Source organism: Flavicella marina (assembly GCF_009193215.1).
In the GTDB taxonomy this organism is placed as follows: Bacteria; Bacteroidota; Bacteroidia; order Flavobacteriales; family Flavobacteriaceae; genus Flavicella; species Flavicella marina.
This window is the reverse complement of record NZ_VYVA01000001.1, coordinates 1,095,757-1,153,427: the sequence shown is the minus strand read 5'-3', so window position 1 is coordinate 1,153,427 and position 57,671 is coordinate 1,095,757. Positions and strand designations below refer to the sequence as shown.

The 57,671-nt window shown below is 34.2% G+C and carries 38 protein-coding genes, 2 tRNA genes and 1 pseudogene (2 of these 41 only partly in view); 24 read left to right on the top strand and 17 right to left on the bottom strand.

The annotated features are described in order from the left end of the window. Window positions 1–2,694 carry the 5' portion of a PQQ-binding-like beta-propeller repeat protein gene (locus F6P99_RS04620; protein ID WP_152286251.1) on the bottom strand. The gene continues 129 nt to the left of window position 1, outside the view, so the window shows 2,694 of its 2,823 coding nt (coding positions 1–2,694); the start codon lies at window positions 2,692–2,694; the stop codon falls past the left edge of the window. Window positions 2,695–2,949: 255 nt separating this feature from the next. Here F6P99_RS04620 and F6P99_RS04615 point away from each other — a divergent pair, with 255 nt between their 5' ends. Together F6P99_RS04615 and F6P99_RS04610 are read left to right on the top strand one after the other, a co-directional pair. Beyond that, a complete protein-coding gene (locus tag F6P99_RS04615; protein WP_193315990.1) occupies window positions 2,950–5,880 on the top strand; it encodes a T9SS type A sorting domain-containing protein in 2,931 nt (976 codons plus the stop codon). Window positions 5,881–5,917: 37 nt separating this feature from the next. After that, entirely contained in the window at window positions 5,918–8,419 is a 2,502-nt protein-coding gene (locus F6P99_RS04610; RefSeq protein WP_152286249.1) for a hypothetical protein, read from the top strand. A 119-nt stretch (window positions 8,420–8,538) separates the two neighbouring features. Here the strand turns inward: F6P99_RS04610 and F6P99_RS04605 are convergent. After that, window positions 8,539–8,612 (bottom strand) — tRNA-Asn (locus tag F6P99_RS04605). Between the two features lie 335 nt (window positions 8,613–8,947). Further along, window positions 8,948–10,537: a helix-turn-helix transcriptional regulator gene (locus F6P99_RS04600; RefSeq protein ID WP_152286248.1), complete on the bottom strand. Its 1,590-nt coding sequence runs from the start codon at window positions 10,535–10,537 to the stop codon at window positions 8,948–8,950. Between the two features lie 156 nt (window positions 10,538–10,693). Between F6P99_RS04600 and F6P99_RS04595 the strand changes: the two genes are divergently transcribed. From F6P99_RS04595 to F6P99_RS04580, 4 genes are all read left to right on the top strand, one after another. Continuing rightward, on the top strand, window positions 10,694–12,343 hold the full coding sequence (locus tag F6P99_RS04595; protein ID WP_226913016.1) for a sulfatase: 1,650 nt from the start codon (window positions 10,694–10,696) through the stop codon (window positions 12,341–12,343). 16 nt (window positions 12,344–12,359) lie between these two features. Continuing rightward, window positions 12,360–14,282 (top strand): FAD-dependent oxidoreductase, encoded by a 1,923-nt coding sequence (locus F6P99_RS04590; RefSeq protein WP_152286247.1) that lies wholly within the window; start codon window positions 12,360–12,362, stop codon window positions 14,280–14,282. 22 nt (window positions 14,283–14,304) lie between these two features. Continuing rightward, complete coding sequence (locus tag F6P99_RS04585; RefSeq protein ID WP_152286246.1) at window positions 14,305–15,420, top strand: hypothetical protein; 1,116 nt, start codon at window positions 14,305–14,307, stop codon at window positions 15,418–15,420. Between the two features lie 149 nt (window positions 15,421–15,569). Continuing rightward, entirely contained in the window at window positions 15,570–16,544 is a 975-nt protein-coding gene (locus F6P99_RS04580) for a magnesium and cobalt transport protein CorA (RefSeq protein WP_152286245.1), read from the top strand. Between the two features lie 59 nt (window positions 16,545–16,603). Here the strand turns inward: F6P99_RS04580 and F6P99_RS04575 are convergent. Beyond that, window positions 16,604–16,677 (bottom strand) — tRNA-Asn (locus F6P99_RS04575). A 337-nt stretch (window positions 16,678–17,014) separates the two neighbouring features. Between F6P99_RS04575 and F6P99_RS04570 the strand changes: the two genes are divergently transcribed. From F6P99_RS04570 to F6P99_RS04550, 5 genes are all read left to right on the top strand, one after another. Beyond that, complete coding sequence (locus F6P99_RS04570) at window positions 17,015–19,756, top strand: 2-oxoglutarate dehydrogenase E1 component (RefSeq protein ID WP_152286244.1); 2,742 nt, start codon at window positions 17,015–17,017, stop codon at window positions 19,754–19,756. Window positions 19,757–19,854: 98 nt separating this feature from the next. Further along, on the top strand, window positions 19,855–21,075 hold the full coding sequence (gene odhB, locus F6P99_RS04565; protein ID WP_152286243.1) for a 2-oxoglutarate dehydrogenase complex dihydrolipoyllysine-residue succinyltransferase: 1,221 nt from the start codon (window positions 19,855–19,857) through the stop codon (window positions 21,073–21,075). Window positions 21,076–21,433: 358 nt separating this feature from the next. Beyond that, the gene (locus tag F6P99_RS04560) at window positions 21,434–23,530 is read left to right on the top strand and encodes a T9SS type A sorting domain-containing protein (protein WP_152286242.1); all 2,097 of its coding nucleotides are present in this window, start codon (window positions 21,434–21,436) and stop codon (window positions 23,528–23,530) included. A gap of 200 nt (window positions 23,531–23,730) precedes the next feature. Then, the gene (locus F6P99_RS04555) at window positions 23,731–24,369 is read left to right on the top strand and encodes a peroxiredoxin (protein ID WP_152286241.1); all 639 of its coding nucleotides are present in this window, start codon (window positions 23,731–23,733) and stop codon (window positions 24,367–24,369) included. Between the two features lie 157 nt (window positions 24,370–24,526). Then, window positions 24,527–25,801 carry a voltage-gated chloride channel family protein gene (locus tag F6P99_RS04550; RefSeq protein ID WP_152286240.1) on the top strand — a complete coding sequence of 425 codons (1,275 nt, stop codon included), beginning with the start codon at window positions 24,527–24,529 and terminating at the stop codon, window positions 25,799–25,801. Here F6P99_RS04550 and F6P99_RS04545 read toward each other — a convergent pair whose 3' ends face one another. Further along, entirely contained in the window at window positions 25,802–26,239 is a 438-nt protein-coding gene (locus tag F6P99_RS04545; RefSeq protein ID WP_152286239.1) for a retropepsin-like aspartic protease, read from the bottom strand. Between the two features lie 113 nt (window positions 26,240–26,352). Here F6P99_RS04545 and F6P99_RS04540 point away from each other — a divergent pair, with 113 nt between their 5' ends. The 4 genes from F6P99_RS04540 to F6P99_RS04525 all read left to right on the top strand — a co-directional run bounded on the left by F6P99_RS04540 (window position 26,353) and on the right by F6P99_RS04525 (window position 31,652). After that, window positions 26,353–27,120, top strand: a complete 768-nt coding sequence (locus tag F6P99_RS04540; RefSeq protein ID WP_152286238.1) for a TatD family hydrolase — start codon at window positions 26,353–26,355, stop codon at window positions 27,118–27,120. Between the two features lie 10 nt (window positions 27,121–27,130). Further along, window positions 27,131–27,610, top strand: a complete 480-nt coding sequence (locus F6P99_RS04535) for a methylated-DNA--[protein]-cysteine S-methyltransferase (RefSeq protein ID WP_152286237.1) — start codon at window positions 27,131–27,133, stop codon at window positions 27,608–27,610. A 92-nt stretch (window positions 27,611–27,702) separates the two neighbouring features. Continuing rightward, entirely contained in the window at window positions 27,703–31,077 is a 3,375-nt protein-coding gene (locus F6P99_RS04530) for a hypothetical protein (protein WP_226913015.1), read from the top strand. Window positions 31,078–31,145: 68 nt separating this feature from the next. Further along, window positions 31,146–31,652 carry a hypothetical protein gene (locus F6P99_RS04525; RefSeq protein WP_152286236.1) on the top strand — a complete coding sequence of 169 codons (507 nt, stop codon included), beginning with the start codon at window positions 31,146–31,148 and terminating at the stop codon, window positions 31,650–31,652. A 69-nt stretch (window positions 31,653–31,721) separates the two neighbouring features. Here F6P99_RS04525 and F6P99_RS04520 read toward each other — a convergent pair whose 3' ends face one another. Continuing rightward, the gene (locus F6P99_RS04520; RefSeq protein WP_152286235.1) at window positions 31,722–32,135 is read right to left on the bottom strand and encodes a BrxA/BrxB family bacilliredoxin; all 414 of its coding nucleotides are present in this window, start codon (window positions 32,133–32,135) and stop codon (window positions 31,722–31,724) included. A 208-nt stretch (window positions 32,136–32,343) separates the two neighbouring features. Between F6P99_RS04520 and F6P99_RS04515 the strand changes: the two genes are divergently transcribed. From F6P99_RS04515 to F6P99_RS04495, 5 genes are all read left to right on the top strand, one after another. Next, window positions 32,344–33,087 (top strand): TerB family tellurite resistance protein, encoded by a 744-nt coding sequence (locus F6P99_RS04515; protein WP_152286234.1) that lies wholly within the window; start codon window positions 32,344–32,346, stop codon window positions 33,085–33,087. A gap of 335 nt (window positions 33,088–33,422) precedes the next feature. Next, entirely contained in the window at window positions 33,423–37,730 is a 4,308-nt protein-coding gene (locus F6P99_RS04510) for a T9SS type A sorting domain-containing protein (RefSeq protein ID WP_152286233.1), read from the top strand. A gap of 134 nt (window positions 37,731–37,864) precedes the next feature. Beyond that, window positions 37,865–40,477 (top strand): DNA mismatch repair protein MutS, encoded by a 2,613-nt coding sequence (gene mutS, locus F6P99_RS04505; RefSeq protein WP_152286232.1) that lies wholly within the window; start codon window positions 37,865–37,867, stop codon window positions 40,475–40,477. A 35-nt stretch (window positions 40,478–40,512) separates the two neighbouring features. Beyond that, on the top strand, window positions 40,513–41,130 hold the full coding sequence (locus F6P99_RS04500; RefSeq protein WP_152286231.1) for a trimeric intracellular cation channel family protein: 618 nt from the start codon (window positions 40,513–40,515) through the stop codon (window positions 41,128–41,130). Further along, a complete protein-coding gene (locus F6P99_RS04495; protein ID WP_152286230.1) occupies window positions 41,127–41,585 on the top strand; it encodes an RNA methyltransferase in 459 nt (152 codons plus the stop codon). The genes F6P99_RS04500 and F6P99_RS04495 overlap by 4 nt, the downstream gene beginning before the upstream one ends. Before the next feature lie 13 nt (window positions 41,586–41,598). On the opposite strand, the gene F6P99_RS04490 is transcribed toward F6P99_RS04495, so the two are convergent. From F6P99_RS04490 to F6P99_RS04470, 5 genes are all read right to left on the bottom strand, one after another. Next, a complete protein-coding gene (locus F6P99_RS04490; RefSeq protein WP_152286229.1) occupies window positions 41,599–41,817 on the bottom strand; it encodes a hypothetical protein in 219 nt (72 codons plus the stop codon). Between the two features lie 15 nt (window positions 41,818–41,832). Continuing rightward, window positions 41,833–42,051 carry a hypothetical protein gene (locus F6P99_RS04485; protein WP_152286228.1) on the bottom strand — a complete coding sequence of 73 codons (219 nt, stop codon included), beginning with the start codon at window positions 42,049–42,051 and terminating at the stop codon, window positions 41,833–41,835. Window positions 42,052–42,173: 122 nt separating this feature from the next. Beyond that, the gene (locus F6P99_RS04480; protein WP_152286227.1) at window positions 42,174–42,872 is read right to left on the bottom strand and encodes a LytR/AlgR family response regulator transcription factor; all 699 of its coding nucleotides are present in this window, start codon (window positions 42,870–42,872) and stop codon (window positions 42,174–42,176) included. Next, window positions 42,859–43,905, bottom strand: coding sequence for a sensor histidine kinase (locus F6P99_RS04475; protein ID WP_152286226.1), 1,047 nt, complete (start codon window positions 43,903–43,905; stop codon window positions 42,859–42,861). The genes F6P99_RS04480 and F6P99_RS04475 overlap by 14 nt, the downstream gene beginning before the upstream one ends. A gap of 149 nt (window positions 43,906–44,054) precedes the next feature. After that, window positions 44,055–45,086 (bottom strand): T9SS type A sorting domain-containing protein, encoded by a 1,032-nt coding sequence (locus F6P99_RS04470; protein ID WP_193315989.1) that lies wholly within the window; start codon window positions 45,084–45,086, stop codon window positions 44,055–44,057. Window positions 45,087–45,178: 92 nt separating this feature from the next. Here F6P99_RS04470 and tatA point away from each other — a divergent pair, with 92 nt between their 5' ends. Then, window positions 45,179–45,451, top strand: coding sequence for a twin-arginine translocase TatA/TatE family subunit (gene tatA, locus F6P99_RS04465; protein ID WP_193315988.1), 273 nt, complete (start codon window positions 45,179–45,181; stop codon window positions 45,449–45,451). Window positions 45,452–45,575: 124 nt separating this feature from the next. Here tatA and F6P99_RS04460 read toward each other — a convergent pair whose 3' ends face one another. Genes F6P99_RS04460 through F6P99_RS04450 form a run of 3 tightly spaced genes read right to left on the bottom strand, consistent with a single transcriptional unit; the run spans window position 45,576 to window position 47,067 of the window. Further along, window positions 45,576–46,217, bottom strand: a complete 642-nt coding sequence (locus F6P99_RS04460) for an O-methyltransferase (protein ID WP_152286223.1) — start codon at window positions 46,215–46,217, stop codon at window positions 45,576–45,578. An 8-nt stretch (window positions 46,218–46,225) separates the two neighbouring features. Continuing rightward, window positions 46,226–46,489, bottom strand: a complete 264-nt coding sequence (locus F6P99_RS04455) for a hypothetical protein (protein ID WP_152286222.1) — start codon at window positions 46,487–46,489, stop codon at window positions 46,226–46,228. Window positions 46,490–46,497: 8 nt separating this feature from the next. After that, window positions 46,498–47,067: a sigma-70 family RNA polymerase sigma factor gene (locus F6P99_RS04450; protein WP_152286221.1), complete on the bottom strand. Its 570-nt coding sequence runs from the start codon at window positions 47,065–47,067 to the stop codon at window positions 46,498–46,500. A 199-nt stretch (window positions 47,068–47,266) separates the two neighbouring features. On the opposite strand from F6P99_RS04450, the gene panB reads away from it, so the two are divergent. Beyond that, window positions 47,267–48,085 (top strand): 3-methyl-2-oxobutanoate hydroxymethyltransferase, encoded by an 819-nt coding sequence (gene panB, locus F6P99_RS04445; protein ID WP_152286220.1) that lies wholly within the window; start codon window positions 47,267–47,269, stop codon window positions 48,083–48,085. Window positions 48,086–48,118: 33 nt separating this feature from the next. Beyond that, a pseudogene (locus F6P99_RS04440) lies at window positions 48,119–49,051 on the top strand (2-hydroxyacid dehydrogenase); the annotation flags it as partial. A gap of 423 nt (window positions 49,052–49,474) precedes the next feature. Here the strand turns inward: F6P99_RS04440 and F6P99_RS04435 are convergent. The 3 genes from F6P99_RS04435 to F6P99_RS04425 all read right to left on the bottom strand — a co-directional run bounded on the left by F6P99_RS04435 (window position 49,475) and on the right by F6P99_RS04425 (window position 57,094). Beyond that, the gene (locus F6P99_RS04435; RefSeq protein WP_152286218.1) at window positions 49,475–49,963 is read right to left on the bottom strand and encodes a GNAT family N-acetyltransferase; all 489 of its coding nucleotides are present in this window, start codon (window positions 49,961–49,963) and stop codon (window positions 49,475–49,477) included. A gap of 1 nt (window position 49,964) precedes the next feature. Further along, window positions 49,965–52,811 carry a M16 family metallopeptidase gene (locus F6P99_RS04430; RefSeq protein WP_152286217.1) on the bottom strand — a complete coding sequence of 949 codons (2,847 nt, stop codon included), beginning with the start codon at window positions 52,809–52,811 and terminating at the stop codon, window positions 49,965–49,967. A 134-nt stretch (window positions 52,812–52,945) separates the two neighbouring features. Then, window positions 52,946–57,094, bottom strand: a complete 4,149-nt coding sequence (locus F6P99_RS04425) for a two-component regulator propeller domain-containing protein (RefSeq protein ID WP_226913014.1) — start codon at window positions 57,092–57,094, stop codon at window positions 52,946–52,948. Window positions 57,095–57,606: 512 nt separating this feature from the next. Between F6P99_RS04425 and F6P99_RS04420 the strand changes: the two genes are divergently transcribed. Next, a protein-coding gene (locus F6P99_RS04420; protein WP_152286215.1) for a SusC/RagA family TonB-linked outer membrane protein crosses the window boundary here: on the top strand, window positions 57,607–57,671 show its start. 3,031 nt of this gene lie beyond the right edge of the window; only the first 65 of its 3,096 coding nucleotides appear in the window; its start codon is at window positions 57,607–57,609; the stop codon falls past the right edge of the window.

Below are 57,671 nucleotides of genomic sequence, written 5' to 3'. Positions count from 1 at the left end.
AGGCTTAATAGTATGAAACTGAACTTTAGCTACTCTTTCTTTTGGATTCAAATATCCATTATCTATTAAAGTTAATCTTAAATGTTTGCCTGAAGTTTGAGCAACTACCCAAGCCACCTCTCCGGTAACTGTTATTGGCAAAAGTGAAGCTCTTTTTTTAATATCTTCATCGATCGTGTGATAATATTCTGATGCTGACATTATTTTTGTTCCGTCTGCTGACAAATAATCTTTTCCATTGGTAATATACTCTGTAAGTATGTTTTTGTATATAGGATGTAAATTATCTACCAAACTGTTACGTTCGGTGTTTTCTTGTTTGTATACTCCATTTTGAACCGGTGTAATCAAAACCATACCATTCGAATACGGCGCTAAAAAATTCAATCTTCTATCTTTTACACCTGCGGCATAACTAGAAAAATCCCAAGACGTAACTTGCCCCCCTGTCCAATCACTACTCAAACGACTGAAAACATAATTGTCTTTTTCTTTAGAATATTTAAGAGTTGTAGAAGAACTATTTCCATCTCGTAAATAAGTTTCATCTGGATTAGTTATGCTCAAATGAACAGGAGAAAAACTAAGTATTTCATTGCGTTTCGGAACATACAAAACTCCTTTACCTATCAACTCCCATAAAACGGTGATATACTCTGAATACTCTGAATCGACATTAAAATTATTGATATATGCAGCACCATAAGAAACATGAAAAATGGCATTTCTCAAAAAGTGATTTGGTAAATTTTGATGAGAAAACTGCCTAGATCTCATAAAACTCGGATTATCTCTTGCGCATCGAGTTCCCCAATCATTCGCCACTCCACTAGTCCACAAACCTAATCGACTTGCCAAACTTAATTCCATAGCAAAATCTTGTGTTTCTTCCATGGAAGGAATCAATACATCTGCAAATTCCCCAGACAAAAAACGTGACCATTCTGACTTGTAAACAATAGATTGCCAAAAAATATGCTTGCTTCTAATAAATTGTTTTGCATTGTGGCTTTTACTATAATCAGACAAAGGATAAATCAAATCATCCAACGCATACTTAAAATCTTTTTTGTGCAAGATTGTTAATTCTGGCCATACCCAAACAGTTGGTTTCCCGTTACCAGCATCAATTACTTTTTTAATGGTTTCTTTCCCGTAATAATAAGGATCCACTCCATGACCTCCCCAAGTACACAAACCATTTTCATTATACTTAGAAATTATGTTTTTAACGACTTGACCGGCATTACTTTCGTATTTCTTACGACCATCTCTAACATCTCTAAAGGAAGCAATTTCAATATTCGATCGATCCCAAGTACCCACATCTTTGAGAAATGCATACCCCATAAAAGAAAGGTTCTTGTAACTATCTTTTATTCGTTGCATTTCAACAGTAAAATTGTGCCTCGAAGGAGGCGACATAAGAGTTACTTTTAGGGGTTCTCTCTCTTCTTTTGGTCTAGAATAGTTTTTCAGATTCTTTTTGACAACATCTGTTTCTCTCAATATTGATGCGATGTTGCCTTTTGGCATTAATTTTTCATATGCTTTTTTCCATTTTTTGTGTGTGTAATCAACAATATGAATTTGATTTCCTCCACTTTGTGCGCTTGCCAATATTAATTTTTTGTTCAACTCATCATGGTGCATATCGTTGTATGAAAAAGTGGATTCTAAAACCTCAATCTCTTTAAAATCTGCAGAGGGCTTCGTGATAAACATAAACTCCCCTTTAAGAGTAACATACTCAAATGTAGTGTTGCTTTGAATTACCTCTGTTTGAGTAACCCTATAACCAAAACCTAATTTTCGCCTAGTATTTACACTGAAATTTATCTTTTTTATCGAATTATTACTTGGTTTCAATATTCCCAAATCGTATTTTTCTACAATACCCGAAGTACCTAATAAAATTTCTAATTCCTTCGATAATGGATTTTCAAACACTGTAATATCTCCAACCGGTCCGTGAAAAATCTTTTTAGATTTAAATGGCTTGCTTGCTTCTGGCTTGAAATAATAATACATATTTAATTTATCAGCATGCGACAAAATTGCATCTAACAATAAAACATCTGTACCATCTGGTTGCGGTAAGGGTCTTAAAAAATTAACCGTATGCACATCATACGGTAATGAACCATCATCTTGCCATTTTTTATTTGGTCGGTACAAGGTCGGATACGAGCTTGAAGGTATTTCAGTCAATAACTCTCCCTTGTTTGAAACATAATATATATTAAGATCATTTCCCCCACAAGCGACATATGGCTCTACACCTTTTTTAGGATGCACTACGCAAGCAGAAATCATGGGTGAATCATTTTTTTTGAACCTCCATAACAAATCTCCTTTATAATTGATACAAAAAACACTTCCATCAGCATTAGCAGCTATTACTTCTTGATTTCCATCACCAGTGATGTCATCTACCCATAAATCATGATTCATTAAACCTGATAAGGATTGTTCCCAAATTACGTCTCCTTTAAAATTTATTGCCGAAACAACTCCATCATAACTACTCGTAATTATATAGGTTTTGTTTTTAAAAACGGCAGTTTCAACTTTGAGTACAGTGTATTTAGTCGTAATACTAACAATTGGATTTTTTTTTGAAAAAACTGAATTAGAAATAAAAAACAGCGTAAAAACCAAAATATTAAGAATTGAAGTACTTTTAAATTTCATCTGTGTAAAAATTATGTTTTAGATTGAAAACAACATCTAAAGATTATGAATTACAAAAGTATTGGTATGACACAAACAAGCCTAATTGACATGCCCATAAATAACTTAATCGTACAAAAAATAAATTGATTCATACAAAATTACTCAAATTAACATATAAATTTGACACTATAGAAAATATCATATAGAAACAAGAAAATGAACAGAACTACCCCAAATCATATTTTTCGCAAAAGCTACATTCTAGTTTTTATAATGATGCTTACTTTTCTAAGCACACAGAATCTTTGTGGACAAACTGAAAACGAAATTTTAGCAAAAATCACAGAATTAGAATCTTTAATTTCTGATGCCGAAAACAAGCAACTTGATGCTACCAAAGAAAAAATGACCATTAGCGTTGCCCAAGTTTTCTTAAAATACGCCAATTGGGATGAAAATAATATCGACATCAATCAAACTTTATTTGCCTCCTTAGCTTATTATAAAGACGATGCCCTACAACTGGCTCAAGACTTGCCAGATCTTGAAAGATCAGACATTTTAATTATTCTCGATGAGGCTATTATCGTTTTGCAAAAAATAATAGCTGGTGAAATTAAAAGAAAAAGCATCCCACAAATCGACTGGTCTAACCTCACTATTTCAGACAACAAAATTTTACAAAACGGAACACCTGTGTTTTTAACAGATTATACTTGGAAACCCTACATTCCCGAATTAACCAAATATTTTGGAGCAAGAGATGGTTTTTATCTAAGCCCGACTTTCGCAGACGATGAAAACGGAACCATCAAATCTTATGTAACCAATAATCTAAACAACAAATCAACCGGTACTTTTGGCAATATCTTTATCAACCATAAATCTACTCCCGATTGGGCAGAACAACAATACGGTCCTGGATTTAGAATGAGAGAAGATACTTTTGTAGCTTATGATATTGACAATCCTGGAGCAAAAACACTTTTCAGTTCTCTTTTCCAAAGTACAATTCCAAAAATCGCAGGAAAAAACTACGCTCAATTAGGTTATATGTTGGCCAACGAACCTCACTTTATCACCACAAAAGAACCCAATAAAAATGTTTGGGCATCTGGCCCTGTATCAGAACACACCATTGAAAAATTTAAATTGTGGTTGACACAAAAACATCAAACGATCGACAATCTAAATCTAGAATGGGGAACTAATTTTGCAGACTTTCCGAATGTAACTATTGACATTCCTATTTTTAGAAGTTTACAGGGTACGCCGATGTGGTACGACTGGCAACGTTTTAATATGGACAGGGTAAATGATTGGTTTCAGTTCTTACAAAATGAAATTAAAATACACGATCCATCGGCTAAAACACATATCAAGTTGATTCCGCATTTTTGGGTACAAAACCAAGGTGATCATGGACTGGATATCGAAACATTAACACGTCAAAGTGACATTCTCGGAAATGATGCTCAATCTTACAACAGTCATATGTGGGGACCCAAAGAAGACTGGGAAGATCGATATAATTTTGAATGGAAAGACATTGCATTAACCTACGACTTTTTTAGTAGTATTAGTCCTAACAAAATAATATTCAATTCTGAAACACACTTCCTCTCTACCACTAAGTTTAGAGATCTCTATTTAAAACCAAGTTACGCAAGAATGACATACTGGTTAGCCTACCTACATGGTTTAAATGTAGATCAATGCTGGTTTTGGTCGAGAAGAGAAGACGGTTCTCCAAGAGGAAATATGGTGTCGAAAGATTATCCTGGTTCAATCAATCAACAACCGCAAATTCTTAATGAAGTAACATCCACCATGATGGATCTTAATTCTTATTCTCAAGAAATTACCCAAATACAAAATCTGCCAAAACCCATCAGGATTTTCAATACGCAAACCTCAGCAATAAATGTAGGTGAATTGTATATGAAAAACACCTTTAATCTCTACGAATCATTATATTTTGAAGGACTACAATTAGGGTTTGCAACCAAAGATATTATCAACCTACAAGACAACAATCTTTGGGAGGTAATTTTAATTGCGAATACTGAATTTGTAACCGAAGATGAATTGGATGCACTTCAAAACTACCTCAATCAAGGAGGACATATCATCGTTGACGCTATTAGCTTAAAGAAAAACGAATATGGAAAACTACACACGAAAAATCTAGAACAAGGCTCAGGTATGCTTGAAACTGCTTCAAGTATCGAAGAAATGAAAAACAGAGCACTAGAAGTTATCAATACCAAAAAAATGCTGCCTGTATTAACGGTAGAAGAAACCAACAGTCTAGGTTTAAAAGGGTGTCATTGGCGATCTATTGTTACTCCCGAAGGCAAGAACATAATTAGCCTTGTCAATATTGGTAAAACACAAGCAACTATTAAGTTAGGATTTTACGGAAGCGATTCCCCTGTTATATGCACCAATCTTCTAAACGGATATAATTTAACAAATACCTTTTTAATGGAACCAGAACAAGTTCTCTTCTTAGAGGTAACTGCTGAAAACGATCATATTTTATCTATATTCTCAGAAACATGTCCAGATGCTAACAATGGTAAACTTAAAATAAAAGCGACGCAAGTTGGCAACTATAAACTAACCATCGGCAATCAAGAAACTCTTTTTTCTGAAGAAATCACTTTAGAAGGCTTAGCTCCTGATAATTACAAAATTAACATCATCAACTTAGACAAGCAGCAACTAAAAGAATATAGCTTTATTATCAAAAAAAGCAACAAATTAGACGCTGTTATCTCAACCATGAACAACAAAACAATATTCGATATTGTTGAAGGTACAGCCCCATACCATGTGTTTATCAACGAGCAAAAAGTATTCTCTACAGACGAGTTGCAATTTTCATTAGAAACCCAACCAGAAGATGCATTAGAATTAACAAGCGATGCGCCATGTGAAGGAAAAATAAGCATGACTTCGAATCCACCGATAACAATCTATCCTAATCCGACATCTAGTTTACTTCGAATAAACAATATTTTCGATGAAGCAGTAGTTCAAATTTATGCGTATGATATCCAAGGTAGACTCATTTTAACGAGACAATCAAACGTAACAAATACTTCAACTACAATTGATATTTCTGATTTAACGAATGGAGTTTATTTTATAAAGATTCCATCAAAAAACAGCATATTCAAATTGATAAAAAAACAATAATCAAATAAATACTAATCGTTCAAATAGCCTGTCAATCATGTTTGCAAAACACATCAGAACAAAATTCTTATATACATTACTACTTTTTTCAGCCATCTTGCAATCTCAAAATCTTAGAGAACAAGTTGTAGCCAATATCGATGAATTAAAAAAAGAAATTTCAAAAGCTGAAAAGGCTGACCTAAACATAGAAAAAGAAAAAATGACACTGCGTACAGCAGAAATCTTTTTAAGTTATTCTGATTGGGATGAAGACCATGTTGACTTAAACGCCAAACAATTCAAACTTGTAAGAACTTATTGGAAAAACAAAAAAGATAAAAAAGGGAGAGATGCGCAAGCTGCCGCCGCTTATCTGCCTCAACAACACAGAGAACAAATTCTAAAAATCACCAGACAAGCTATTTCTGATATTTCTTCATTGAAAAATGGAACCTTACGACGCCCGAATTATAGGACTGTAAATTTTGAAAACATCAGAATAAAAAAAACAGATAACGCAGAAATAATTGTAGAAAAAATAAAAGGGGAAGATATTCCGACCTTCTTTCACACCTACACATTTAAACCTGAATTCGTTTTGTCTGATGTATACAATCGAAAATCTACCAAACTAAAAACAACGGATTATCATGGATCAATCAAAGACTTGTTTTTAACAGGAAGATATGTAATGAAAGATGGATCGCTTAATGGTGGTTTCACGAATAACCTCAACAAAAAAATTAAAAAAAATAAAAACGTTACCAGAGTGTTTGTAGACCATAGAGGAATTCCGAATTACATACGTGACGAAAACCTAAACAAAAAAGACGATACGAAATCAATCTATGCCGGAGCAAGACTATTTACTACTTACGACATTAACAACCCTAAAACCAAAGAAATAGTTAGCAATCTCCTAGAAAACTCAATTCCAAAATACAAAAAGACTGCAACAAGTAATTTTGCCTATATGATGGCTAACGAACCCCATTGGGCATCCATAGAAAAAAATTATTTTACACCAAACACTACAGGAAATCAACAAAACCAATGCAACAAAAGCAACACATGTAACAACAATTTATTTTCTTTCTATACCATGAAAGAGTTTGAAAAACATTTAAAAACAATTTATGGAACTGGTAAAAAAGGATTGAAAAAGCTGAATAAAAACTGGTACGGTACAAATACTACAAAATATTTGACTAGCTATGCCGATATCGCAGGTACTTACACCCCAAATGAAATCGGAAATTATGCAATTGATTTTCCAATTAAAAACAGTGAAGTTGGGACACCATATGCATATGACTGGTTCAAATTCAACAACACTCGTGTAACCGAATGGTTTAAGTTTATTCATACAACTATCAAAAAAAACGATCCAGATGCGAGGACTCACATCAAATTAATACCACTGTTTTTTAGTTCTAGACAAACACGAGATGCAGGTTTAGATTTTGAAGCACTGCAAGAACTTCAAGAAATTATTGGAAACGATGCAGATATGAATCAAGAATTGATGAGTGGTGTTTCTGAACGTTGGATGGAGCGCTATAATTTTAATTGGGCGGAAATGGCTTTAACGTTTGACTTCTTAAGCTCTGTAAAACCAAATTCAATCAATTATAATTCTGAAAACCACTATGTCTCAACCTCTGGATTTAGAGACTTGTACCTACAGCCAGAGTATGTAAAATCGGCCTTCTGGTTAGCGTACATGTTAGGCGAAAATGCAAGTCAAATTTGGTATTGGCCAAGAGAAACAGATGGCTCTATCAGAAAAGCAAGTCAAGGTAAAGATAATGGCTACGGTGCGAGTCTAATACATCAACCGGCAATTGTAAATGAAATCGGAAATGTATTTTATGATATGAATGCATATGCTAAAGACATTTATAAAATTCAAAACAGCCGAAAACCTATTAGAATTTTCCACTCTGAAACTACTGCTATAAACGTTCTAGATCATATGGAGCACACTTTAGATTTATATGAGAGTATCTTCTTCGATGGCCTGCCAATTGGTTTTGCGACAAAAAACATTATTAACAAACAAGATAACAGTAACTGGGACGCAATATTAATTTACAAAACCCCCTTTGTAACAGATTCTGAATTTGAAACGTTACAGACCTACTTAGATGCCGGAGGAACTATAATTTTAGATCGAGAAAGTCTATTAAAAAACGAATATGGACACAAAAGAACAAAACCAATAAATGTCAATAAAGGAGGGAAATTGATCTACAAAAACACAACAGGTGAAATTAGAACAACTGCATTAAAATCAATTGGAAATAAAAACACTCTAAAACTTTCCGAAAACAAAGACCTTGACAAAAGAGGTTGTTTTTGGAGAACACTAAAAAAAGAAAACAACAAGTATGTAGTCTGTCTCGTAAATACAGGAAATTCAAGTACTGAAATTTCACTATCGGTAGATGGATTTAATGAAATTGAAATAACAGATTTACTTGATGGAGAAAAGCTAAATTCAACAATCTCATTAGAATTAAATGATGTACGGTATATAGAAGTCCAAGCTAAATAACAACTGCTCCATATTTATTGATAAAAAAACTCACCGAATTGGTGAGTTTTTTTTATTACATACAGTAAATTATACAAACAAAAAAGAGCTACACCTTCGTGTAACTCTTTTGCTTTTTGCTCCTCCTCTTGGGCTCGAACCAAGGACCCTCTGATTAACAGTCAGATGCTCTAACCAACTGAGCTAAGGAGGAGTTTCATATAGAATGCAACCCATTTCTGTTTTGCGAGTGCAAATATAACTATTATTTTAAATTCTACAACAAGAAAATAAAAAAATATAAAATTAACATATGTTTAGGTAGGGTGTTTTCGTTTCATAATGTTTATATAAGAAACCCTACTACAATGAAAAAATGTCCAAACTGCAATGCTACTTTCAGAAGAAGAATTCACCGTTTCCGAAAACTACCCTTCACAAAAGCCTATCGTTGCGAATCCTGTTTCCTAAAATACATCTACATAACTTTTTTGAACAGAAGCTTTAAAAGATCCGAAAAAGCGACTTCGATATATCGAAAAATATAATTCAAACAGAACCAATAAAATTGGTAAGATTATCCCCTCTTTTCAATTGAATTTTTTTTCTCAATCGATGCCTTGCAACATGAACGCTACCTAAAGACATACCTAACAGGTAGGCCATTTCTTTTCCAGAAAAATTTAGTCGAATCAAAGCACAGACTTTTAAATCTATGGAGGTAAGATTGGGCACTTTCTTTTGCAATCTTTCATAAAAATCAACATTTTGATCCATAAATCTCGTGTTGAAATTATCCCACAATGCAGCGGAACGGTTGTCGATAGATTTTAACAACAAACGAACAGATTTTTCAGACTTCGGCTTTCCCAGTTGATCTTTGAGCTCTTGAATTAGTTCTTCTCTTTCAATCAACTGCAGCATACTAGTTGTTAACTCTTTGTTTTTTATAGCCAACAATTCATTGGTATGCTCAGCCTTTTTTTGAAATTTTAAATATCGAATTCTTGAGGCTATAAAAAACACCAGTACAAACAACAACACCACACTAGCTATTGAGAAAACTCTGAATCGAAAGAGTTCTTGTTTGTTGGATACCAATTTAATTTCTTGTTCGTGCAACTGATTATTTTTCGCCTCGAGCTGATCTTTATACCTATTTTTTAAAGTTAGATATCCAGAATTCTTGAAGCTTCTAAGATTTAAATAACGATCGTTGATATACCATTCTTCTTGTTTATTCAAGTAAGCTTCTTTGTAAGACCCCATATCAAACAACATTTGAGCATACTTCGAATAGAGATATGCACGATAAAACAAGTTTTCATTAAACCTATCCTCAAAAGACAAAGCCTTTTCATAATAATCTTTAGACTCAGCTAGACGTTCTAACTTTAAATTAACCAAAGCCATTCTACCATATACGATAATCAAAAAACTCTCTAACTCTTCCGAAAACTGATCTGAATTTTCAATCTTTAAAACCATCGATCTCAACACGTCTAATTCCTTTGAGAAATTATTTTTCCATGCCGTGATACTCGCTATTTTTTCGGTCAATCGAATCTCGTATATTTTCTCTTTTTCAAGTCCTTTCCCATACAAAAAACAAGAATCGATTTGATTCTTCAAAAGTTCTTCCTCCTTCGCTCTTTGGTAACACAATAATAAATTATAATGCGACTGAAACATATCCTTTTGTTTTCCTTCATAAGACTCCGTTAATATGTAATTATCATGGGCTTTTTTAAAATGATACAAAGCCTGCTCTTCTTGACGAAAAAGGAAACTCAATATTCCCCATTCTTCATTTGCATATGCTTTCATTTTATCATCTTTATATTCTTCAGCTAAAAACAACGCATCTCCTGCAAAAACAAAAGCTTTTGAAAACTGTTTCTGAGAACGAGCCAACGCACTTTCCGTCAATAGAAGTTGAATTTTTTTTCCGGTATCATCGCTCTCTTCAACTTCATTAGTATAACTCGATAGCAGCATTTCAACTGAATCTTTTGAGACAATTTCATCCACCAAACCATAATCTAAATAGGTTTTTAATTGTTGCGAATGTAATACCCCGCAAAAAATAATATTAAGACCTATAACCCATAAAAAAACAAAAACACCCCTAATAAACATATTATTTACAAGTCTTTACGATAAAAAATAAAACACAACATCAAAACAAAGTTAAGTTTTTTTATTTCTAAAATATGCATCAATTAAGTTTTTGTAATGAAAATTATGCAGAACTAAATGACCTTGTTCGTAATTTTAAGAAAACTAATTTATGTAATGATGTACAGAAATATTTTCCTATTATTTTTATCCATGAACATGCTTTCTTGTTCAGACCAAAAAAAGGCACTCCACAAAAACACCCAACCTAACATCCTATTTATTGCTATAGATGATTTAAGACCTGAATTAGGCTGCTATGGATCTGACATTGCAATTAGTCCTAACCTAGACAATCTTGCTAAAGAAGGCTTGCTTTTTAAAAATGCGCATTGTCAACAAGCCATCTGCGGACCATCAAGAGCCAGTTTATTGACTGGATACCGACCAAAATCAACAGGGATATTTCACAATTATCTAAAATTTAGAGATGTAAACCCTAATGTCATTACTCTACCTCAATTTTTCAAAAACAATGGTTATGAAACTGTTTATACTGGAAAAATATTTCATGGAGGCGATTTGGATGACGAAATGTCTTGGAGTAGAAAGCCAGCAATTGATAGTATGAAAATAAATGAGATAAAAAGCCCTGTTGGATTTGCTCTTGAAAAAAATCTCAAAGAACGAGCGGCAACAAAAAAAGCAATGGTTGCCAAATATGGAAAAGTAGCCAAATACGGTTTGGCGATGGGACAAGCCTACGAATGTGCAGATGTACCAGACAACACTTATAGAGATGGGTACAATACAGAATTGGCGATTGCCACAATGAAAGAAATGTTGGCAAAAGATAAAACCAAACCATTTTTCTTAGGATTAGGTCTATATAAACCTCATTTAAACTGGGTGGCACCAAAAAAATATTGGGATTTGTATGACCCTGAAAAAATTGAACTTTCTACTCAGGTTTCCGGACCGGTAGATGGTGCTCAAATGGGACTACACTCCTCATTCGAGTTACGTGTTAGAAGTGGAATACCCAAACAAGGCCCTATAGAGCCTGAATTAGCAAAAACACTAAAGCATGCATACTTGGCATGTGTGAGTTATGTTGATGCGCAAATTGGTAAAATGATTGCAGCACTCGAAGAAGAAGGCATTCGAGACAACACCATCATCATAGTATGGAGCGACCATGGATGGCACTTGGGTGACATGGGTATTTGGGGAAAAGCAACCAACTACGAAATTGCAACCCGCGTACCAATGATGATTTGGACTCCTGACATGCCAAAAGGCAGCCGAGGAAAAAGCACTGATGCCTTGGTAGAACTAATTGATATGTACCCAACTCTTGCAGAATTAGCAAACTTAGAAAAACCAGCTCACTTAGAAGGGACAAGTTTTAAAAAACTACTTGACAACCCAAAACAAGAATGGAAATCTGCGGTATTCAGTCAGTTTCCATCTCCTGCACTTAGAGAATGGGGAGCATACCCGTTAAGAAAGGGAATGAGAGAAACCTATTTCGGACCTCTATTAAAAGAGGTTGAAGGAAGAATAAAAGAACAACAGCAAGAAAAATGGAACAGAGAGATTTTCGAAAACTCTTTGATGGGTTATGCCATGAGAACAAAACAATATCGTTTCATCGTTTGGAAAGACATAAACAAACCTGAAGAACCTCCTGTTTTTGTAGAATTATACGATCATAACACCGATCCTCTTGAAACAAAAAACATCGCAAACAGTAATCCTCAACTAATTGAAAAACTGATGATTCAATTCAACAAAGGATGGAAAGGAAACGCACCAAAACTATAACAAACAACCTTAGAAAATGAAAAGAAGAGATTTTTTAAAAAAAGGGACTCGAGCTGCAGTTGCTGCAGGAGTGATACCAATGGTAACCGCTTCTTGCACTGGGGCGAAAGACATGGTTTATGACCGAGAAGGTGATAAATGGTACAACTTAGGCACCGGAAAAACTGGCATTCCCTCAAGAAAAAAAACAGTTTCCTATGACACTGCTGTGATTGGTGGTGGCGCAGCAGGAATATGTGCTGCTGTTGCTGCTGCGAGAAACGGTTCTAACACAGTACTCATACAAGACAGACCTGTATTAGGTGGAAATGCCTCTAGTGAAATGCGCGTACACCTAAACGGCGTAAACAATATAAAGGGAAAAGCTGAAAGAGAAACTGGAATTATTGAAGAATTGCTATTGCACAATCGTTTCGAAAATGAACAAGAATCTTTTCCAGTTTTTGATCATGTCATGTATGATTTTGTCATTAGAGAACCCAACCTTACATTGATGTTGAATACGCAAGGTATCGAAGCGATAATGGATGGTGATAAAATCAAATCTGCACTTTGCTGGCAAGGAACCACTGAAACACTTTATACCATTAATGCGGAAATCTTTATTGATTGCTCAGGGGATGGTCTTTTAGCTGCAACTGCTGGAGCCGAATACAGAACAGGTAGAGAAGGCAAAGATGAGTACAACGAAACTTTTGCCCCAGATCAACCGGATGGATGGCAGATGGGAGCAACATTACTAATGTCTTCAAAAGACATGGGCAAATCTATGAAATACAACCCACCTTCGTATGCCATCAAATACACACATGAAGGAGCAAATAAAAGAAGAAAATTTGCTGGGTTTCAAGATGGAATTTGGTGGATTGAAGTGGGTAGTAAAGATGATATTATTACTGATTTTGAAGTAAACAGACATAAATTAATGGGCTATTTACATGGTGTGTGGGATTATATAAAAAACTCAGGAAATTTTCCAGAAGCAGAAAATCTAGCTTTAGACTGGGTAGGATCTTTACCTTGCAGAAGAGAATCTCGAAGATTTATCGGTGATTACTTTATGTCTGAAAAAGACATGACTGAACACAGACATTTTGAAGATGCAGTTGCATTTGGTGGATGGTCATTAGACGAACACAACCCCGGGGGAATCGAAAATCTACCTGAACCCCCTAGTTATTTTCATTATCATTTTAAAAACATTTATGAGTTCCCTTTTAGAAGTTTGTATTCTAAAAACATAACAAATTTAATGTTTGCTGGTAGAAATGTAAGTCAAACTCATATTGCATTGTCTTCTAGTAGAATTATGGCGACTTGTGCGCTGCAAGGTCAAGCGGTAGGAACTGCCGCTAGTATCTGTAACAAAAAACAAATTACACCCAGAGAAGTAAAAAACAAGCACATCAACGAATTGCAAGAACAACTATTAAGAGATGATGTCTTTATACCAAACAGAAATGCAAAAGACCCTAAGGACTTAGCTAGAAAAGCAAATTTAATTTTCGGGTCATCTACAAAATCTGGTGATGCTAAAAATCTTACAAATGGTATTTCAAGGGATTTTAACAACGAAATCAATCATTGGCAATCTGAGGGATTAAACTCAAATGTACAACTAGAATGGGATACTCCCATCAATCTATCTGCCGTAGAAATAAAATGTGATACAAATGTCAAAAGAAATATTATGATGCGTAAAGATAGCAGGAACAATGACCTTTACGGAAACCATGTACCCAAAGAACTGTTGAAATCCTTAAGTATCCAAGGGCGCGTTAAAGGTCAATGGGTTGAACTTGGAGCTATCGAAGAAAACAGAACACGCTTGATCAAATTCAAATTTGATGAAACTTTAGTGTCTGCTGTAAAGATCAATCTAAAAGAAACATACGGAGCAGACGACATCAAACTTTTTGAAGTTCGTTGTTACGCCTAATGCTTAATCCAAATATTAACTTTTGAAATTATTTTTACACATCATTTCTTTGTTTTTTTTAGCAGGATTCACTTCTGCTAAAAAAAACACTTATACCGAAGTAAAACATACGGTTATCATAAACCATCCAGGTGAAAAACACCCTTTAGAAATAACTTTAACTGAAGTACAAGACATAAACGGTCTCCCAATTCAATACCATACGAACGTTGAATCAGTTATCTGTCTAGAAGAAGTGTGTAAAATAATCCCTGTTAAAATCTATTGGAACGCTATTGGTGATTTCCAGAAATACGAATTAAAACCAGGAGCGACTCTAGAAAAATACGAAGCCGACCTGTTTGAAAAAGAAGACTATACGAAACTCCAATCCATCTTAGGCAATAAGAAATCACCTTTTAAAGAGGTTCGTATTGATGAAGTACTCACCATACCCGACGAACATGGCGATGAAGATATCGACGGTGTTTCAGGAGCAACTGCACTAGAGTTAAACGATGAAGACACTGTTCAAGGAGCGGCGTTGACCTGTTATACTTTATGGCACTGGGCAAATGGTGATCTAATACAAAAAATTCAAGAACAAACCGGAAAATCATCAAACACAAAACAACTCGAAAATTACACAACAAAAGAAGACAAACGATATTTCGAAATCGCAATTCGAGAATTCACACAACGCAAACTCTTTAATAAGACACAAATTGAAGTGGTAATTTCAAAAATACAAGAAGACCATACAGTTTCTAGAACAGCATTCAAATACCTTGAAAAAGCACCTATTGAAACCTGCATGGATGCTTGTGAAAAAATATTTTTAATAGATCAAAAAGAACAAACCATCGCTGCGATTCAATTTATGCTTAAAACTAATTTGAAATTCCCTGTTAGCTTATACAACCATCTTAGCGATGAAATCGACAAACTACACTCCTATCAAGAAGTTTCTTTGTTTCTAGATTTAATGGAAATCAAAAATGCAAATTCTAAACATGTCATAAATAATATTTTCCCTTTGCTAGAAAACAACTTTCTAATTGCCCGACGTGCATTTTGGTTTTTATCTAACCAAAACATCGACAAAAATCAAAAAACAATTCTCGATAGCTTCAAAGAAAAAAACAAAGAAAGACTATAACATAAAATATCTTTTTTAGCAATTGAAATATTTTTTTAAAAAATAAATCTTCAAAAACAGTTTCATTTACCTTACTAGGTTTTTATAAACCCTAATACAAACCTTATAAATTAGATTGCTTACATTTATATTGACGAAAATCAACTGTGATGAACCATACTTTTCTTGAAAACACATCCATTATAAAATACAATGCCGACACGTTTGAAAAAAAACAAGTAGCTGCTAGCGAATCGTTAGTATTGTCATCAAAAAACAATACTACAAATTGGCTGAACACTTATGGCCTAGAGTATAAAAAAGAGTTTTTAGAAATCATCAAACAAAACAATCTTGACGATTTTCTCGTAAAACTTTTAATGGAAGACCAACATCCGAATAAGGTAATTGAACTAGACAATGTATTGTTCATCACAATCAAAGTGCTAAAAACAGATATTGACAATTTCGACTCTGAACAAATGCTGTTTATTACTTCTGCTGATTTTGTTTGGAGTATTCAAGAAAAGTCGGGAGATTATTTTAATTGGATTCGAGAAAGACTCGAAAGTAACAAAGGCATTTCTAGAAAAAAAAATGCTGACTATTTGTTATTCCTTATTCTAGAATCAATTATAGAAAATTATCATGACCAATACGAAGAAAAATCTGATTTTCAAGATTCAGAATTTACCAAGATAAACCCAACACCAGAATTTACGGCGAACGTAGAAAAAAGAAAACAAAACCTCTTTAAATTCAAAAAAGCAACAATAGGACTAAGAGACATCATAATAAAACTCGAAAAAACAGAGTTCGAAGACATCGAAACTAAATATTTTAGCGAATTAAAAGAACAAACCAATAATTTAATCAGTGATATCGATTTTGAAATTCAAGAACTCGAAAGTAAAATCAATTTGATATTTAGCATTCAAGGTCATCGTCTTAACGAAGTCATGAAAACGTTAACCATATTATCTGTAATATTTATTCCATTAACATTCTTGGCAGGTATCTATGGCATGAACTTTAAAAACATACCTGAATTAGAAACACATTATGGTTATTTTGTTTTACTAGGTGTCATGTTATTAATTACAATACTAAGCGTATGGTACTTTAAACGTAAAAAATGGTTTTAACTCCTTATAATATATAACAAAAAAAAGAGCTACACAGAAGTGTAGCTCTTTTCGTTTTGCTCCTCCTCTTGGGCTCGAACCAAGGACCCTCTGATTAACAGTCAGATGCTCTAACCAACTGAGCTAAGGAGGAGTTTCATAAATGAATACAAAACATTTCTGTTTTGCGAGTGCAAATATAAATTTTATTTTAATAAATACAATAGAAAAATAATTTTATAGAACTATTTTTTCACTTCTATTTCAACAAGAACACACACTATTTATCAAAGAAAACCGATTAGAAAACCAACAACACATATTTCAACATGGTCAAATCACATATTTTTAAGTTATAAATTAACAGAAAAAATAAAATCTGTTATATTTAATTGCATTTTTTACAAATCGTATAAAGAAAAGCTGTCATTTGCCGAAAACGTTGTACTTTTGTTAAGGTTTTTAATAAAATACCGAGTATTCTATAAAATATGGACAAATTTTCGTTCTTAAACGCAGCACATTCTGGCTTTATTGCCGAATTATACGATCAGTATTTAGTAAATCCTGATTCAGTAGAACCTAGTTGGAAAAGTTTTTTTCAAGGTTACGACCTTGCAAATGAAGACTATTCTCTTACTGGGGAAGAAAACACTAATATCAACATTCCTGAACATGTAAACAAAGAGTTTCATGTAATTGAATTGATTAACGGTTACCGTTCTCGTGGTCATCTGTTCACTAAAACCAATCCGGTTCGTGAAAGACGACAATATACACCAACCTTAGAAATAGAAAATTTTGGTCTTAAAAAAGAAGATCTTGAAACTGTTTTTAGTGCAAGTGAGATATTAGGATTGAAACCGACTAAACTATCTACAATCATCCAACATCTAGAGCAAATGTATTGCGATTCTATTGGTGTGGAGTATATGTACATAAGAAATCCTGAAGAAATTCAATGGTGGCAAGATCGTTTGAATAAAAACGACAACCATCCTTCTTATAATGTAGATTCTAAAAAATACATTTTATCAAAACTAAATCAAGCAGTTGGTTTTGAAAGTTTTTTACAAACTAAATATGTAGGTCAAAAGCGTTTTTCTCTTGAAGGAGGTGAAGCTTTAATCCCTGCAATTTCTGTTGCATTAAGAGATGCTGCTGAAAAATTTGGTGTTCAAGAATGTGTTTTAGGAATGGCACACAGAGGACGTTTGAGTACTTTGACAAACATCTTCAAAAAACCTGTTCGTGATTTGTTTTCAGAATTTGAAGGTAAAGATTTCGATGACGAACACATTGATGGTGATGTAAAATACCATATGGGACTTACACGTAGTAAGACTTTTAGAAATGGTGAAGTCATGAAAATGAACTTGGTACCCAACCCATCTCACCTAGAAACTGTTGCTCCTGTTGCAGAAGGAATTGCAAGAGCAAAAATTGACAGAAAATACAAAGGAGACGATTCAAAAATACTTCCAATTATTGTACATGGTGATGCTGCCATTGCAGGACAAGGTATTGTATACGAAGTAACTCAAATGAGTAAACTGAATGGATACAAAACTGGAGGTACTTTACATATAGTAGTAAACAATCAAATTGGTTTTACAACAAACTATTTAGATGCTCGTTCGAGTACGTATTGTACGGATGTTGCAAAAGTAACTTTATCACCAGTATTGCATGTAAATGCAGATGATGTAGAAGCAGTTTGTCATGCAGTAGAACTAGCGTTAGAATTTAGAATGAAATTTAAGCGTGATATTTTCATCGATTTATTGGGATACCGTAAGTACGGACATAATGAAGGTGATGAACCTCGATTCACGCAACCTAACTTGTACAAAGCAATTTCTAAACACAACAATCCAAAAGATATTTATGTTGAGAAATTAATCAATGAAGGTTCAATTGATGCTGCCTATGCTAAAGAAATCAGCAACGAGTTTAAAGACATGTTGGAATCTGAATTCCAAAAAGCAAAAGGAGATACTACTTCAAAAGTAGTTCCGTTTATGCAACATACCTGGAAAGATTTTGTCAGAGAGAAACTAGAAGCAATGTTATCTCCAATCGACACAACCTATCCAGTAGAAAACTTAAAAGACATTGCAAAAGTTGTCTCTACAGTACCAGAAGGAGTAAAATTTGTTAGAAAAGCAGAACGTATTGTAAAAGGTCGTGAGAAAATGGTTTTCGAAAACAACCTTTTAGACTGGGGAATGGGAGAAACTTTGGCTTATGGTTCTTTGCTAGAAGAAGGTTATAATGTACGTATATCTGGTCAAGATGTAGAGCGTGGTACCTTTAGTCATCGTCATGCAATATTAAGAGACGAAAACACAGAAGATCGTATCAACCTAATCAATACAAACCCAAAAAACAAAGGTGAAATGTACATCTACAACTCACTACTTTCTGAGTATGGAGTTTTAGGGTTCGATTATGGATATGCAATGGCAAATCCGAATACGTTAACAATTTGGGAAGCACAATTTGGAGATTTCAACAACGGAGCTCAAATTATGTTTGACCAATATATTTCTGCCGCAGAAGACAAGTGGAAATTACAAAACGGAATTGTAGTACTTCTTCCTCATGGGTATGAAGGTCAAGGTTCTGAGCATTCATCTGCAAGAATAGAGCGTTTCTTACAACTATGTGCAGAAGACAATATGACGGTTGCTGACTGTACGACACCGGCAAACATGTATCATTTGTTGCGTCGTCATATGAAGCGTAAACACAGAAAACCTTTGATAGTATTTACTCCTAAGAGTTTATTACGTCATCCGAAAGCGGTGAACCCAATCGAAGAATTTGCCAATGGAAGTTTCCAAGAAGTAATTGACGATACAATTGCACCAGAAAATGTTACCAAATTGGTATTCTGTACTGGGAAATTCTATTATGAACTATTAGAAGAACGTGAAGCAACAAACAGAGAAGATGTTGCTTTGGTAAGAGTTGAGCAATTGTTCCCATTGCATGAAGAAAAATTACAAGCGGCTATAGATAGATACCCGAATGCAAAAGAATATGTTTGGGCACAAGAAGAACCTAAGAACATGGGAGCTTGGAGTTATATGTTGCAAAGATTTAACTTGGTAAAACTAAGTGTTGCATCAAGAAAATTCTATTCAGTTCCAGCAGCAGGTTCTTCAGCAAGATTCAAGAGAAGACAAAGAGCTGTAATAGACATGGTATTCAACCCAGAAAAAAAATAAATTTGTACACTTCGACAAGCTCAGTGTACCTAAAAGAATAAAATTAACAAACAATATTGCTTGCATAATAAACGAGCACAACTTTAAAATTAGTCACAATGATTTTAGAAATGAAAGTTCCTTCTCCGGGGGAATCAATTACAGAAGTAGAAATAGCATCTTGGTTAGTAGAAGATGGAGATTATGTAGAAAAAGATCAGCCAATAGCTGAAGTAGATTCAGACAAAGCAACTCTAGAATTACCTGCAGAAGAAAGTGGAATTATCACTTTAAAAGCAGAAGAAGGAGATGCTGTTGAAGTTGGTGCTGTTGTTTGTTTAATTGATATGGGTGCGGCAAAACCAGAAGGTGGATCAGAAGCGCCTGCTGCTGCTCCAGCAAAAGAAGAAGTACCAGCTGCTGCTCCAGTTGCAGAAGCACCTAAATCTGCAGAACCAGCAACCTATGCTACAGGAACTGCTGCTCCAGCTGCACAAAAAATCCTCGATGAAAAAGGGATTGATAATGCATCTGTTGCCGGATCAGGTAAAGATGGAAGAATCACAAAAGAAGATGCTTTAAACGCAACTCCAGCAATGGGAACTTCTAATGGAAGTAGAGGAACAGAGCGTAAAAAAATGTCTATGTTGCGTAGAAAAGTAGCACAGCGTTTGGTTTCTGTTAAAAATGACACTGCCATGTTAACTACATTTAACGAAGTAAACATGCAACCAATATTTGATTTACGTAATCAATATAAAGAAGAATTCAAATCTAAACACGGTGTTGGATTAGGATTCATGTCTTTCTTTACATTAGCAGTCACAAGAGCTTTGGAATTGTACCCTGATGTAAACTCAATGATTGATGGTGACTACCAAATTAAAAATGATTTTGCTGATATTTCCATCGCAGTATCTGGGCCAAAAGGTTTGATGGTACCTGTTATAAGAAATGCTGAAAACTTATCTTTCAGAGGAGTTGAAAGCGAAGTAAAACGTTTAGCATTAAGAGCTCGTGATGGTCAGATTACTGTAGATGAAATGACAGGTGGTACATTTACAATCACTAACGGTGGTGTTTTTGGTTCTATGTTGTCAACGCCTATCATCAACCCACCACAATCTGCAATTTTAGGAATGCACAATATTGTTGAGCGTCCAATGGCAGTAAATGGTCAAGTAGTAATCCAACCTATAATGTATGTTGCCTTGTCTTACGACCATAGAATTGTTGACGGTAGAGAGTCTGTTGGTTTCTTAGTAGCTATCAAAGAAGCTATTGAAAACCCAATTGAATTGTTGATGAATAACAATCCTAAAAAAGCTTTAGAGTTATAAAAATTCTAACTTATCATATTAAAAATCCCATATCTAGAAGATATGGGATTTTTTGTTTTTTAACACCTTCTTAAATCAAATTAGAATCCCTCAACTTCGAAGTGCGTAAAACACGAATATTCTCTTTAGATCAAAATCTATTCGATTATTAAACTTCTAAAAAACTACAATAGCTACAACAAAACTTAACATCAACTCTACAGCGTACATTTTTACCAAGCCCCATTCTTCCTCTGAACCCTTCCTTTTGATAGGAAAAGCTGAAAAACAAGCCTTGTTAAGTTAGGGTATAGTCTTAATAAGACCGGTTTTAAGTAAATAAACATACTTTTCATAAACTAATCAAAACCAATATTTTATGAAAAAAATTACCTTTCTATTATTTTTATTTTGTGCGTCATTCGCATTTTCACAACCGGGAACAGCTGCTCCCACACCTACAAATGCAAGTACAGATGTAATTTCTGTGTACAGTGATGCATACACTAGTATTGCCACCAACCTTAACCCTAACTGGGGACAAACTACAAGTTATTCTGAAGTTCAGATAAGCTCGAACAATACGTTAAAATACGCCAATTTAAATTATCAAGGACTCGAATATACTGGTTCAGATGTTTCGGCAATGGAATATGTACATTTAGATTATTATACTGATGACGCTACCGCCTTACAATTTTTCTTAATTGCTGGAGGTGAAAATCATTATGACATTGCAGCTACAGATGGTATCACAACCGGACAATGGGTAGGTATTGACATACCTTTAAGCTTTTATTCAGATGCAGGAAGAGATCTTACCAATGCTATTCAATTTAAAACTGTTGGTAATGGAACAGTTTATTTCGACAATTTATATTTTTGGAAAAACCCAACGGCAGCTGGAACAGATACTTCTTTAAGTGATTTAACTGTAAATGGAACCACTATAGCAGGTTTCGGTTCATTGACTTCAACTTACACTATTGAACTTGCTTCTGGAACAGTTATAGTTCCAACGGTAGTAGCTACTACCACTGATGGAAGCGCAACAACTCAGGTAACAAATGCTTTAAGTCTTCCTGGTACTACAACGATTTTAGTAACTGCTCAAGATGGAATAACAACCAACATGGTAACGATTAACTTCACCATAGATCCAACTCCAACTTCAGCTGCGACAGATCCGACACACGATAGCGAAAATGTTATTTCGGTATACAGTGATACTTACACAAGTATTGCAACTGGATTAAACCCTGGTTGGGGACAAGCTACTGTTTATTCAGAGATTCAAATCAACACAAACAACACCCTAAAGTACAAGAACCTTAATTACCAAGGTATTGAATATACCAGTTCTGACGTTTCAGCAATGGAATATGTACATTTAGATTACTACACCACGGATGCGACCGCTTTACAATTTTTCTTAATTGCTGGGGGTGAAAATCATTACGATATTGCTGCTACAGATGGTATCACAACCGGACAATGGGTAGGTATTGACATCCCTTTAAGTTTTTATGCTGATGCAGGAAGAAATCTTACTGCTGCTGTTCAATTCAAAACTGTTGGTAATGGTACTGTATTTTTAGACAATATATATTTTTGGAAAAACCCTGTTAACCCTCTAACAGACGCTACATTATCTGACCTAAAGGTTGACAGCGAAACAATATCAGGTTTTTCAGGATCTGAGTTGAACTACTCTGTAGTGCTACCTAAAGGAACGACAACGATTCCTCAAATTACTTTAGCTACAAAGTCACATAGCGGAGCAAGTATTGTGATTGCTCAAGCGACTCAACTTCCTGGAGATGCAACAGTAACAGTTACATCTGAAGACACAAACACTGTAAAAACCTATACAATTTCATTCTCTGTAGACACCAACACATCATGTGATGGGAATTCTACTGAAAGTCAACAAGGATCTTTTTCAGTTGGCTACAACTACGCCTTTCAAACACTTGTAAATGGAGATCTACGAATCACCTTTGAATTGTTAGACAATGAAGTAGGAATTGTAGGGTTCTTATGGGAAGAAAGTCCTTTTAGTGAAACTATGATGACAAATACTTCGGGTGCTATATTCTCAGCTGACATATCTGGAAAAACAAACGGAGAAGTGGTTAGCTTTGGTTGTAAATTTGCCTATGCTGGTGGATCTGTAATCACAAAATATTTCTCATATACAGTTGGGGACACTTGTGGTTTATTAAGTATCAATAATTTTGATGCAGAAGATTTGGCAATTTATCCGAACCCAACTGGAAACAACTGGAATATTTCTACTGAAAGTGAGTATATCAATTCTATTGAGGTATTTAATGTCGTAGGTGAAAAAGTGATTTCAATGCAACCCAATGCTCTTTCAACAGAAATTGATGGTTCAGCTTTGATTCCAGGTATGTATGTTGCCATCATCAATACGGATCATGGAAGTGCAAGTCAAAAACTAGTGAAAAAATAAACGAATTCTTAATAAATACTGACAAAAACCATATCTCACGATATGGTTTTTTTTGATCCTATCGAAAAACAGGCTAAAGCACAATAAAATACCTTTAGGTCAGTGCGCTACGTATCTTATGCAAACCTTTGAATAAAATTAACATACGTTTATGTAAAAAAAACTAATTTAGCTCTTCTAAAAACTAAAAAAATAAAACTATGGCAACGTTAAGATTAGGAGATGTCGCTCCAGATTTCACGGCAGAAACTTCAGAAGGAACTATCAATTTTCACGAGTGGTTAGGAGAAGGATGGGGATTGTTGTTTTCTCACCCAGCAGATTACACACCAGTTTGTACAACAGAATTAGGAACCGTTGCAAAATACACGGACCAATTCAACCAAAGAAATGTAAAAGTAGCTGCGTTAAGTGTGGATGGTGTTGCATCACACCAAGGTTGGATCAAAGACATCAACGAAACTCAAAACACTACAGTAAACTTTCCAATCATCGCAGATGAAAACAAAAAAGTAGCAAACCTGTATGACATGATTCATCCAAATGCTGATAACAATTTAACTGTTCGTTCGGTATTTATCATTGCTCCGGATAAAACGATTAAATTAATCATTACATATCCTGCTTCAACAGGTAGAAATTTCGATGAATTGATCCGCGTAATTGACTCATTACAATTGACCGCTTACCATAAAGTGGCTACACCTGCTAATTGGCAAGATGGTGATGATTGCGTGGTAGTACCAGCAATAAAAACTGAAGATATAGATGCCATTTTCCCTAAAGGATACACTGAAGTGAAACCTTATTTAAGAATGACACCTCAGCCAAACAAATAAAAACTATTTGTCAATCGATAAGCCTAATAGAAAAACTATTAGGCTTTTTTGTTTTTACGATGTTCTGATTAATTTTTAACAAAATTGTTCTAAACGTCAATCAAGAAGCAAATAAAACAGATTGGTTATATTTGCACATCCTCAGCAAACAAAACCTATGAATTTTTTTCAAAAAGAATCCCTAATTGCGGTTTATTTTAAGATTACCGAACATTTATTGAAATGGTTATTAATCGCGATTGTTGCAGGGATCTTTGTAGGCTCTGCTTCTGCCCTATTACTAGAATCGCTATATTTTGTTACAGATTTACGAGAAGCCAATACATGGATCATTGCTTTCTTACCAATTGGAGGACTCGTAATTGGATTGATGTATCATTATTGGGGAAAAGATGTCGTAAAAGGAAACAATCAACTGATTGATGAAATTCACAGTCCAAAAGATATTATTCCATTAAAAATGGCTCCTTTTGTTTATATCGGTACCGTTTTGACTCATTTATTTGGTGGGTCTGCAGGACGAGAAGGTACTGCTATTCAGATGGGTGGTGCTTTGGTAGATCAGCTATCCAAAATTTTTAAATTCAGTCACGAAAACAGAAAAATTATCATTGTAATTGGTATTTCTGCTGGTTTTGCTTCCGTTTTCGGAACCCCATTGGCTGGTGCTATTTTTGCACTTGAAGTCTTGATTGTTGGGAGAATGCGATACGAAGCGATCGTGCCTAGTTTTTTAGCGGCTGTTGTCGCCGATTACGTTTGTTTGGCTTGGGGTGTACATCATTCTCATTATGTAGTAGACTTAGTACCAGAAATTGATATATTGACATTTTTAGTCGCTATTTTAAGTGGTGTCTTTTTTGGAATTGCAGGAAGAATCTTTTCAAAAGGAATTCCGTTTTTTCAAGGCTATGCGAATAAAATAAAATACCCACCGCTACGTCCATTTGTTGGTGGTATATTTATAGCTTTAAGTGTTTACGTAATGGGTACTACTAAATATATCGGTTTAGGTGTTCCCATTATTGAGGAAGCTTTTGTAAACCCTTTACCATACTACGATTTCGCACTAAAAATTTTACTAACGACGTTTACAATTGGTGTTGGTTTTAAAGGGGGTGAAGTAACTCCATTGTTTTTTATTGGCGCTACATTGGGGAATGCATTGGCTTTGTTTTTACCTTTACCAATGGCACTATTAGCAGGTATGGGCTTTGTAGCCGTATTCTCTGGAGCTACCAACACTCCTATTGCTTGTACCATGATGGGAATTGAACTATTTGGGATTGAAGCTGGCGTATTTATAGCAATTGCTTGTATTGTTGCCTATTTATTTTCGGGTCATTCAGGAATATACTCTTCTCAAGTAATCGGAAGTTCTAAAAACCAAGACTTAGATCACCATAAGGGAAAGCTTCTAAAAGAAGTTTAATTACTTCAAATAAAAACAATCATTCTTATAATCAATAATCGCCTTTCCAGAGCGTAAAATATCTGCTCCGATTATTCCGTTTATGGGTTTGGCTCCATGCGCTATCAAGGCCTCATTTACATGTGACATATCAAAAATTACCAAGTTGCATTTTTTCGTCTTCCACCCAGCCATTTTTAAGGTATTGTCTTGAGAGTTTCTCGTCTCCATACCAACGGCCCCAGCACCTGCTGCCTTTACTTCAGACTCACTTGTTTCAATTAAAAATTGCGCAACTTGATCAAATCCTACACATGAATTTGAAGCTCCGGTATCTAAAATAAATCGTCCTTTCACACCATTTAATTTTACCTTTACCACCATGTGGTTGGTTTTCGTGATTTTAACAGGTATTTGAACATAACCTTTTTTTACCAAGCTTTTTTTAAGACTAGCCATTTTAGAGTATTTTTACCAAATATATTAATGCTTTCGGTTTCTACATGATAAAGTTTTCAAAAAAAACAATCTTGTCTTGAAAACCTTTACCGAATTTAGATTTTTTTACAAATATGACCATTACCGATACGCACACTCATTTGTACAGTGAACAATTTAACGAAGATAGAGCAACCGTTATTCAAAGAGCTATTGACGCTGGTGTGACTCGTTTTTTTATTCCAGCCATCGACAGTGAATACACACAATCGATGTTGGATTTAGAAACAGAATTTCCTGAAAATATTTTCTTGATGATGGGGTTACACCCAACACATGTAAAAGAAAATTTCGAAAAAGAATTGAACTTGATAAAAGAATGGCTCGACAAAAAAAAGTTTTATGCTATCGGAGAAATCGGAATTGATTTGTATTGGGATAAAACGTTTTTGAAAGAGCAGCAACAAGCTTTTAGAACGCAAATACAATGGGCAAAAGAAAGAAAAATGCCAATCAACATACATTGCAGAGATGCTTTTGATGAAGTTTTTGAAATTTTAGAAGAAGAGAAAAGTGACGATTTATTTGGAATATTTCACTGCTTTACCGGTAACCTAGCACAAGCAAAACAAGCTATTTCTTTAAACATGAAACTAGGAATCGGAGGTGTCGTAACTTTCAAGAACGGAAAAATTGACAAATTTTTACATGAAATTCCGCTTTCTGAAATTGTCTTAGAAACAGATGCTCCTTATTTGGCTCCAACACCCAATAGAGGGAAAAGAAATGAAAGTAGTTACTTAGTACAGGTCATCGATAAATTATCTGATATCTATGAATTACCTGCTGAAGAGATTGCAGCTATTACTACCCAAAATTCAAAAGATATTTTTGGCATTTAACACAACCACCATGAAATTAGAAAAAATAAAAATCGCTACACCTATTGGTATTGCAAAAATTAACGGAGATACAGACGGAATTCGATCTATTACTTTTTCTGATAAAAATTCGCCAGTTACAAAGACTATTCCACCTGTACTTCAAGAATGTGTAACGCAACTACAAGAATATTTTGAAGGCAAAAGAACTGTCTTTACTGTAAAACTAAACCCACAAGGAACAGAATTTCAAAGAAAAGCTTGGCAAAGTTTGCAAAACATCCCTTTTGGAAAAACATTGAGTTATAGTGAACAAAGTAAAATTCTTCATAAACCAAAAGCGATAAGAGCTGTAGCCAATGCAAACGGTAAAAATTTAATTGCCATCCTACAGCCTTGTCACCGTATCATTGGTTCTGATGGAGAACTAACAGGTTACGCTTGGGGTCTTTGGAGAAAAAAATGGCTACTAGAACACGAAAGTGGTCAAAAACAAGAACGTTTGTTTTAAAATGATTCTGAGATGAACTTAATTGCTAATGTGCGTTAAAGTCCTATCACAAATTTTAAACTAAATTCACATACAGAACGTTATTATACTTCATGAAAAAAGTTGGAATCGTACTTATATTTTTATTCTGTTTGTCCAGTGCTGCACAAACAACCTTTTCCAATTCTAAAAGTCAAAACATAAAAGTTGCTTCAGATAGTATTCAAATAGCGACGGTTAGCATAAGTCCTGTAAATTTTAAAGTCATACACAACGGAAAAGAAATTCCAACCGATCAATACACCATCGATTTTGACACTGCAACCTTAGTTCTAGATGCCAAAAAGTATCAAAACATTACGATAAACTACACCGCTTATCCAGACTTTTTAACGCAGACCTTTGCACCAGCCAACAAAAATCTCATCGTTGATAATAGCAACGACCGTTCAAACATGTATCGAATTTCAAATGAAAAAAGTGAGGGAAGAAGACCCTTTGAAGGACTGTATACTCAGGGTAGTTTGGCAAGAGGAATTACGGTCGGAAACAACCAAGATGCGGTAACTAACTCTAGTTTAGACTTACAAATTTCAGGTAAAATATCGAATGATGTCACCCTGAAAGCTTCGATTTCGGATACAAATATACCAATCCAAAAAAATGGATACTCACAACAAATTGAAGAATTTGATAGAGTATTCATAGAATTATTTACGAATCAATGGAGTTTAAAAGCAGGAGACATCAACCTTAACAACAACGAAACAAACTTTCTACTTTTCGACAAAAAAGTTGCCGGACTATCGGTAGATGTTACCCCAACACATACAGATGCTAAAAATCACTTTAAAGCTTCGGGTGCTTTGGTACGAGGTCGATTCAATCGATACGAACTTACCGGGATAGACGGAAACCAAGGACCCTACAAACTGTTAGGTCCTAACGGCGAAAATTTTATTGTCATTCTATCCGGAAGCGAAACCATATATATCAATGGTACTCCACTTCGCAGAGGAGAACAATACGACTATACCATTGATTACAACACATCAGAAGTTACGTTTACCACAACTTATCCGATAACTTCAAACATGAGAATCGTTGCTGAATTTCAATATTCAGACAGAAATTATACGCGTTTTGTGAGTTACAATAAAGCGACACACAAAAGTGAAAAGCTAGAAATTGGCGGGTATTTTTATACAGAAAGTGATGCGAAAAATCAGCCTTTACAACAGAACTTAAGTGAAGAACAAAAAGAAGTATTGGCCAATGCTGGTGACGACACACAAAAAATGATATCCGAAAGTTCAGTACCTACAGACTATGATGAAAACAAAATTTTATATAAAAAAACAACTATCAATGGCACCGAAGTATTTGAATTTTCTCAAAATGAAGAAGACGAATTGTATGCTGTAACTTTTAGTTTGATTGGAGAAAATCTGGGTAGCTATCAATTAGCAAACACGACTGCAATTGGTAGAATATTTGAATATATTGGCCCAAACATGGGAAGTTATGCCCCAGTCATTCAATTGGTCGCTCCTTCAAAACTTCAAGTTGCTGTAGCAAAAATAAAATACTCTCCTTCTGAAAAAACCTCAATAGATAGTGAAGTTGCCTTAAGTAATAACGATCAAAATTTATTTTCTTCAATAGACAACGAAAACAATCAAGGTGTCGCTGCAAAAGTGGGTTGGAATCAAATCTTTAGCGATCAAAAATGGTTGGTAAAAACAGCTGTTAATTTTGATTTACTGCAGGAGGATTTTACAAGCATTCAACGTATCTACAACGTAGAGTTTACAAGAGATTGGAATCTACAAAACCCTTCAGGTACACAACAATTTTTAAGGACAGAATTACTTATCTCAAACAAAAAAAACACTGATTTTAGTTATCGTTTTGAAAATCTTACATTTCAAAATTCCTTTAAAGGATTCAAACACAAATTCACAGGAACGTACCAAACAGAAAAAACCGAAATGTATGCAAAAGCTAGTGTCCTCAAAAATGAAGGTAGTATAGAAAAAGGTTCATTTCTAAGAGCGAATGCAGGTATAAAAAAACATTTTAACAACAGCTGGATCGGTGCTCTATTCGAAGCGGAAAACAACGAACAAACAGAAATCGCAACGAACAATCTCACAGCATTGAGTCAAAAGTTTGTAAGCTATGGTGCCTATTTTGGTGTAGGGGATAGCACAAAAGTATATGCCAAGATTGGCGTAAATATGAGACACAATGATAGCCTTCAAAACAATACAATTACACGCGTTAATAACTCGAACACCTACTACATAAACTCGCGATTGGTACAACATAAAAATGCACAAGTTGGCGCGTATATAAATTACAGAACCGTCGATAATATTTTACAAGAAAACACAAATGCCTTAAACTCTCGTCTAAATTACAACCAACGTCTTTTCAAAAACTTTATAAATTGGGCGACTATTTATGAAACATCGTCTGGTACCTCACCGCAACAACAATTCGCATATGTCAAAACTGAACCTGGTCAAGGTTTTTATACTTGGATTGATTACAATGGAAATGGGATTCAAGAATTTGAAGAATTTGAAATTGCAAAATTCTCTGACCAAGCAGATTATTTGAGGGTTACCTTACCCACAGTAAATTACATAAACATCAATCAAACAAAATTTAGCCAAGCGTTTAACATCAATGCGATTACGTGGAGTCAAAAAACAGGATTCAAAAAATTTGTTTCGCAATTTTCTAACCAATCTTACATACTTGTCGATACTAAGAAATCAAGAACCGGATCTGGTTTCGATTTGAATCCATTCGACACCAACAATCCTTCTGTAATTGGTCTCTTAGAAACCTTAAAAAACAGTTTCTTTTTTAGAAGAGGCTTGCAAAATTATTCAACCACTTACACCTATTCTAAAACGCGTTCTAAAAATAATTTGGGAATTGGTTTTCAAGAAAATCAAAACCTGCTAAGACAATTAAAATTCCAACATAAAATCGGAGCGTTTTGGCTGATTGATATCAATATCAACAAAAAAGAAATAGACAGTGACAGCGAAAATTATGCAGATAGAATCTATAAAATCAATAGCAACGAACTTAACCCAATGCTGATGTATTCTTTTTCATTAAATAGCAACCTCTCTATAAACTATGAATACAAAGACAAAAACGATTCTTTTAGCATTACCGCTTTAGAACTGCATAAATTAGGAGCGGCGTATCAATTTTCACATCCTAATAAAGGAGCGTTTGTAGCTGATTTTAATTTATACAAAAATAACTTTACAGGAAACAGTAATTCACCTGTCGGTTACGAAATGCTTGAAGGCTTGCAACCAGGAGACAATTTTGTTTGGAATGTAGTAGCTCAAAAAAAACTGACAAGCTACTTACACTTAAACCTAAACTACAACGGTAGAAAAAGTGAATTTGCAAATACCATACACACAGGTAGTATTCAACTGCGTGCGGTTTTCTAATTTTTTTTTTGAAAAAGAATTTTTACATTTTTATATAGTACATTTGCCTCATAAATCGACCCATCACTATGAAAAAAATAATTCCGATTCTATTGTTTGCATTATTTTTCAAACAAGCAAACGCACAATCTAACGAAATAAAAGTAGATGTTTTTGATATTTTAGCTTTGTTAGCATTAGACGTATCATACGAACATAACTTAAACCCTGAATCTTCTATAGGACTTGCTGTTTTATTTAATTTTGCAAAAAGCACAGCTAGTTTTAGATATGAGCAGGAGTTTTCTTTGTCGCCTTATTACAGACAACGTTTTTTTAGTCGAGGGAATTTCGATTACTATGGTGAATTTTTTGGTTCATTAAACAGAGGTGATAAAAATTCAGATCAGCTTGAAGTTGGCGAGAGTGCTACTTATACTGATTTTGCACTTGGACTAGGTTTCGGTGGAAAATTTATCTCGGTAAATGGTTTTGTCGCTGACTTACATGCCGGTATTGGAAGAAATTTATTCAACACAGACTATTCACCAGGAATTGTACCTAGAGTCGGTATTTCTATCGGTAAACAATTCTAAGAATACAGACACAATATCATAAAAAAAGCACCTTAAATTAAGGTGCTTTTTTTATGATATAAACTGTGTTTATTTACAGTAAGCCGTATATGCTTCTTTCAAGTGATCAGCAATCATTTCAGCAGATCTACCTTCGATATGATGACGTTCTAACATGTGCACCAACTGACCATCTTTGAACAAAGCAACCGCTGGAGATGATGGAGGAAAAGGAACCATAAATTCTCTAGCTTTACCAACAGCAGCACCATCAACACCTGCAAAAACAGTTACTAAATTTGTTGGTTTTGCTTCTCCTTCTAATGAAGCAATAACACCAGGTCTTGCTGTTCCTGCAGCACACCCACATACAGAGTTCACCACTACCAACGTAGATCCTTCTAATTTCAATGTGTTTTCAACTTCTTCTGGAGTTTTCAAGGCTGAAAATCCTGCCTGTACCAATTGCGCTTCCATAGGCGCTGTTAATTCTTGTGGATACATATATATTATTTTTTGAATATTAAACTTTTACAGTGCAAAGATACGTATTGAATTGCATAACAACATTGTCGTATCATAGATTTCATTGATGCGCATTTAAAATTATTATATACCTCCTGAATCAACGGTTCTTTAAGACTATATTAACGCTTCGAACCGATGATACATTTCTATAAAAAGTATCTTTGTAATTAAATAAAAAATTAAAATGGCAAATTTTACAAAATTCTTAGGAGCAGCATTAGGTTGGTCTTTTGGAGGTCCAATAGGTGCGCTTTTAGGTTATGTAATAGGAAATTCAATTGATGGTTTTACCAAAAGAGATATTCAAGATTTTAGACAACAAGCGCAAGATCACGACAACGAAACACATTCGGGTGATTTTGAAATCAGTTTGTTGATTCTTTCTTCCTTTGTGATTAAAGCAGACGGAAAAATCGATCAAAGAGAATTAGATTTTGTGCGTGCTTACTTCTTGAAAATGTACGGTAAAGAAAGAGCAAATCACGCTTTTCGATTGTTTAGAGGTATCATCAAAAATAACGATGTTTCGGTTCGACAAATCTCTTTGCAAATTCGTCAACAAATGCAACATGCTTCGCGTTTACAATTGATGCATTATTTATTTGCATTAGCAAAAGCCGATGAAATTATTACGCCTGACGAATTGAGTATGTTGCATAAAATTTCAGGGTATTTAAGTATCAATGCTTATGATTTTGAATCGATCAAAGCTATGTTTTATGAAAATGCCGAAAGTGCCTATAAAATTTTGGAAATCGAAAAATCTGCAACCGATAAAGAAATCAAAGCTGCATATAGAAAAATGGTCAAAAAACACCATCCAGATAAAGTAAAACATCTAGGTGATGAACATTTAAAAGGAGCTGAAGAAAAATTCTTAAAGATTCAAGAAGCTTACGAAAAAATTAAAAAAGAAAGAGGACTTTAAAAAAACTTTCAGTTCGAGAACGATTATATTTCCAAAAACGAAATATTTCCAAATATTAGAAAATCCCAGGGTTATTGTAACTCTGGGATTTTTTTTACCTGCTATTTAAGACACTTCACCTGAAAATTTATGCGTATCACTCATTTTTAGCTATTTACACATTATTACCACCCATATCTTTAGTGTAAAACTGAACTGTTTTCTTGAACAAAAAGCATGAAATATAGCGTTTTTTGAACGGGAACTCAGGTTGATTTTGTGTAAAAAACATTTAAAAAAGAACGCTTTTAACAAAGCAACTAAAAACACAACTAGCTAAAAAAATAATTTTCGTAATGAAAACATTTACCAAAATAACCACAACAATATTCACCTTACTTTTTTTGAGTGTGATGCATTTAGGTGCACAGTCAAATCCTGTTTTCCCAAATACGCAAACATTAAAAAAAGGAACTGCGAATGAACCTGGTGCCGTATACTTAATAAAGAACGTAGAAACCTCTTCTAATTTAGGAGAACTAGGAGTAGATGCCTTAGTTACAATTGTCTCTTTTAGCGGTTCGCCAATTGTAAGTGATATTGATGTTTCTCAAAATAACGATAATAGATTTGAGCCTACAATTACATATGACACCCCGAATGAATCGGTTCGTTGGAGAATCGAATTTATTGTTGGTGGAACTGCAGATGCTGATATAGAAAACGCTGTACTTTACCCCTTAGATTCTTATACTTTAGAAATCATAGATTTAGATGCTGGTGAGTGGGCAGAAGTGATCGTTCCTAAAAGTTATGAACTAGCAGCTCAAAATGCACCGGGTACAATCATTACTACAAGCCAAGGATTAGTGCCTAACTCCATCCGATTTGAAAGTGATGCCGATGAAACAGACCAAGGCATAGATCCTACCTCACATAGATCTATTGTGAGAGTAAATTATGAGAATGTAGGTGTTGTAGACATTACCCTAGGTAGAAATAACAATGAGCCGGTCACAACAAGAAATATTTCAATAGGATTTTTAGGAGAAGTGGTGTTTGGAAACCCGTATGTTGTTGAAGTAAACAACCCTCCTGTTGTTATAGATCATTCAACTAATTCTGAATTAAACACTCCAACAAACTCAATAAATTTATTGGATGGATCTAGCGATCCTGAAAACAACATAAACACCTCTACGATTGTAATTTTAGACCCTAAAGATCCTACCAATTTTGGCGAACCTGGAAGTCCTTTAATTATTGCTGGAGAGGGAACCTATGATGTAGATGCAAACGGAAATATAATCTTTACTCCTGAAAATAATTTTTCTGGAAGTTCAACCATCAATTTTAGAGTGCGAGATGATAATTTAGCAAATTCAAACAAAGCAACTTTTTCAGTATTTATAGGTGATGCACCTGAATTAGAAGTAACCAAAACAGCATATCCATCTGGAAATGTTATGGCCGGAGACACTATTAGCTACACCATTCTAGTTAAAAACACTGGAGCTATAAATGCGATGAATGTTACTTTAGAAGATATTTTACCGAATGGTATCACATATATTGACGGTACGGCGAAAAAAACATTTCCAACAAACTCTGGGGTCAAAACTGGTACTTATACTTCAGAAAACCTTGGACCTTTCAATGTAAACGGAAGAAATCCTGTAACCATAACAGATGATACTACAGGTAAGATACCTGCGAATGCAACGTTGATAGACTATAGTTTCACTGTACGTGGAGAAGCTATCAATAGTAGTAATATCAGTGAAATAGATATGAAAGCTACCCACCCAAACGGAACCGTTTACGATCTAGATTTTGGAGACGATTTAGGACTTCCAAATAGTCCAGGAACTTATGACGTAAGTCAAGGTCCAAAAACTATTTCTGGATCAGCAGTAGGACTTTTTGAATTCATCTGGTCAGAAGACAGAGACACCCGTAGAACAGACAATAGAGTTTCTAGTCTCACCTATACTATTAATTACGAATACATAACTTATCCGATAGAGCAAGAACAAATTACAAACGATGCTAATGCACCAAGATATATGGTAACCGTTGAAAATGGTATTTTACTAAAACCAGGAGAGACTATGACGGTGACTTTTGATGCAGTAGTTGACAATGGAGTCATAGGTAACCTTATAAATAAAGCTATTGTTGATGCTGTTGGGTTGCCAAATCATGTTTCAGATACCGCTACAGTAATTGCGTTTGACCCAAACAGTACTGGTACGGCTATGATCACACAAATCTATCAATTTGGTTCAGAAAAATGGATTGAAATAACCAATATAGATGACAAAAATAGTATCGCTAATAACCTTGTTAAGGTGCAATTATACACGAACAAAACAGGTGACCAATCAGATGTAATACCTGATGTAACGCTTACAATAGATGCTACATTAAACCCGGGACAATCTGTATTGATAAGTAATACTGCAAATACGATTACAAATATAAACTTCAATAGCTTAGAAATTTACAACAATGAACTCACAAACTTTTTCGGTGAAAATGATATTATAACATTATCCACCACAAACGACACAAATTCTTGGGCAAATAGATATGATGCAATTGAAGCAATAAAAGACAATACTTCTTATGTTAGAATTGACGAAGTTTTGATTCCTAATCCAACTTATACGATCAATGAATGGGTAGTTTTTGTAGATCAAAACTTAGACCCCTATCGAGTATTAGAGTTAGGCGGACCTGAAAGACACCCGGAAGACCCATTAATTTCTGAAATTACAGATGCAGATTCTGAGGCAAACATTCAACTTGGCTTGCATAGAATAGATGTAACTTCGAAAATTAATTCTATTTGGACGAATGGAACTCCTGATAGATCGAGATATGTGTTTATTAGTGAAAATTACAATCATAAAAATACTAGGTTTAGTGCTAGACGATTGGCGGTAAACAACAACAGTAAATTCTCTGTAACAGACAACTTATTGGTTGTTACAAATGATATTAACATCACAAATACAAACGATGAAATACGTTTGATAGGTACTTCGCAGCTTATACAAACCCATACAAATACAAAACAAACATTTGGTAGTGGAAAACTATTGGTTGAACAAAATTCTACGGTTCCAAGTACATATAGATACAATTATATGAGTTCACCTGTAAATACAGTTGGAGCTTCAAGTTTCACTTTATCAAGTGTTTTAAAAGACGGAACAAACCCCATAGATGAATCGAGTTCAATTTCGAATACCATTGCCAAAGATATTTATTTTATAGGTGGCTATGATGGTAGTTATGATAAAACAAATAATACGCCTATATCTTTAGCTGAATATTGGATATATACCTATGCGGCAGGAGATGGAAATAGATCTAATTGGAAACAAAAAGGAAAAGATGGCACCATACCAGAAACCGATGGCTTTATATTCAAAGGTCCAGGAAAAGCACAAAACTACATATTTGTTGGTTCCCCTAAAGATGGTAATTTATCTACTCCAACAAACATTGGTGGTTATGAAACTTATTTGGTAGGGAATCCATATGCTTCAGCAATTAACGTAAATAAATTCATTGAAGACAACATAAATTCGATAACCGGAACACTCTATTTTTGGGAACACCAAGAAAGTGCAAATGGTGAAGAAGATCAAAGTGGACACAATTTCGCTGGCTATATAGGTGGATATGCTACAAGAAATAGAGCTATGGGATTGGCCGCAAATAGCCCAGAAAACGATAGTAACGATAACAATGGAACCTCAGGTGTAGGAGAAGGAAACTATAAAGAACCTAAAGCATATATAGCTATAGGGCAAGGATTCTTTATTGGTGGTGATATTGATGGTGGCCCTATTGTATTTAACAACAGTCAAAGAGAATATATTACCGAAGGAGATGATTCTATATTTTTTAAACAAAATAGTAAATCCAAAAAATTAGAAAAAGATGTATCTGAAAATAAATTGCCAATCATTAAATTAGGTATTGATTATAGAAACAAAGAAGAAACAATGATCCATCGTCAAATTGGAATTTCATTTCATGAAGCTAATTCTTTTGCATATAACAAAGGGTTCGACTCTAACATCTACGATTTAGGAGAAACAGATATGTACTGGGAGTTTGACAATAATGACGACAAATATATTATTGCTGGAATTCAATCTATTACTGATGATTTACGTGTTCCTTTAACCATTACGGTTGCTCAGAAACAAGAAGTTACGTTGACAATAGATGAATGGCAACACATTAACAGAGATGTATACATCTATGATGCACTCACAGATATTCAATACAAAGTAAATAATAATAAAGCTGTTATAAACCTAGAAGAAGGGCTTCATAAGGATAGGTTTTTCATGACTTTTGAAACATCAGAAACTGTTGGTTTAGACGACCCTTTATCAAAAATAAATTTAAAAATCAGCTATCATCCACATGAAAAAAACATCCTTTTAAACACTATAAACGACTTAGAAATAAACAGAACAACTATTTTAGATGTAAACGGAACTCAACGTTACTTACTAGATAGTACGTCAGAAAACAAGAATGAACAACTTATAGATGTTTCAATGCTAATCAAAGGAGTTTACATTCTTAGGTTAGAAACTAACGCTGGTGTCATCGCTAAAAAAATAATTATTCATTAAAACAATATTTACTCCAAAAAATTAATTGAAAAATCGGATTTAGCCTCATGCTTCTTCCGATTTTTTTCGTCAATTAGTATTTATAAAAAAACAAAAAACGTAAATTCGCATCACACGAATAAAAAGCAAATATCTTGGCAAAAACGAAAGTAAAAAAGGAAACTCCTTTAATGAAACAATACAATACGATTAAGGCAAAATACCCTGACGCCATGTTGTTGTTTAGAGTTGGAGATTTTTATGAAACTTTTGGTGAAGACGCCATCAAATGTGCACGTGTGCTTAACATCACGCTCACCAAAAGAGGTGCTGGTAGCGAAAGTGAAACTGCTTTGGCCGGTTTTCCGCATCATTCTTTAAACACTTACCTTCCGAAACTCGTAAAAGCTGGTATGCGTGTTGCTATTTGCGATCAATTGGAAGACCCCAAAATGACAAAAAAAATTGTCAAACGTGGGGTTACTGAATTGGTGACACCTGGAGTATCTTTTAATGATGAAGTATTGCAATCAAAAAGTAACAACTTTTTAGCCGCAGTACATTTCGGGAAAAAACTGCTAGGAATTTCTTTTTTAGATGTCTCTACTGGAGAATTTTTTACAGCACAAGGTACTGCCGAATACATTGACAAATTATTGCAAAATTTTCAACCAAGTGAAATCTTAATTCAAAAACAAAACCGCTTAAAATTCAACGAAATTTTTGGAACTAGTTTTCATACTTTTTATTTAGAAGACTGGGTTTTTCAGGCAGATTATGCTAATGAAAATCTGACCAACCATTTCAAAGTAAAATCACTGAAAGGGTATGGAATTGACGACTTACAAGAAGGTATCATATCTTCTGGGGCAATTTTGTATTACTTATCAGAAACGCAACACAACAAAATAGAACATATAGCTTCTATCCAACGAATACAAGAAAACAATTATGTATGGATGGATCGCTTTACCATACGTAATTTAGAATTATATGCTTCAACAGAAGCCAATGCGGTTACATTACTCAATGTAATCGACAAAACCATTTCTCCGATGGGAGCTCGTTTGTTACGACGTTGGTTGGCATTGCCTTTGAAAGATATCACACAAATACAAAAACGTCAAGATATTGTAAAATACTTGATGGACACACCTGATTTTTATGATTTAGTCACATATCAAATCAAACAAATCAGTGACATAGAAAGATTGGTTTCTAAAGTAGCCACTGGCAAAATTCATCCACGAGAAGTAATTTTCTTAAAAAATTCTTTGAAAGCTATTTTGCCAATCAAAGAAGCTGCTGAAAAAAGCAGTAATCCTTCTTTAAAAAACATTGGCAAGCAACTGCACGACACAACAGAACTTCGAGAAAAAATTGAAGCTACCTTGTTTGAAGACGCTCCAGTAAACATCAATAAGGGAAACAGTATTGCTACAGGTGTATCGAAAGAACTAGACGAACTACGTGCCATCTCAACTTCTGGAAAAGACTTCTTAGATCAAATGGTACAACGTGAAGTGGAACGTACTGGAATTTCTTCGTTAAAAATCGCTTTCAATAATGTATTTGGTTATTATATAGAAGTTCGTAATTCGCATAAAGACAAAGTTCCTGAAGAATGGATTCGTAAACAGACGCTTGTAAATGCTGAACGTTACATCACAGAAGAATTAAAAGAATACGAAACCAAAATTTTAGGAGCAGAAGAAAAAATTGGCAAATTAGAACAAGAAATTTATGCCAAACTTATACAATATTTGACTCGTTTCATTAAAGAAATGCAACTCAATGCACAATTGATAGGTCAAATAGATTGTTTGACATCTTTTGCTACAATTGCTACAGAAAACAGCTATGTGCGTCCTGTTTTAGACGATACTACCGATTTAGAAATTAAAAACGGTAGACATCCAGTTATCGAAAAACAGCTACCCGTTGGAGAAGAGTATATTGCCAATGATGTGGTACTAAACAGAAATTCGCAACAAATCATCATGATTACCGGGCCAAATATGTCGGGTAAGTCCGCCATATTGCGCCAAACTGCTCTGATTGTATTGTTAGCCCAAATGGGAAGCTATGTTCCCGCTCAAAATGCTAAAATCGGAATCGTCGATAAAATATTTACACGAGTAGGAGCAAGTGACAATATCTCAATGGGAGAATCTACTTTTATGGTAGAAATGAATGAAACCGCCAGTATTCTAAACAACGTTTCTGAGCGTAGTTTGATCTTGTTAGATGAAATTGGTCGCGGTACAAGTACTTATGATGGAATTTCTATTGCATGGGCCATTGCAGAATACATACACGAACACCCAACCAAAGCGAAAACTTTGTTTGCCACGCATTACCATGAACTCAATGATATGACCAATACGTTTGAGAGAGTGAAAAATTTTAATGTTTCAGTAAAAGAACTAAAAGACACAGTAATATTCTTGCGTAAATTGGTCTCTGGTGGAAGTGAGCACAGTTTTGGTATTCACGTTGCCAAATTAGCCGGTATGCCAACACAAGTAATACATCGAGCTAACAAAATGCTAAAACAGTTAGAAAAAAATCATACCAGTGATGACATCAAACAAAAGCTAAAAGAGGCAAAAGAAGAAGAAGATTTACAATTGAGTTTTTTCAAACTAGATGACCCTCTATTGGAAGATATCAAAGAAGAAATTTTGACGACCAACATTGACACTTTAACCCCTATTGAGGCTTTGATGAAACTGAATGAAATAAAAAGAATGCTAACGAAAAAATAAAAACACCGCTCTTAGTCAACATATCAATTTAACTTATGGATATAATAATCGGACATATCAACGTAATGGGTTCCTTTGTATTTGCAATATCCGGAGCATTGGTTGCGATTCGAGAAAAACTCGATCCGTTTGGCGTATTGATTGTAGCCTTTATTACAGCTGTTGGAGGTGGAACTATTCGAGATATGTTATTAGCCGAAAGAGATGTTTTTTGGTTATTTGACACTACCATTATCTATGCGATACTCGCAGGAGCAATTATCGCGATGATTTTCAAAGAAAAACTTCAATTTTTCGACAAGCCAATTTTCTTTTACGATGCGATTGGTTTGGGCTTGTTCACTATTACAGGTGTACAAATCGGAATTGATTACAAATTGACGCCACTTATCTGTATTTTACTAGGGACCGTTACTGGCGTTTTTGGGGGAGTTCTACGTGATATTATTGTCAACGAAATACCTGTTGTTTTTCAAAAGGAAATATACGCAACAGCAAGTATTTTAGGAGGCATCCTTTATTTGGTTTTAGTTGAATGGAATGTTAGCAACCCATTCTTGCAAATTATTCCAATCAGTTCTATCATTATCACTCGAATTGTAGCCGTAAAATTCAATATCTCATTACCCACTATTTACAAAAAAGAACAATGATTGATAATTTAGAACAAGGGTATTTCGGTATCGGAATTCAGAATGGAAAAACGCCAGAAAATTTAGGAGTTTTATGGAGGTCTGCTCAAAATATGGGTGCCAGCTATATTTTTACCATTGGAAATCGATATGCAAAACAAGCATGCGATACCCACAAAGCAGTTGGTGCCATGCCTTATTTCCATTACGATACCTTTGAAGATTTTTACAAACAGCTACCGAAAGGAGCCATGTTGGTGGGTGTAGAATTAGACGAACGAGCAGTGCCTCTTGAAACCTTTGAACATCCAAGACGTTGTGTGTATTTATTAGGCGCCGAAGACCACGGTATGTCTCGTATGGCAATCGAAAAATCGCATCACTTGGTAAAATTCGATACTCCCATGAGTCTAAACGTTGCAGTTGCTGGTAGCATCGTGATGTATGATAGAAGGATGAAAAAGTTTGATTTGTAAAAATAAACTTTCTTCAATCTGGCAAATCTTCGCAAATAAAACCATGATTGGTTACCAAGCGAACCACGTCGTAACTTTTTATCTCGTCTGAAGACTCTATTCGCAGCACTCTGTCTCTATCTTCGAAATCTATAGACCAGGTATAAATAAAAGGATGCCTTCTAAAAATGGCTCCAAACATTCGTGCTTTTCTTCTCGATTTTATATTGGTTTTAAAAATCAATACACTCATAGCAGGCAATTTTATTTACAATCCTAGTTTAGAAAAAACTTCATAGACCAAAACCGCTGGCCATACAATAGATTTTAACACTCCCATTGCTCCCATTCCAAAACTTGTTGCGCTTGATAGAAAGTAAATCGCTGCACCAAACATTCCCATACCATACAAGCAACTCATTGAAGAAGCGTTGGTATTATTTGAAGTACATTTTTCTTTGATTTTAGTTACTGCTGTAGTTTCCATAGTTGTTAGATTTTAAATGAATACTCAAATATCTAACAACTCTTAGATCTATTCAATTGAATTATGCAAAACAACAAAATACATCTGCATAAACCGAATTTCATCCTGCAAATCAGGATTAATTATTTCTTATGAATTTTATCAAAAAAGCTTGATTTATAAGTGTCTGAAATCGGAATAATCTCTTTTCCAATATAAATCCTACTTCGTTCTATAGAATCTATTTTATGCAGTGACACCATATACGATTTGTGAACTCTACACACCAAATCAGAAGGAATCATTGCTTCTAATTCTTTAAAGTTTTGCAAGGTCATAATTCTTTTGGTTGCGGTATGAATTCTGCGGTAATCTCGCATACCTTCAATAAAAATAATATCGTGTAACATTATTTTCTCCAAGCGATTTTCTGTCTTTACAAAAATATAATCTTGTGAGAGCGAACCTTTCGTTTCTGAAATTTGAATCTGTTCTAATGCTTTTGTTACCGCTTGTAAAAAACGCTCAAAACTAAATGGCTTGAGCAAATAATCTGTGATATTGAGTTCGTATCCTTTCAAGGCATATTCTTGATACGCAGTAGTAATGATAACTTGACTGTCTAATTTGGTGCTTTCTAAAAGCTCAATCCCCGTAAGTTCATCCATGTTGATATCCAAGAATAACAAATCAACCTTATGTAATTTCAAATAAGCAAGACCCATCAATGCATTGTCAAAAGTTTCTTCTAATACTAAAAATGGAATTTTTTCGACAAACAATCGCGTTCGCTCCAGCGCCAAGGGTTCGTCTTCAATAATAATACAGCTATATTTCTTCATGACAAATACTTACGTTTACAGCATAGGTGTTGTTATTTTTTTGCACCTCTAAGGTATGTTTATTTTCATACAATAGCTGTAATCTTTTTTCAATAAGGTCGTTCCCCAAACCATTGCTTCCCTCTTTTACTTTTCTATTTGGGTCGTATTTATTTACACAACTCATTCGAACACAATCTGCTTCGATTTCAATTTCTATTTGAATAGCATTTGCAAGTTTTTTATTGGTGCAATGTTTGAAGGCATTCTCTATAAACGGAATAAATACCATCGGAGCAATTTTTCTGTCTTTTGCATCTCCCACTATTGAATAATTGATATAGTCTGTATTGGCTGTTCTAATTTTTTGCAACTCAATATATTTTTCGATGTACTCAATTTCTTTAGATAGAAGCACCTCTTCTGTCTTCGTTTCAAACAGCATGAAACGCATGATATCTGACAATTTATTTAAATAATCAGAAGCTTCATTTTGGTCCTTTAATATCAACACATCAATATTGTTAATAGTATTGAATAAAAAATGAGGGTCGAGCTGTGACTTTACCAATGCCAACTCAATTTTATGATTTTTCTCTATCAAAGCCTCTTTTAGTTTCATATCTTGAAACCAAGTAATAAACCCTTGAATGACCAGTGCAATAACACCACTTATCGTGGCCAAAAACGAAATAAAAAATACAATTCCAACAAAGGCATCTTCCTCTTCTTCCGTGCAACTCCCCTCGACAAAAAAGAACAGCATCCCATAGCCTATAAACCCTGCTAAACAAGAAACAAACAAGCCATACAAAACCGTTTTTAAATATTTCTTTTGCTTAAAAAAGTAGGGAAACAACAAAAAATAATACAGATAAAACGAAAAAACAGAAGGTATTAAACCAAACATCGCGATAATCACAAATGCTTTTTGCATCAACGATTCTTCTGCATTTTCGTTACCTTGAAAAAATGCTGCCATCAAACCCATTGCCACAATAAAGTAGCAAAGCCACACTCCGAAATGTAATAAAACAACAGCCGATTTTTTCATACAAAGACGTCTTATATTCTGAATGTCAAATTTATTGTAAATAACTAAAACTTAAACAACAGAATCTGCAAGTTGGTAATTATTATCTGCAAATAAGCAAAAAGATCGATCTTCCTGTTTTATTGAAAAATAAGAATAATGATTTGAAATTAATGAACCAAGACTTTTTGAGTTTTAACAGCACCGCCTTCTGAAACTTGAACAATATAAATACCTTCTTGAGATACTTTTGTTCTGTAATTATCTTTTCTCACACCTAAATCTGAAGAAACTACGCGTCCTAACATATCATACACCACAATATCGACGCTTTCAATAGCACCTAAATTAATTACGATATCTTTTTGATGAGAATAAATTTTCACCAAATCTATTTGAGAACTTTCAACACTAACCAATCCGTCACATGTTATTGAAACATACAAATCATCCCAATAAACACGATCTGCTTCTTGCACAAATCCTACTCCATCCAAATTTGACAAATTATCTTGATTCACCGAACCATCATCAATTAACATATTGATACTACCAAGACCAGGATATGCTGTCCAGCTTCCGGAAGCTTCTAAATCTCTATAGTACAAAGTTCCCGAACCTTGACCACTATTTGCAGCCAAATCTATCACCAAACGAAATCTCACCCAAGCATACGACGCAAGACTTTCAGCCACAGCTACTGAAGTAGTAGTTCCGTCTGCTTTATAAACTTGCATATAATTAACTCCTCCGGTTCTGTGTCTACCAAATCCAACACTCAATTCATTCGAATCTGCAACGTTTAACGACCCGTAATCTCCGTCACCATTTTTATCATAACACAAATTAAAATGTTGTCCCCAATAGTTAATAGCTACACTAGCTTCAATTGTTAAGTTTGTCGCAACGGTGCAGCTCGTGACAGAAGGTATTTCCCAATTCGCATCATTTACCCTTGAGGCAAACAAAAAATTGCTCCCTCCTAAATCTCCTGGAACAAAAGCTTTAGACCCAACATAGTCACCAATACTTGAGGTATTTCCAACATTTTGTTGTGTAACATTTGTGTTTACAACCCAATTATCTTGTCCATTTAAATTTGAACTTACTGTTAAAGATTCAAAATCATAGGTATCAGAGATAACTTGACCTGTGATAATTTGAGAAATCAATACTGAAAAGAAAAGTAATTTTTTAGCCATAGTTTTTATTTCAAAAATAGAAAAAATATCGCTTTCTCTCAAAGTAAAGAATTCGAGATGAATGTTTATCTTTGTCATAAATTATTTTTATTATGATATTATTTATTGGTGCACCGGAAGTAATGGTCGTTCTACTTATTGTAGTGATGTTGTTTGGTGCTGATAAAATTCCAGAAATTGCAAGAGGACTCGGAAAAGGGATGCGTCAAATTAAAGATGCAACCAACGATATCAAAAGAGAAATAAATACCAGTGCAGAAAAAAATGGTATTGACTTAGATGTGACCAAGGACATCAAAAAAGAAATTGATTCTGTAAAAGAAGATCTGGAAGACATGAGTGGTCCAATAAAAAGACAATTTTAATTTTTCTTTCTGTACCCTGAGCTTGTCGAACGGATACAAAAAATCTGGTCTTAAAACTTAGACTTCGACAAGCTCAGTCTACTATATTCGACAGACTCAGTCTCCTTCACTACTTTTATAAAAATTATTTTACTCGACTAATTGTCAATCCGTCACGAATAGGAAGCAATACTGTCTCGATTCGTTCGTCTGAATTCATCAATTTATTGTATTCTAACAAAGCAGCTGTGTCGATATCTTTTGGATTTAATTTTTCTATTACTTTACCGCTCCACAAAACATTATCTGATAAAATAACACCACCTGAATTCATTTTATCAATCACTAAATTGAAATAATTCGAATAATTCGACTTATCTGCATCTATAAACACCAAGTCAAATTTCTCATCAATTTTCGGAATAATCTCTAAAGCATTCCCTACATGTTGTATAATCTGAGATCCGACAGTAGATTTATCAAAATACTTTCGTTGTAGATCGTATAATTCTTCATTTTTATCGATGGTATGCAATACACCATCAGATTGCATCCCTTCAGCCATACACAAAGCAGAATACCCTGTATAGGTACCAATTTCTAAAATGTTTTTTGGTTGAATTAATTTGGCGATCATTGACAAAACACGGCCTTGAAAACCACCACTCAACATTCTCGGGTTTAACACCTTTTGCCAAGTTTCTCGGTTGAGTTCTTTTAAAAGTTTTGGCTCATCTTGAGAATGTGCCACAACATAATCGTCTAATTTTTCAGGTAAAAAATCCATGGTTCTTATTATTGCAATTTTGCACTTTCTTCTTGAAAACGCTTGCGCATTTCTTCTTTCTCTTCTGCAGACATACTGCAAATTGCACTACCTCCTTTGTTGGTGTTTAAAATTTTAGAAAGTAACGTGTTTTGCTTGGTATAAAGTGCACAAATTTTACATCCTAAAAAATGGATTCTCAATTTAATGATTTCCATTATTGTAGCCTTTCCGTATTGTGATTTATCACAAATCGTAGTGGCCTCATCACAAGTTATTTTAAATTTCGACATGAACACTTTTATTTAATAAACCAATTATCTTCCATACACTTTCTCAACTGCGTTCTAGCTCTATGAATTATTACCCACAAATTAGACGCTGTGATATCAAGCTCCTTACAAATTTCATCTGTGTCAAAATCTTGAATGGTCTTCATTCGAAATACCATGGCATATTTTTCAGGTAATTTTTCTATACATTTAGTCAAAGCTTCACCTAACTCTTCATTCTCAATTTCTTTGTCAGCATCGCTTCCCCAAGTTTGTGGCACACGTTCTTCTAACCAATCTCCTTCATTTTCTCCATCACTATAAAAATTCATTCGCACCTCAGCTTTGCCTTTAGTAGAATTTATTTTTCGGTAGTAATCAATAATTTTTCGCTTCAAAATAGCAATCAACCAAGTTCGTTCACTTGCTTTGCCTTCAAAATTTTTCATTGCTTTTAATCCTGCAAAAAAAGTTTCTTGCACCAAATCTTTGGCGATTTCTGTTTTGTTAACTCTCGCTATGGTATAATTAAAGAGGTAATCTGAATACAGATCGATCCACTTGTCAGGATTTAAAGTATGTTTTTGAACATTTTCCATGCAGTACGTTGCTTTTACATTATATGGATTCTGGGCATAAATATAGTCAAACAAAAACTTTTACTGAATATTAATTTTTGTTTTTTAGGATTCAAAATACAATAATTCTAAGGTTAAAATAAGTTGGTTTCTCGAAGAAATAGATTTTTGTAGAAATCTTTACGTATTTTTGCATTCTGATTTTTAATCTATAGAAACAATGTCTGCAGCAACAAAAAAATACAAAAGAGTAACGACGAATTCTCTTATTGAAATGAAACACAACGGTGAAAAAATTTCAATGCTTACTGCTTATGATTATACCATGGCAAAAATTGTTGATGCAGCTGGTGTTGATGCGATTTTAGTTGGAGATTCTGCTTCAAATGTAATGGCAGGTCACGAAACTACATTGCCTATCACGCTAGATCAAATGATTTACCATGCAAGTTCTGTAGTGCGTGCTTCTTCTCGTAGTCTTGTTGTTGTTGATTTACCTTTTGGTAGTTATCAATCTGACCCGAAAACAGCTTTGCGTTCTGCTATTAGAATCATGAAAGAATCTGGTGCGCATGCTATCAAATTAGAAGGAGGTTTAGAAATCAAACAATCTGTTAAAAAAATTCTTAAAGCGGGTATTCCTGTGATGGGACATTTAGGCCTAACCCCACAATCCATATATAAATTCGGTACGTATACTGTTAGAGCCAAAGAAGAAGCAGAAGCAAAAAAACTTCTTGAAGACGCAAAACTACTTGAAAAACTTGGATGTTTTTCGATCGTTCTAGAGAAAGTCCCTGCAAAATTAGCTGCAAAAGTTGCTGAAGAAATTTCGATTCCAGTAATCGGAATTGGTGCTGGAGCTGGTGTTGATGGTCAAGTATTGGTAACACACGATATGGTGGGTATGACACACGAATTTCACCCAAGATTTTTACGTAGGTATTTAAATTTATATGAAGATATGTCAAACGCTTTCAAACAATATAGTGAAGACGTAAAATCTAAAGATTTCCCTAACGACACCGAACAGTACTAGAAATATTTTTCTCCATTTTCTAAACTTGTATTTATGAGAGTTCTTCATATCGATAGCAATCACCCTGTATTAAAAAGTGGGCTTGCCGATTTGGGCTGCACAAACGATGAAGATTTTGTTTCAAGCAAAACAGACATTGAAGCTAAAATTCATCTGTATGAAGGTATTGTAATCCGTAGCCGTTTTAAAATCGACAAACTATTTTTAGACAAAGCAAATAACCTAAAATTTATTGCTCGTGTTGGTGCCGGATTAGAAAGTATTGATACCGAATATGCTGCTGAAAAAGGGGTTCAATTAATTTCAGCTCCTGAAGGAAATCGAAATGCAGTAGGAGAACATGCACTGGGTATGTTGTTGTCTCTTTTTAATAAAATCAAACAAGCTGATACACAAATCAGAAACGGAAAATGGTTACGTGAAGAGAATCGTGGAGTTGAATTAGACGGAAAAGTCGTCGGCTTGATTGGCTATGGAAACATGGGAAAATCATTCGCAAAAAAACTGAGAGGTTTTGATGTTGAAGTACTGTGTTACGACATCAAAGAAAATGTAGGAGATGAGAATTGTCGACAAACTACTTTAACAGAAATACAAGAACGTGCCGATGTTTTAAGTCTACATACCCCATACAATGATCTTTCTGACAAAATGATCAATTGGGATATGATTTCTCTTTTCAAAAAACCTTTTTACCTCATCAATACAGCAAGAGGAAGTGCTGTGGTAACAGACCACTTGGTACAAGCCATGCAAATGGGTAAAATACTTGGTGCTTGTTTGGACGTTTTAGAATACGAAAAAGGGTCTTTCGAAAACCTGTTCGAAAACGATAATTTACCCCCTGCATTTGAATATTTAATTCATTCTGATCAGGTATTACTTTCTCCTCATGTTGCCGGGTGGACTATAGAATCAAAAATAAAACTTGCACAAACCTGTGTTGATAAAATTGCTGCTCATTTTTTTGATATTCATGTGCAACCCCTAAAAAAATCAGAAACACTAGAAAAAGTGACAGGTATAGGTGGATTATTTTTTAAAGTAAAAAACCCCGAGCAAACCAGAGCTTGGTACCAAAAACACTTAGGGTTTGATATCGACACATTTGGAAGTACCTTTTGGTGGAAAGACAAACAACAAAACGATGCGAGTACACAATGGTCTCCATTTCCTGAAAACAGCAACTATTTTAATCCTTCCAAAAAAGATTATATGTTCAATTATCGCGTTAAAAACTTAACGCAACTATTAGTTGATTTGAAAAGTGAAGGAATCGAAGTTATTGACAAACCTGAAGTTTTTTCTTACGGAAAATTTGCTTGGATTTTAGATTTAGACGGCAATAAAATTGAACTTTGGGAACCAATAGATTCAAATTTGTAAAGACTAGCCATCTATTTTTTTTATATAAGCATCCAAAGCTTTTTCATACATCTTTACCGCATTCCAATCACGCAACATCGTTGCTCCTGTTTTTTCGTAAAAATCAATGGCATTGGTATTCCAATCTAGCACATCCCATTCTACACGTCTTACTTTTTTATCAAAAGCGAAACGCATCACTTCATTGTACAAAGACTTTCCAATTCCCAACCCTCTTTTTGCCTCTTTTACTACCAAATCTTCTAAATGTATCGTGGGTCCTTTCCACGTAGAATATCGGTAGTAAAACAACGCAATACCAACAATTTCATCTGAAATCTCTGCGACAAAAACCTCGAATTTAGGGTTTTCAGAAAAACCATCACGTTCTAAATCTTCAACCGTAACTTCTACGGCATCTGGCTCTTTTTCAAAAACAGCCAACTCATAAATAAGATTCCAAACCCCTGGCATATCTTCTTTACACCCTCTTCTTATAATATATTTGTCCATCTTATTCAGATTCTGGATTTAATGTAGCTACAAACCTATTTTTAACAGCATATTTTTTAGCTATATCCTGAATATCTTTAGCTGTCAGTTTGTTAATTTTTTCCACTTTATTCGAAACATCTTCCAACGGTTTCTCATTGAAATCTGCATTTTTTATGCGTTCTAACCAAAATCTGTTTTTTTTGAGGTTTTCTTTGTGCTCTAACAATTGTGTTTCTTTAATTTTTAACACATCTTTTTCTTCGGGTCCCTCTTCAATAATTTTTTGCAATTCAGCCAAGGATTTTTCTTTCAACATTTCGAGCTTTTCAGGGCCACACGGAAAACTAATTGAAAGGTAATATGAGCCATATGGATTTCTAGACATGCCTCCTCTTGCTCCTACTCCATAAACACCACCTTCTTCTTCTCTCAGTTTTTCAATAAGTTTAATCGTCAATATTTCTCCTAAACTTTTCAAATAATAAGCTTCATTAGCATCGTAAGTAGTTTCTCCTCTGAATTGGATTTTTACCAAACTCTTTGGTTCAGTTCCTTTCTTTAAATGCTTTTCGATAGTTGCATAATCCGGTCTATAACCATCGTCTTTATATCGCTCATTTGATTTTGTACTAGGTAAACTTCCTATATATTTTTCGGCATATTCTTTTAGAACCGAAGCGTCTAAATTTCCAACAAAATAAAAATTAAAATCACTAGCATCGGCAAAACGTTCTTGGTATTTTTTATGAGCTAAAGTATAGTCAGTCGCAGCCCAGTTTTCATCTGTTGGAAAACCTATATATCTTGGGTTTCCTTTATTTAAAAACTTATTTATTTCTACATTAAAATACGTTCTTGGATTTGACAAGGCATTTTTTAGATAAGCTTTCATTTTTGATTCATATGAACTAAACGCCTTTGGATCATGATTTAGTTTTGTAAAATACAAATGAATCAGTTGAAACATTGTTTCAAAATCTTTAGGAGTCGCTGTTCCGTGCATCCCTTCGCTTAAAGTACTGATAACCGGATTTACGCTAGCACCTTTACCGGTTAGTATTTTCTTTAACTCTGTTTTAGAAAAACCATTTACTCCAGCTTCTGTCAACGCACCATTCGCAATATCTGTTTTGATAAACTCTTCCTCGTTATACAAAGATGTACCTCCGTAGCTATATGCAGAAAACAATATTTGATTGTCTTTAAAATCCGTTTTTTTGAAGGTGATTTTGGCACCATTACTCAATTCTATTCGAGTAATCTCATTAATCGAATCGTATACCTCAGAGAGCACCTCTCCTTTTTCTAGCTCTAGGCCTTGCATCAAACCTGCGCCCAACGCACCATCTTCGTATGGTGTTAGTTCCATCTTCTTTACATCAGCCAAAACGTTCAAAACATCTTGTTCTGTTATTTCTGGAACACCTTCTTTCTCGGGTCCTGTTAAAACAACAACGCGGTTTTCATCATGAATGTATTTTGGCAGCAAAGCATTGCAGTTTTCTAAAGTAATCGAAGGTAACATCTTTTTTGCCATTTCAAATTCCCATGCAATTCCAGGAATTATTTCACCATTCAAATAATTGCGAACATACTCGCTGGCAAAACTTCTTGATTCATTTTTGTTTCGCTCTTTAAAAGCACGTTCGTAACGATTTAAAACACTAACCTTTGCACGATCAAGTTCGCTTTCTAAAAACCCGAAACGCAATGCTCTTTCGTTTTCAGTAGTAATTGCTTTCAATGCTTCTATCTGACCTATTTCACTCGACAAAGCATATGATTGATACACCTTGTTATTTCTTGCCCAAGTTCTTCCGTAACGTGAACCTGCAAAAACATAAGGGGGATTTTCTTCATTTCTTAGCTCATCAAGTCTGTTATTTAACATATCAGAAAACAAGCTATTAATTAATCTATTTTTATACCCTTGTTCATCGACAATCAATTTCGAAAGTTCAGGATCTTTATAATATACTTGCACGACAGAACGAGAAGCCTCTGGATCTTTTTCAATAGAAACAAATGTTTCTTTGTGATTTGGAGTATTGTATACTTTTCTTTCCTTTTTATTTTGCTCTGAAGTATACTTTCCGAAATGTGATTTTATTTTTTCTTCTAAAACTGCAACATCTACATCTCCTACCGCGACCACAGCCATTAAATCTGGTCGGTACCAATCTTTGTAAAACCTTCTTAAATCTTCGTATGTAAAATTCTCTAAAACCTCTTTGGTACCAATTGGCAATCTTTCTGCATAACGAGAGTTGTACATCAACTTTGGTAAGTAGTTACTCAGCATTCTTTTATCTGCTCCGAGTCCCAATCTATATTCTTCTAAAACAACACCTCTTTCTTTGTCTATTTCTTCTTCTGTAAGTGAGGCATTAAACGCCCAGTCTTCAAGAATCAAAAAACCTTTTTCTAATTTTTCGGGATCATCAGATGGTATCGGTAATATATACACTGTTTCGTCAAAACTTGTATAGGCATTTAAATGGGCTCCAAATTTGACCCCTATACTTTGCAAATAATCAACTAACTCATTTTTCTTAAAATTTTTAGAGCCATTGAAATTCATGTGCTCCATAAAATGTGCTAAACCTAATTGCTTTTCATCTTCTAATATAGAACCTGCATTTACCACCAAACGCAACTCAACCTTTTGCTCTGGTTTTGCATTTTTTTGGATATAATAAGTCATACCATTGGACAAGACTCCCTTTTTAACATTTGGATCAATAGGGATGCTCGAAATCGTTACTTCCTTTTTCGTGTTTTTTGCTGGTTTTTTATAGGCATCGCAACCGATAAATAGTATCGAAATCAACAATAAAGACAATCCTGCTTGAAATATTTTATACATAGCTACTATTTTAGATTCTTACTTAGATCGTAAAAATAACAATTGAAGTATTAAAAATATAACAATTAGAATTAAGAATATCCCAAATTAGCATAGTAGTAATAAAAAAGGGCTGTACTTACAGCCCTTTGATTTTATAAATTGTTTTCTGAATTCTCTTTTTTCAGCTTTTTCAAGTACTCACTTGGAATCAAACCAAACTGTTTTCTAAAACATTTAGAAAAATACGAAGCCGTGTTGAAACCGGTCATGTACATAATTTCTTTTACTGCTAGATCACTATCTGTGAGTAATTGCATTGCACGTTTCAAACGAATATTTCTAATAAATTCACTTGAAGACAAACCTGTCAATTCTTTAATCTTCAGATAAAAATGACTTCTACTTAAAAACATTTCTTTTACAAGTACCTCTACACTAAACTCAGTGTCCATCATATGTTTTTCAACTACTCCGATGGCTCTTTCTAAGAAATCTTCGTCTGCTGATGTTACCGTAACTTCTGTAGGTTGTAGTGTGATTTCTCTATTGAACCTTTTCCTTAATTCTTGACGCTGTTTTAAAATATTCTGAAGTTTCAAATGCAGTAACTCCATATCAAAAGGCTTTCGAATATAAGCATCTGCACCTGTTTTCAATCCTTGAATTTCAGATTCTTGAGACATTTTTGCTGTAAGCATAATCACCGGAATATGACTTGTTTCTTGTGTGGTTTTCAAACTTTCACAAAACTCAATTCCATCCATAACAGGCATCATCAAATCAGTAATAATGATATTTGGAATTACCTTTTTAGCCAATTCAAAACCTTTCTCACCATTTTCCGCTTCATAGATATAATAGTCTTCTCCTAACCCCTGTTTGATAAACAATCGAATATCTTTATTGTCATCTACAATCAATAATACGGGTAATTTTGACCTAGACTTATTAATGTTTTTGTCAACAATTTCATCCATCACATCGATTGCTTGAGATTCGGCATCTTCTTGACTAATAAAGCTATCTGACTCAAATACTTGCTGAAAACTTATCCCTGTTTTATCTTCATATGCCTTCTTATCTTTTGGCAACCAAACGTAAAAACAAGTACCTTCTTCACTATTACTTTGCACTCTAATTTTACCTTGATGAAGTTCTATCAAATTTTTAGTAAAAGACAATCCAATACCAGAACCTTTCATATTCATCTTTAGCTTGTCGACTTCTACATAAAACCTCTCAAAAATAAAATTAATACGATGTTCCGGTATTCCAGGTCCAGAATCTTGAACTTTCACCAATACATGATCTTCTAAGTTTACACCTTCTGACATTTCTTCTGGTCCATCATAATCTTCACCTTCTATAACTTCTAAAAATATGTCACCCTCTTCCGGTGTAAATTTAAACGCATTCGACAAAAGGTTGTTAACAATTTTTTCTATCGCATCAGAATCAAACCAAGTAAGTATCGATTCAGTCTTCGCTTTCACCTTAAAATTGATATTCTTTTTTGTTCCTAAAAATTGGAAAGGCTCACCAACTTCTTTCAGAAAAGCAACTATATTACCCTTAGCAATATTCAAATCTAATTTACCTCGATCCATTTTTCTAAAATCAATCAACTGATTGACCAATCGAAGTAAATAACCAGTATTTTTCTTCATCAATTGGTATTGCACCTTAGCTTCTTTTGGTGATATTTTATCTCCTTGCTTTAACAAATAATCTAAAGGCCCATTGATAAGTGTTAGAGGTGTTCTAAATTCATGTGAAATATTCGTAAAAAACTCAAGTTTTAATTTATGAATTTCTTCTTTTTTCTCTTTTTCTAAATGTTCTAGCTCTAAATCATATTTTTTAGTAGTCTTGATAATAGTAAACCTTCTAAAGGCCAGCAACAAACCTAAAACACACAACAAATAAAAGACTTTAGCGATTCCTGTTTCCCAAAAAGGTGGAGTTACTTTGATCTTCAATTTTACAGGAGTAACATCCCACACACCATCATTATTTGAAGATTTCACCTTGAAAACATAATTTCCGGGTTCTAAATTTGTATACGTAGCATGTCTGTTTTTTGACGTCGTATATTGCCATTCTTTATTGAAACCTTCTAATTTATAGGCATATTTATTTTTACCTGATGCTGCGTAATGCAGAGCTGCAAACTCAAAAGAAAAACTATTTTCATCATAATTCAGTTCAATATTTTTTACCTCATTGATAGATTTATCAAGAACTACTCGACCATTAAACTCTTCACCAATACCCACAGATTTATTATAGATCATAAAATCTGTCAAAACAGTCTGTGCATTGATATTATTACTTTTGATTTTCTCTGGATAAAATGCATTGAAACCATTGACACCTCCGAAAATAAACTGACCTGATTTACGTTTTAAACAAGCAAGTTCTCCGAATTCATCACTTTGCAATCCATCCTCTGGATCGTAATTTTTAAACACCTCTCTTTCTGTATCAAATTTTGAAATACCTTTATTTGTAGATACCCACAAATTGCCTTGAGAGTCCTCTAACATTCCTTTTACTACATTATTTGGCAGACCATGTTCTGTCGTAAAGCATTTAAAATATGCACCATTTCCACTTTTCTTTGGAATGAACTTGTTCAATCCGCCACCAAAGGTCCCAATCCAAATGGTCCCATTAGAATCCTCAAAAACATTCAATATATAATTGTGACTTATTGTTGTTAAATTATCGGGATCGTTCTTATAAATATCGAACTTAGGATTCTTTTTACTTGCCTCTTCTTTTGTCAAACAATTCAATCCATCTCCTGTACCGAACCAAAGATTACCTCTTGTATCTTCATAAATATCTCGAATAATATTATTAGATATACTCCCTTTTTGATTTTCATTATGATATAAAATGTCTTTTTTAAATTCTCCCACAACATCAGAAGTCATCCAACGCACAATACCACCATTGTACGTACCTATCCATATGTTTTTGTTACTATCTTGTAATATTGAAAAAACAGTATTAGAAATTTCAGGCAATGCTTCTAAAACCAATTCCGACACAGGTTTCTTTTCTGTGATATCGACTGTATATACACTTGGTGTTGACTGTCCACCAAGCATAATCTTTTTTCTATCACCAATCGTAACTTCTGAAATCACAAATGCTAAGAAGTTTCTTTCTATTTTTTCGAACTGATCAAAACTTCCAGTATCATTTTCTGAAGGTAAAATATCTATCCCTCCTCCTTCGGTACCAAACCATAGGTATTTATTACTATCTTCAAATACAGAACGAATTTTATTACTACTTAAACTCCCTTCATTTGCGGTTTTAAAATAATGCTGAAATTGTTTCCCATTTGGATCGTATTTATTTATTCCAGCACCATAGGTACCAACCCATAAAATACCTGTATCATCAACAAATAGTGACTTTATACTATTCGAACTCAAACTCCATCTATTGTTAGGATCATATTTAAAATGATTGATAAGTGTTGGTTTGGTAATTTCATCTTGTACTTTAAACTGCAACAATCCTTGATTTGTGGCGGCCCAAATAAAGTCATCGTAAAACAATAAATCATTAAAATTACCCCAATAAATCGGCACCGCTTTTTTAGGATACCCTCTTTTTGATAGTATGTACAATGCATTTATTGTTGTCAATACAAGATTTCCATATGAGTCTTCACATATGTATTTAACTCCAACATCTGGTAAATCTAAAAACGGGTTGTACTTCTGAAAATAGAATTCTCCAGACTTTTTCTTTTCAAGTTTATGAATTCCCTTTGCACTACATACCCAAATTTGTTTAAGACTATCTTCATATATCTGAGAAATATGAGCCCCACTCCACATACCTGTAGTTTCTCCCTTCCCTAAAGAACAGTGAATAAATTTTGGTTTGTCGCTCTCTTCATTTAGGTCTAACATATCTATCCCCAAATTTGTCGCAACCCATAATCTATTTTCACTATCTAAATATATAGACGATATATAATTATCAGATAAACTATTTTCATCTTGGGAGTCATGTTTAATCTCAGTGAATTGCTCTTTCGTTGCATCGTAATAATTCAAGCCATCGCCTGTAGTTGCTATCCACAAATTATCTTTCTCATCACCTATAATTTTCCAAATCCTTAGGCTATTGATACTTTTTTCATTTTTAGGATTTGGAGAGAAAACTGTAAAATTATATCCATCAAAGCGATTCAAACCATCATGAGTTCCAAACCACATGTATCCTTTTTTATCTTGATATATCGCATTTACATCATTTTGTGATAAACCGTCCATTGTAGTTAGTCTGTCAAAACTCACATTTTTTTGCCCAAAAACAGACAAACTAAAAAACAAAAAACTAACTATCAAATACTTACAACGAAAAAAGAAAATACTCATATTTATGATTTCAAAAATTTAACAATAACATCTGTTTATGAAATTCGAAAACAGCTGTCGTATTATGAAGTTTATTTGTACATTATACAAAAATTCTACAAAACAATACAGTTGTGTCAGACACTTGACATGTGTCTAAAAGAAAAAATTGCGTGAAAAAAATTGTATCAATTAGATGATAAAACTAATTAAAATTTTTAACATATTTTTCACCAAATGCCTCAACCAAAACTCTTTTCTACGCAAGGAAACAATTTTAAAACACTGTTTTCAAGACACTTACACAAACACTACAAGATAGATAATCCATTATCTTTAGTGGATTTGTTTCCTCGATAAAATCATTTGTTTCCCTAACCAGGTCTAAAAAAACAAATATTTGTAGCCTAATCTTAAAACTAATCAATATGAAATTCAAATTACTTGTTAATTGGAAACTCAAAGCATTATTTATAACAGGACTGTTATTAGT

What these genes read in the sequence shown, in the direction of transcription:
- F6P99_RS04470 (WP_193315989.1), bottom strand. Translation starts at nt 45,086, where the DNA reads ATGGCTAAAAAATTACTTTTCTTTTCAGTATTGATTTCTCAAATTATC.
- F6P99_RS04600 (WP_152286248.1), bottom strand. Translation starts at nt 10,537, where the DNA reads ATGTTTATTAGGGGTGTTTTTGTTTTTTTATGGGTTATAGGTCTTAAT.
- F6P99_RS04590 (WP_152286247.1), top strand. Translation starts at nt 12,360, where the DNA reads ATGAAAAGAAGAGATTTTTTAAAAAAAGGGACTCGAGCTGCAGTTGCT.
- F6P99_RS04435 (WP_152286218.1), bottom strand. Translation starts at nt 49,963, where the DNA reads ATGGACAAATATATTATAAGAAGAGGGTGTAAAGAAGATATGCCAGGG.
- F6P99_RS04525 (WP_152286236.1), top strand. Translation starts at nt 31,146, where the DNA reads ATGAAAAAAATAATTCCGATTCTATTGTTTGCATTATTTTTCAAACAA.
- F6P99_RS04490 (WP_152286229.1), bottom strand. Translation starts at nt 41,817, where the DNA reads ATGAGTGTATTGATTTTTAAAACCAATATAAAATCGAGAAGAAAAGCA.
- F6P99_RS04480 (WP_152286227.1), bottom strand. Translation starts at nt 42,872, where the DNA reads ATGAAGAAATATAGCTGTATTATTATTGAAGACGAACCCTTGGCGCTG.
- F6P99_RS04475 (WP_152286226.1), bottom strand. Translation starts at nt 43,905, where the DNA reads ATGAAAAAATCGGCTGTTGTTTTATTACATTTCGGAGTGTGGCTTTGC.
- F6P99_RS04495 (WP_152286230.1), top strand. Translation starts at nt 41,127, where the DNA reads ATGATTGATAATTTAGAACAAGGGTATTTCGGTATCGGAATTCAGAAT.
- F6P99_RS04430 (WP_152286217.1), bottom strand. Translation starts at nt 52,811, where the DNA reads ATGTATAAAATATTTCAAGCAGGATTGTCTTTATTGTTGATTTCGATA.
- tatA (WP_193315988.1), top strand. Translation starts at nt 45,179, where the DNA reads ATGATATTATTTATTGGTGCACCGGAAGTAATGGTCGTTCTACTTATT.
- F6P99_RS04425 (WP_226913014.1), bottom strand. Translation starts at nt 57,094, where the DNA reads ATGGACGGTTTATCACAAAATGATGTAAATGCGATATATCAAGATAAA.
- F6P99_RS04520 (WP_152286235.1), bottom strand. Translation starts at nt 32,135, where the DNA reads ATGTATCCACAAGAATTAACAGCGCCTATGGAAGCGCAATTGGTACAG.
- F6P99_RS04540 (WP_152286238.1), top strand. Translation starts at nt 26,353, where the DNA reads ATGACCATTACCGATACGCACACTCATTTGTACAGTGAACAATTTAAC.
- F6P99_RS04450 (WP_152286221.1), bottom strand. Translation starts at nt 47,067, where the DNA reads ATGGAAAATGTTCAAAAACATACTTTAAATCCTGACAAGTGGATCGAT.
- F6P99_RS04500 (WP_152286231.1), top strand. Translation starts at nt 40,513, where the DNA reads ATGGATATAATAATCGGACATATCAACGTAATGGGTTCCTTTGTATTT.
- F6P99_RS04515 (WP_152286234.1), top strand. Translation starts at nt 32,344, where the DNA reads ATGGCAAATTTTACAAAATTCTTAGGAGCAGCATTAGGTTGGTCTTTT.
- F6P99_RS04535 (WP_152286237.1), top strand. Translation starts at nt 27,131, where the DNA reads ATGAAATTAGAAAAAATAAAAATCGCTACACCTATTGGTATTGCAAAA.
- F6P99_RS04510 (WP_152286233.1), top strand. Translation starts at nt 33,423, where the DNA reads ATGAAAACATTTACCAAAATAACCACAACAATATTCACCTTACTTTTT.
- F6P99_RS04555 (WP_152286241.1), top strand. Translation starts at nt 23,731, where the DNA reads ATGGCAACGTTAAGATTAGGAGATGTCGCTCCAGATTTCACGGCAGAA.
- F6P99_RS04485 (WP_152286228.1), bottom strand. Translation starts at nt 42,051, where the DNA reads ATGGAAACTACAGCAGTAACTAAAATCAAAGAAAAATGTACTTCAAAT.
- F6P99_RS04550 (WP_152286240.1), top strand. Translation starts at nt 24,527, where the DNA reads ATGAATTTTTTTCAAAAAGAATCCCTAATTGCGGTTTATTTTAAGATT.
- F6P99_RS04560 (WP_152286242.1), top strand. Translation starts at nt 21,434, where the DNA reads ATGAAAAAAATTACCTTTCTATTATTTTTATTTTGTGCGTCATTCGCA.
- F6P99_RS04610 (WP_152286249.1), top strand. Translation starts at nt 5,918, where the DNA reads ATGTTTGCAAAACACATCAGAACAAAATTCTTATATACATTACTACTT.
- F6P99_RS04530 (WP_226913015.1), top strand. Translation starts at nt 27,703, where the DNA reads ATGAAAAAAGTTGGAATCGTACTTATATTTTTATTCTGTTTGTCCAGT.
- panB (WP_152286220.1), top strand. Translation starts at nt 47,267, where the DNA reads ATGTCTGCAGCAACAAAAAAATACAAAAGAGTAACGACGAATTCTCTT.
- F6P99_RS04545 (WP_152286239.1), bottom strand. Translation starts at nt 26,239, where the DNA reads ATGGCTAGTCTTAAAAAAAGCTTGGTAAAAAAAGGTTATGTTCAAATA.
- odhB (WP_152286243.1), top strand. Translation starts at nt 19,855, where the DNA reads ATGATTTTAGAAATGAAAGTTCCTTCTCCGGGGGAATCAATTACAGAA.
- F6P99_RS04580 (WP_152286245.1), top strand. Translation starts at nt 15,570, where the DNA reads ATGAACCATACTTTTCTTGAAAACACATCCATTATAAAATACAATGCC.
- F6P99_RS04570 (WP_152286244.1), top strand. Translation starts at nt 17,015, where the DNA reads ATGGACAAATTTTCGTTCTTAAACGCAGCACATTCTGGCTTTATTGCC.
- F6P99_RS04460 (WP_152286223.1), bottom strand. Translation starts at nt 46,217, where the DNA reads ATGGATTTTTTACCTGAAAAATTAGACGATTATGTTGTGGCACATTCT.
- F6P99_RS04455 (WP_152286222.1), bottom strand. Translation starts at nt 46,489, where the DNA reads ATGTCGAAATTTAAAATAACTTGTGATGAGGCCACTACGATTTGTGAT.
- F6P99_RS04595 (WP_226913016.1), top strand. Translation starts at nt 10,694, where the DNA reads ATGATGTACAGAAATATTTTCCTATTATTTTTATCCATGAACATGCTT.
- F6P99_RS04615 (WP_193315990.1), top strand. Translation starts at nt 2,950, where the DNA reads ATGATGCTTACTTTTCTAAGCACACAGAATCTTTGTGGACAAACTGAA.